This window comes from Bacillus sp. FSL K6-0972 (assembly GCF_037976035.1).
Taxonomy (GTDB): Bacteria; Bacillota; Bacilli; order Bacillales; family Bacillaceae; genus Bacillus; species Bacillus haynesii.
The window spans coordinates 1,738,418-1,795,895 of the sequence record NZ_CP150260.1; the positions used below are offsets into that span (position 1 = coordinate 1,738,418).

At 47.4% G+C, this 57,478-nt stretch carries 61 protein-coding genes (1 of these 61 only partly in view); all 61 read left to right on the plus strand.

Annotated elements, in window-relative coordinates; all coding sequences use genetic code 11:
• The first annotated feature begins 198 nt into the window (after window positions 1-198).
• The gene (locus MKX80_RS08850; RefSeq protein WP_154997715.1) at window positions 199-561 is read left to right on the plus strand and encodes an Asp23/Gls24 family envelope stress response protein; all 363 of its coding nucleotides are present in this window, start codon (window positions 199-201) and stop codon (window positions 559-561) included.
• Between the two features lie 17 nt (window positions 562-578).
• Window positions 579-2,252, plus strand: a complete 1,674-nt coding sequence (locus tag MKX80_RS08855) for a DAK2 domain-containing protein (RefSeq protein WP_268332838.1) — start codon at window positions 579-581, stop codon at window positions 2,250-2,252.
• A 182-nt stretch (window positions 2,253-2,434) separates the two neighbouring features.
• Window positions 2,435-3,097: an L-serine ammonia-lyase, iron-sulfur-dependent subunit beta gene (sdaAB, locus tag MKX80_RS08860; protein WP_154997711.1), complete on the plus strand. Its 663-nt coding sequence runs from the start codon at window positions 2,435-2,437 to the stop codon at window positions 3,095-3,097.
• A 17-nt stretch (window positions 3,098-3,114) separates the two neighbouring features.
• Complete coding sequence (gene sdaAA, locus MKX80_RS08865; protein ID WP_154997709.1) at window positions 3,115-4,017, plus strand: L-serine ammonia-lyase, iron-sulfur-dependent, subunit alpha; 903 nt, start codon at window positions 3,115-3,117, stop codon at window positions 4,015-4,017.
• A complete protein-coding gene (recG, locus tag MKX80_RS08870) occupies window positions 3,995-6,043 on the plus strand; it encodes an ATP-dependent DNA helicase RecG (protein WP_268343120.1) in 2,049 nt (682 codons plus the stop codon). Before sdaAA ends, recG begins: the two co-directional genes overlap by 23 nt.
• Before the next feature lie 116 nt (window positions 6,044-6,159).
• Entirely contained in the window at window positions 6,160-6,726 is a 567-nt protein-coding gene (fapR, locus tag MKX80_RS08875) for a transcription factor FapR (RefSeq protein ID WP_003181698.1), read from the plus strand.
• Window positions 6,727-6,743: 17 nt separating this feature from the next.
• Window positions 6,744-7,736 carry a phosphate acyltransferase PlsX gene (gene plsX / locus MKX80_RS08880; protein WP_003181700.1) on the plus strand — a complete coding sequence of 331 codons (993 nt, stop codon included), beginning with the start codon at window positions 6,744-6,746 and terminating at the stop codon, window positions 7,734-7,736.
• A 17-nt stretch (window positions 7,737-7,753) separates the two neighbouring features.
• A complete protein-coding gene (fabD, locus tag MKX80_RS08885) occupies window positions 7,754-8,713 on the plus strand; it encodes an ACP S-malonyltransferase (protein WP_176275650.1) in 960 nt (319 codons plus the stop codon).
• A complete protein-coding gene (gene fabG / locus MKX80_RS08890; protein ID WP_023857217.1) occupies window positions 8,700-9,443 on the plus strand; it encodes a 3-oxoacyl-[acyl-carrier-protein] reductase in 744 nt (247 codons plus the stop codon). Before fabD ends, fabG begins: the two co-directional genes overlap by 14 nt.
• A gap of 76 nt (window positions 9,444-9,519) precedes the next feature.
• Window positions 9,520-9,753 carry an acyl carrier protein gene (acpP, locus tag MKX80_RS08895; protein WP_003181706.1) on the plus strand — a complete coding sequence of 78 codons (234 nt, stop codon included), beginning with the start codon at window positions 9,520-9,522 and terminating at the stop codon, window positions 9,751-9,753.
• 141 nt (window positions 9,754-9,894) lie between these two features.
• Entirely contained in the window at window positions 9,895-10,644 is a 750-nt protein-coding gene (gene rnc / locus MKX80_RS08900) for a ribonuclease III (RefSeq protein ID WP_075752863.1), read from the plus strand.
• A 99-nt stretch (window positions 10,645-10,743) separates the two neighbouring features.
• Window positions 10,744-14,304, plus strand: coding sequence for a chromosome segregation protein SMC (gene smc / locus MKX80_RS08905; protein ID WP_216928927.1), 3,561 nt, complete (start codon window positions 10,744-10,746; stop codon window positions 14,302-14,304).
• 16 nt (window positions 14,305-14,320) lie between these two features.
• Window positions 14,321-15,307, plus strand: coding sequence for a signal recognition particle-docking protein FtsY (ftsY, locus tag MKX80_RS08910; RefSeq protein ID WP_065644117.1), 987 nt, complete (start codon window positions 14,321-14,323; stop codon window positions 15,305-15,307).
• Between the two features lie 133 nt (window positions 15,308-15,440).
• Entirely contained in the window at window positions 15,441-15,764 is a 324-nt protein-coding gene (locus MKX80_RS08915; RefSeq protein WP_043925936.1) for a putative DNA-binding protein, read from the plus strand.
• Window positions 15,765-15,779: 15 nt separating this feature from the next.
• On the plus strand, window positions 15,780-17,120 hold the full coding sequence (ffh, locus tag MKX80_RS08920; protein WP_182070693.1) for a signal recognition particle protein: 1,341 nt from the start codon (window positions 15,780-15,782) through the stop codon (window positions 17,118-17,120).
• Between the two features lie 107 nt (window positions 17,121-17,227).
• Entirely contained in the window at window positions 17,228-17,500 is a 273-nt protein-coding gene (gene rpsP / locus MKX80_RS08925) for a 30S ribosomal protein S16 (protein WP_006638197.1), read from the plus strand.
• Window positions 17,500-17,745 (plus strand): KH domain-containing protein, encoded by a 246-nt coding sequence (locus MKX80_RS08930; protein WP_043925934.1) that lies wholly within the window; start codon window positions 17,500-17,502, stop codon window positions 17,743-17,745. Before rpsP ends, MKX80_RS08930 begins: the two co-directional genes overlap by 1 nt.
• A 137-nt stretch (window positions 17,746-17,882) precedes the next feature.
• The gene (locus MKX80_RS08935) at window positions 17,883-18,269 is read left to right on the plus strand and encodes a YlqD family protein (protein WP_003181722.1); all 387 of its coding nucleotides are present in this window, start codon (window positions 17,883-17,885) and stop codon (window positions 18,267-18,269) included.
• Window positions 18,270-18,273: 4 nt separating this feature from the next.
• Window positions 18,274-18,798, plus strand: coding sequence for a ribosome maturation factor RimM (rimM, locus tag MKX80_RS08940; protein WP_154999507.1), 525 nt, complete (start codon window positions 18,274-18,276; stop codon window positions 18,796-18,798).
• Window positions 18,795-19,526 carry a tRNA (guanosine(37)-N1)-methyltransferase TrmD gene (gene trmD, locus MKX80_RS08945; RefSeq protein ID WP_154999506.1) on the plus strand — a complete coding sequence of 244 codons (732 nt, stop codon included), beginning with the start codon at window positions 18,795-18,797 and terminating at the stop codon, window positions 19,524-19,526. The genes rimM and trmD overlap by 4 nt, the downstream gene beginning before the upstream one ends.
• A 138-nt stretch (window positions 19,527-19,664) precedes the next feature.
• A complete protein-coding gene (gene rplS / locus MKX80_RS08950; protein ID WP_003181728.1) occupies window positions 19,665-20,012 on the plus strand; it encodes a 50S ribosomal protein L19 in 348 nt (115 codons plus the stop codon).
• Window positions 20,013-20,126: 114 nt separating this feature from the next.
• Window positions 20,127-20,978 (plus strand): ribosome biogenesis GTPase YlqF, encoded by an 852-nt coding sequence (gene ylqF / locus MKX80_RS08955; protein ID WP_154999505.1) that lies wholly within the window; start codon window positions 20,127-20,129, stop codon window positions 20,976-20,978.
• Window positions 20,979-21,055: 77 nt separating this feature from the next.
• Window positions 21,056-21,823, plus strand: a complete 768-nt coding sequence (locus tag MKX80_RS08960; protein ID WP_268332839.1) for a ribonuclease HII — start codon at window positions 21,056-21,058, stop codon at window positions 21,821-21,823.
• Window positions 21,824-21,847: 24 nt separating this feature from the next.
• Window positions 21,848-23,542: a hypothetical protein gene (locus tag MKX80_RS08965; RefSeq protein ID WP_268336392.1), complete on the plus strand. Its 1,695-nt coding sequence runs from the start codon at window positions 21,848-21,850 to the stop codon at window positions 23,540-23,542.
• Entirely contained in the window at window positions 23,539-23,823 is a 285-nt protein-coding gene (locus MKX80_RS08970; protein WP_025811381.1) for a FlhB-like flagellar biosynthesis protein, read from the plus strand. Before MKX80_RS08965 ends, MKX80_RS08970 begins: the two co-directional genes overlap by 4 nt.
• 175 nt (window positions 23,824-23,998) lie before the next feature.
• Complete coding sequence (sucC, locus tag MKX80_RS08975) at window positions 23,999-25,159, plus strand: ADP-forming succinate--CoA ligase subunit beta (RefSeq protein ID WP_154999504.1); 1,161 nt, start codon at window positions 23,999-24,001, stop codon at window positions 25,157-25,159.
• 18 nt (window positions 25,160-25,177) lie between these two features.
• On the plus strand, window positions 25,178-26,080 hold the full coding sequence (sucD, locus tag MKX80_RS08980) for a succinate--CoA ligase subunit alpha (RefSeq protein WP_009328521.1): 903 nt from the start codon (window positions 25,178-25,180) through the stop codon (window positions 26,078-26,080).
• Between the two features lie 112 nt (window positions 26,081-26,192).
• Window positions 26,193-27,095, plus strand: a complete 903-nt coding sequence (gene dprA / locus MKX80_RS08985; RefSeq protein ID WP_154999503.1) for a DNA-processing protein DprA — start codon at window positions 26,193-26,195, stop codon at window positions 27,093-27,095.
• 204 nt (window positions 27,096-27,299) lie between these two features.
• Window positions 27,300-29,375 (plus strand): type I DNA topoisomerase, encoded by a 2,076-nt coding sequence (gene topA, locus MKX80_RS08990; RefSeq protein ID WP_154999502.1) that lies wholly within the window; start codon window positions 27,300-27,302, stop codon window positions 29,373-29,375.
• A gap of 75 nt (window positions 29,376-29,450) precedes the next feature.
• A complete protein-coding gene (gene trmFO, locus MKX80_RS08995) occupies window positions 29,451-30,755 on the plus strand; it encodes an FADH(2)-oxidizing methylenetetrahydrofolate--tRNA-(uracil(54)-C(5))-methyltransferase TrmFO (protein WP_154999501.1) in 1,305 nt (434 codons plus the stop codon).
• A 66-nt stretch (window positions 30,756-30,821) separates the two neighbouring features.
• A complete protein-coding gene (xerC, locus tag MKX80_RS09000; protein ID WP_154999500.1) occupies window positions 30,822-31,736 on the plus strand; it encodes a tyrosine recombinase XerC in 915 nt (304 codons plus the stop codon).
• Between the two features lie 13 nt (window positions 31,737-31,749).
• The gene (gene hslV, locus MKX80_RS09005; RefSeq protein WP_043928298.1) at window positions 31,750-32,295 is read left to right on the plus strand and encodes an ATP-dependent protease subunit HslV; all 546 of its coding nucleotides are present in this window, start codon (window positions 31,750-31,752) and stop codon (window positions 32,293-32,295) included.
• A gap of 7 nt (window positions 32,296-32,302) precedes the next feature.
• The gene (gene hslU / locus MKX80_RS09010) at window positions 32,303-33,715 is read left to right on the plus strand and encodes an HslU--HslV peptidase ATPase subunit (RefSeq protein ID WP_261763666.1); all 1,413 of its coding nucleotides are present in this window, start codon (window positions 32,303-32,305) and stop codon (window positions 33,713-33,715) included.
• A 38-nt stretch (window positions 33,716-33,753) separates the two neighbouring features.
• Window positions 33,754-34,533 (plus strand): GTP-sensing pleiotropic transcriptional regulator CodY, encoded by a 780-nt coding sequence (gene codY, locus MKX80_RS09015; RefSeq protein WP_003181756.1) that lies wholly within the window; start codon window positions 33,754-33,756, stop codon window positions 34,531-34,533.
• Window positions 34,534-34,884: 351 nt separating this feature from the next.
• Window positions 34,885-35,274 carry a flagellar basal body rod protein FlgB gene (gene flgB / locus MKX80_RS09020; protein WP_025804533.1) on the plus strand — a complete coding sequence of 130 codons (390 nt, stop codon included), beginning with the start codon at window positions 34,885-34,887 and terminating at the stop codon, window positions 35,272-35,274.
• A complete protein-coding gene (gene flgC, locus MKX80_RS09025; RefSeq protein ID WP_009328519.1) occupies window positions 35,274-35,726 on the plus strand; it encodes a flagellar basal body rod protein FlgC in 453 nt (150 codons plus the stop codon). Before flgB ends, flgC begins: the two co-directional genes overlap by 1 nt.
• Before the next feature lie 13 nt (window positions 35,727-35,739).
• Window positions 35,740-36,057, plus strand: a complete 318-nt coding sequence (fliE, locus tag MKX80_RS09030; RefSeq protein ID WP_043926371.1) for a flagellar hook-basal body complex protein FliE — start codon at window positions 35,740-35,742, stop codon at window positions 36,055-36,057.
• A gap of 50 nt (window positions 36,058-36,107) precedes the next feature.
• A complete protein-coding gene (gene fliF, locus MKX80_RS09035; RefSeq protein WP_154999498.1) occupies window positions 36,108-37,709 on the plus strand; it encodes a flagellar basal-body MS-ring/collar protein FliF in 1,602 nt (533 codons plus the stop codon).
• Window positions 37,710-37,722: 13 nt separating this feature from the next.
• Complete coding sequence (gene fliG / locus MKX80_RS09040; RefSeq protein ID WP_182070689.1) at window positions 37,723-38,739, plus strand: flagellar motor switch protein FliG; 1,017 nt, start codon at window positions 37,723-37,725, stop codon at window positions 38,737-38,739.
• Complete coding sequence (gene fliH / locus MKX80_RS09045) at window positions 38,723-39,490, plus strand: flagellar assembly protein FliH (protein WP_268293258.1); 768 nt, start codon at window positions 38,723-38,725, stop codon at window positions 39,488-39,490. Before fliG ends, fliH begins: the two co-directional genes overlap by 17 nt.
• Window positions 39,487-40,803 (plus strand): flagellar protein export ATPase FliI, encoded by a 1,317-nt coding sequence (gene fliI / locus MKX80_RS09050; protein WP_154999826.1) that lies wholly within the window; start codon window positions 39,487-39,489, stop codon window positions 40,801-40,803. Before fliH ends, fliI begins: the two co-directional genes overlap by 4 nt.
• A gap of 2 nt (window positions 40,804-40,805) precedes the next feature.
• The gene (gene fliJ, locus MKX80_RS09055) at window positions 40,806-41,249 is read left to right on the plus strand and encodes a flagellar export protein FliJ (RefSeq protein WP_003181776.1); all 444 of its coding nucleotides are present in this window, start codon (window positions 40,806-40,808) and stop codon (window positions 41,247-41,249) included.
• A gap of 13 nt (window positions 41,250-41,262) precedes the next feature.
• Window positions 41,263-41,874, plus strand: a complete 612-nt coding sequence (locus MKX80_RS09060; protein WP_154999827.1) for a MotE family protein — start codon at window positions 41,263-41,265, stop codon at window positions 41,872-41,874.
• 1 nt (window position 41,875) lies between these two features.
• Window positions 41,876-43,255: a flagellar hook-length control protein FliK gene (locus MKX80_RS09065; protein ID WP_154999828.1), complete on the plus strand. Its 1,380-nt coding sequence runs from the start codon at window positions 41,876-41,878 to the stop codon at window positions 43,253-43,255.
• A complete protein-coding gene (gene flgD / locus MKX80_RS09070; protein ID WP_154999829.1) occupies window positions 43,255-43,722 on the plus strand; it encodes a flagellar hook assembly protein FlgD in 468 nt (155 codons plus the stop codon). Before MKX80_RS09065 ends, flgD begins: the two co-directional genes overlap by 1 nt.
• Window positions 43,723-43,749: 27 nt before the next feature.
• Window positions 43,750-44,541, plus strand: coding sequence for a flagellar basal body rod protein FlgG (flgG, locus tag MKX80_RS09075; protein WP_154999830.1), 792 nt, complete (start codon window positions 43,750-43,752; stop codon window positions 44,539-44,541).
• 42 nt (window positions 44,542-44,583) lie between these two features.
• Window positions 44,584-44,799 carry a flagellar FlbD family protein gene (locus MKX80_RS09080; protein ID WP_003181786.1) on the plus strand — a complete coding sequence of 72 codons (216 nt, stop codon included), beginning with the start codon at window positions 44,584-44,586 and terminating at the stop codon, window positions 44,797-44,799.
• Window positions 44,796-45,227 carry a flagellar basal body-associated protein FliL gene (fliL, locus tag MKX80_RS09085; RefSeq protein ID WP_144582884.1) on the plus strand — a complete coding sequence of 144 codons (432 nt, stop codon included), beginning with the start codon at window positions 44,796-44,798 and terminating at the stop codon, window positions 45,225-45,227. Before MKX80_RS09080 ends, fliL begins: the two co-directional genes overlap by 4 nt.
• 35 nt (window positions 45,228-45,262) lie before the next feature.
• Window positions 45,263-46,261, plus strand: a complete 999-nt coding sequence (gene fliM, locus MKX80_RS09090; RefSeq protein ID WP_154999831.1) for a flagellar motor switch protein FliM — start codon at window positions 45,263-45,265, stop codon at window positions 46,259-46,261.
• On the plus strand, window positions 46,251-47,384 hold the full coding sequence (gene fliY / locus MKX80_RS09095) for a flagellar motor switch phosphatase FliY (protein WP_234113018.1): 1,134 nt from the start codon (window positions 46,251-46,253) through the stop codon (window positions 47,382-47,384). Before fliM ends, fliY begins: the two co-directional genes overlap by 11 nt.
• A gap of 26 nt (window positions 47,385-47,410) precedes the next feature.
• Complete coding sequence (locus MKX80_RS09100) at window positions 47,411-47,773, plus strand: response regulator (protein ID WP_003181796.1); 363 nt, start codon at window positions 47,411-47,413, stop codon at window positions 47,771-47,773.
• A 12-nt stretch (window positions 47,774-47,785) separates the two neighbouring features.
• Complete coding sequence (gene fliZ / locus MKX80_RS09105) at window positions 47,786-48,466, plus strand: flagella biosynthesis regulatory protein FliZ (RefSeq protein WP_154999833.1); 681 nt, start codon at window positions 47,786-47,788, stop codon at window positions 48,464-48,466.
• Entirely contained in the window at window positions 48,459-49,124 is a 666-nt protein-coding gene (gene fliP, locus MKX80_RS09110) for a flagellar type III secretion system pore protein FliP (RefSeq protein WP_043926382.1), read from the plus strand. Before fliZ ends, fliP begins: the two co-directional genes overlap by 8 nt.
• Window positions 49,125-49,139: 15 nt before the next feature.
• Complete coding sequence (fliQ, locus tag MKX80_RS09115) at window positions 49,140-49,409, plus strand: flagellar biosynthesis protein FliQ (RefSeq protein WP_003181801.1); 270 nt, start codon at window positions 49,140-49,142, stop codon at window positions 49,407-49,409.
• A 7-nt stretch (window positions 49,410-49,416) separates the two neighbouring features.
• Window positions 49,417-50,193, plus strand: coding sequence for a flagellar biosynthetic protein FliR (gene fliR, locus MKX80_RS09120; protein WP_043926383.1), 777 nt, complete (start codon window positions 49,417-49,419; stop codon window positions 50,191-50,193).
• Window positions 50,193-51,272, plus strand: coding sequence for a flagellar biosynthesis protein FlhB (gene flhB, locus MKX80_RS09125; protein ID WP_154999850.1), 1,080 nt, complete (start codon window positions 50,193-50,195; stop codon window positions 51,270-51,272). The genes fliR and flhB overlap by 1 nt, the downstream gene beginning before the upstream one ends.
• A 33-nt stretch (window positions 51,273-51,305) precedes the next feature.
• The gene (flhA, locus tag MKX80_RS09130) at window positions 51,306-53,342 is read left to right on the plus strand and encodes a flagellar biosynthesis protein FlhA (RefSeq protein ID WP_154999834.1); all 2,037 of its coding nucleotides are present in this window, start codon (window positions 51,306-51,308) and stop codon (window positions 53,340-53,342) included.
• Complete coding sequence (flhF, locus tag MKX80_RS09135) at window positions 53,339-54,451, plus strand: flagellar biosynthesis protein FlhF (protein ID WP_154999835.1); 1,113 nt, start codon at window positions 53,339-53,341, stop codon at window positions 54,449-54,451. Before flhA ends, flhF begins: the two co-directional genes overlap by 4 nt.
• Before the next feature lie 2 nt (window positions 54,452-54,453).
• Window positions 54,454-55,341: a MinD/ParA family protein gene (locus tag MKX80_RS09140; protein ID WP_154999836.1), complete on the plus strand. Its 888-nt coding sequence runs from the start codon at window positions 54,454-54,456 to the stop codon at window positions 55,339-55,341.
• Window positions 55,338-56,411: a chemotaxis response regulator protein-glutamate methylesterase gene (locus tag MKX80_RS09145; protein WP_154999837.1), complete on the plus strand. Its 1,074-nt coding sequence runs from the start codon at window positions 55,338-55,340 to the stop codon at window positions 56,409-56,411. Before MKX80_RS09140 ends, MKX80_RS09145 begins: the two co-directional genes overlap by 4 nt.
• A 5-nt stretch (window positions 56,412-56,416) precedes the next feature.
• A protein-coding gene (locus MKX80_RS09150; RefSeq protein ID WP_154999838.1) for a chemotaxis protein CheA crosses the window boundary here: on the plus strand, window positions 56,417-57,478 show its 5' portion. It continues 960 nt past the right edge of the window; only the first 1,062 of its 2,022 coding nucleotides appear in the window; the start codon lies at window positions 56,417-56,419; its stop codon lies beyond the right edge, outside the window.

The following is a 57,478-nucleotide window of genomic DNA, read 5'->3' on the forward strand; positions in this document are numbered from 1 at the left end:
CAGCTAAAAACCGTTTGCAACTATTGATTACTCTGCTTTCAAGAAAAATCCCTTGACATCTTGAAAAAATGAACGCGCTGTAGTATAAGTAGGGTTAGGTTTGGAGAGAAGCCTGCCTGTTCTTTTAAAAAGAAGGTCCTTATAGTAGAATGATGATAACCAGAGGTCAAAAGCGAGACTCGAAAAGGAGGAACCAACGTGTCCATTGAATTCCGAACAAAATACGGACAGATTGATATATCAAACGAAGTGGTCGCCATGGTTGCAGGAGGCGCAGCGATCGACTGCTACGGGATCGTAGGTATGGCATCCAAGAACCAAATTAAAGACGGACTGACTGAAATCCTTAGAAAAGAAAACTTTGCAAGAGGCGTTCTCGTCCGCCAGGAAGAAGATCGTATTCATATTGACATGTACATCATTGTTAGCTACGGAACAAAAATTTCAGAAGTGGCACATAATGTTCAAACAAAAGTCAAATATACGCTCGACCATACAGTGGGTCTTGCAGTAGATTCCGTAAATATTTACGTTCAAGGAGTACGAGTGACGAACCCGTAGTTAGGAGGAAAACAAGAGTGTCTATACGAAATCTGGATGGAAAAGCTTTTGCAGAAATGGTTCTGTACGGCGCACACCATCTGTCTCAAAACGCAAATGTAGTTGATGCGTTAAACGTATTTCCGGTTCCGGACGGAGATACAGGAACGAACATGAATCTGTCGATGACATCCGGTGCAAAAGAAGTGGAGCAAATCGATACCGCCAATATCGGAAAAGTGGCACAAAGCCTGTCAAGGGGGCTTCTGATGGGAGCGCGGGGAAACTCGGGCGTCATTTTATCCCAGCTGTTCAGAGGCTTTGGCAAATCGATTGAACAGAAATCGGAAATTAACGCGAAAGAATTTGCCGCCGCGTTTCAGGCCGGAGTTGACACCGCCTACAAGGCCGTCATGAAACCGGTCGAAGGCACGATCTTGACGGTTGCCAAAGATGCGGCAAAAAAAGCTGTGCTCACCGCTCAAACTGAAACCGATATCATCAAGGTGATGGAAGCCGTCGTGAATGAAGCGGAGGCTTCATTGGAGCGGACGCCTGAGCTGCTTCCGGTTTTAAAGGAAGTCGGTGTCGTCGACAGCGGCGGAAAAGGGCTTCTTTACGTATATGAAGGGTTTCTCGCTTCTTTAAAGGGAGAAAAGCTTTCTGAAAAAGCGGCTGCACTTCCGTCATTGAATGATCTTGTCAGTGCGGAGCACCATAAAAACGCTCAAAGCCACATGAACACAGAAGACATCGAATTCGGCTATTGCACGGAGTTTATGGTGAAGCTCGACAGCGGCAAAAGAAACTTTAATGAAGATACGTTCCGCCAGGATTTAAGCGGCTTCGGTGATTCGCTGCTCGTCGTCTCAGACGAAAATATCGCCAAGGTGCACATCCATGCCGAATATCCAGGGGAAGTCATGACTTATGCGCAAAAATACGGCAGCCTCATCAACATGAAAATCGAAAATATGAGAGAACAGCACACCGCGATTCTCAGTCAGAACAAACAGGAGACAGCTACACCGGCTGAAAAAGCTCCGGCAGAAAAACAGCCGTACGGCATCGTCACAGTTGCTATGGGAGAAGGGATTGCCGAGCTTTTCGAAAGCATCGGCGCCACAAAGGTCATAGAAGGCGGCCAGACGATGAATCCGAGCACGGAAGACATCGTTCAGGCGATCAAAGACGCCAATGCGGACACGGTTGTGATCCTGCCGAATAATTCAAACATTGTGATGGCGGCGAACCAGGCTGCGGATGTTGCCGGACAACATGTGATTGTCATCCCGACGAAGACCGTTCCTCAAGGGATGGCCGCACTGCTCGCATTCAACCCGGCCCTTGGAGCGGACGAAAATGAAGCCGCTATGCTTGATGCAATCGGCGAGGTGAAAAGCGGACAAATCACCTATGCGGTAAGAGACACAAACATTGACGGCATCGATATTAAAAAAGGCGATTTTATGGGCATATTAAACGGAAAAATCGTTGAGACGGCGTCTGACCAGTTAACAGCAGCGAAAAAGCTGATCGCAGGCATGATCGCTGAAGACAGCGAAATCGTCACTGTGATCAAAGGAGAAGACGCGCCGGAAGAAGAGGCCGAAGAACTCGCAGCCTTCATCAGCGAGACGTACGAAGACGTTGAAGTAGAAGTGCACGACGGAAAACAGCCGCTGTATTCCTACATTTTGGCTGTTGAATAAAGGATCAAAGGCAGAAGGGCATGTTGATAAAAGCCCTTCTCTTCTTTTGGCTTTTTTTAAAGCATCAGCCCGCTCGGGCGATTGTCTGCTTGCCAATCGGGGAATGATCGATTAGTCTAAAAAAAACGGCTTTTTTTCCTCCGTATACAGCGGGGGAATCTGTGTGTAAAAGGGGGATAAGGATGAAGTACAGAAGTGTGTTTGATATTATCGGGCCCGTCATGATCGGACCGTCAAGTTCTCATACGGCCGGCGCGGCCAGAATCGGCAGAGTCGCCAGAAGCGTGTTTGGGAGGGAGCCGAAACAAATCATCGTGTCATTGTACGGTTCTTTTGCCGAAACATATAAAGGACATGGAACAGATGTTGCGATCATCGGCGGCCTTTTGGATTTTGATACATTTGATGAAAGAATCAAAGATTCCATCCGCCTAGCCGAAGAAAAGGGAATCGCCATCGAGTTTCGGGAAGAAGAAGCGGTTCCGAAGCATCCCAATACAGCCCGCATCCTCATCTCTGATGATGAAGGCTCCCTTGAACTCGCAGGCATCTCAATCGGCGGGGGGAAAATCGAAATCATTGAGCTGAACGGCTTTGAACTCAGATTATCGGGAAATCACCCCGCTATTTTAGTCGTCCATAACGACCGCTACGGAACGATTGCAGGCGTAGCCAATGTGCTTGCAAAGTTCGCAATCAACATCGGCCATATGGAAGTGGCCCGCAAAGACGTCGGCCAGGAAGCGCTCATGACGATTGAGGTCGATCAAACGATTGATCCGGCTGTTTTTGAAGAATTGAGAGCGCTGCCGAACATCATTGAGGTGACCCAGATCGCTGACTAAAAGGAGGGTGAGACGATATGTTTCGAAATGTGAAAGAATTAATTCAGCTGACAAAAGAAAAGAACGTGCCCATCTCTGAAATCATGATCACGCAAGAGATCGAGGTGTCAGGCCGGACACGGGAAGAAATATTCAAGCAGATGGAAGCCAACTTGGCCGTGATGGAAGATGCTGTTCAAAAAGGTATTGAAGGCGTCGTGTCGCACTCAGGATTGACGGGGGGAGACGCCGTTAAGCTTCAGGCCTACCTCAAATCGGGCAAAGGGCTGTCAGGGGATGTCGTCCTTGACGCTGTCAGCAAAGCGGTTGCGACAAATGAAGTCAACGCTGCGATGGGAACGATTTGCGCAACGCCGACGGCCGGATCGGCCGGCGTTGTCCCGGGGACGCTCTTTGCGGTAAAAGAGAAACTTCAGCCGACGAAAGAGCAGATGGTCCGCTTTTTATTTACATCGGGAGCGTTCGGATTCGTCGTTGCCAACAATGCGAGCATTTCGGGAGCCGCCGGAGGCTGTCAGGCTGAAGTCGGATCAGCCTCGGGCATGGCGGCTGCCGCCATCGTCGAAATGGCGGGCGGAACCCCTGAACAGTGCGCCGAAGCGATGGCGATCGCTTTAAAAAACGTACTCGGTCTAGTCTGCGATCCTGTCGCAGGGCTCGTTGAGGTCCCGTGTGTGAAGCGGAACGCGATGGGCGCAGCCAACGCAATGGTCGCGGCTGATATGGCGCTTGCCGGCATTACAAGCCGCATTCCATGCGATGAAGTGATCGATGCGATGTACAAAATCGGCCAGACGATGCCGACGGCACTGAGGGAAACAGGCCGGGGCGGTCTTGCCGCAACACCGACGGGCAAAGAATTGGAGAAAAAAATATTCGGAGGAGCGTCAGCTGCACGTGGAACACAATCTGCAACTTAGTATATCTGTTATAAAAGGCGTCGGGACGGAAACGGAAAAAACGTTAAACGAGCTTGGAATCTATACGGTTCTCGATCTTTTAAACTACTTCCCGTACCGATATGACGATTATGAATTGCGCGATTTGGAAGAAGTGGCACACGACGAACGAGTGACGGTGGAAGGGAAGGTTCACAGCGAGCCTTCTCTTGCCTATTACGGGAAAAAGCGGAGCCGCCTCACATTCCGGCTATTGGTCGGAAACTATTTGATCACAGCGGTTTGCTTTAACAGGCCTTATTTGAAAAAAAAGCTTGCGATCGGCTCGATTGTTACCGTAACCGGAAAATGGGACAAGCACAGACAATCCGTGATGGTGCAGGAGCTGAAAAACGGGCCGCACCAAGGTGACCAATCAATTGAACCCGTCTACTCTGTCAAAGAAAACATCACCGTAAAGACGATGAGGAAATTGATTCAAGAAGCCGTCCGCAGCCATTTGCCGTTCGCCGAAGATCCCCTTCCGGAAAAGCTTCGGACCGCCTATAAACTTCTGTCTTACCAGGAGGCGGTAAAGGCGATGCACAAGCCCGAGTCGAGGGAAGCTTTAAAACATGCCCGGCGCCGTTTTGTGTATGAGGAATTTTTATTGTTTCAGCTGAAAATGCAGGCTTTGCGGAAGTTCGAGCGGGAAGCGTCCGACGGAATCAGCCACACCTTTCAGCTGGAAGACGTCAATTCGTTTGTCAAAAGCCTTCCGTTTCCTTTGACAAACGCGCAGGCGAAAGCGCTCGACGACATATTAAGGGATATGGCTTCAGGGTATAAAATGAATCGGCTTTTGCAAGGAGACGTCGGTTCAGGCAAAACAGCCGTCGCCGCGATTGCGTTATACGCCTCGCTGCTTTCGGGATTCCAGGGGGCGATGATGGTGCCGACCGAAATACTGGCGGAACAGCACGCCGATTCGCTTGTATCTCTCTTTGAGCAACACGATGTCAATGTGGCGCTTTTAACAAGCTCTGTGAAAGGGAAAAGGAGAAGAGAGCTTTTAGAAAGATTAAAAGAAGGAGAAATAGATATTTTAGTGGGGACGCACGCCCTTATTCAAGACGATGTCCACTTTAAACAGCTCGGACTCGTGATCACCGATGAACAGCACCGCTTCGGCGTCGAGCAAAGAAAAAAACTGAGAAGCAAGGGGAAAGATCCCGATGTCTTGTTTATGACGGCGACGCCGATTCCGAGAACACTGGCGATCACGGTTTTCGGGGAAATGGATGTGTCCGTCATCGATGAAATGCCGGCTGGGCGAAAGCGGATTGAGACTTATTGGGTGAAGCACGACATGCTCGAACGGATTCTCGCGTTTATCGAAAAAGAACTTAAAAAAGGCAGACAGGCGTATGTGATTTGTCCCTTGATTGAAGAATCGGACAAGCTCGACGTTCAAAACGCGATCGATGTGCACAGCATGCTGACCCATGCCTTCAGAGGAAGATGGCAGATCGGTCTCATGCACGGAAAGCTGTCAAATGACGAAAAAGAACAGGTGATGAGGCAGTTCAGCAAAAACGAATGCCAGATTCTCGTTTCCACAACCGTCGTTGAAGTCGGGGTAAACGTTCCGAATGCGACGGTCATGCTGATCTATGATGCCGACCGGTTCGGTCTTTCCCAGCTGCACCAGCTTCGCGGCCGGGTCGGGCGGGGCGACCACCAGTCGTATTGCATCTTAATGGCAGACCCGAAATCAGAAACGGGCAAAGAGCGCATGAGCATCATGTCTGAGACGACGGACGGCTTTGAGCTTTCTGAAAAGGATCTTGAACTTAGAGGGCCCGGGGACTTCTTCGGCAAAAAACAGAGCGGGATGCCGGAGTTTAAAGTCGCCGACATGGTTCACGACTACCGCGCGCTGGAAACGGCAAGAAGAGACGCTTCAGAACTTGTCTCTTCAAAAGCGTTCTGGACGGATGCCGAATATGAAAACCTGCGGGAACACTTGAAAAACAGCGGGGTTATGGACGGAGAAAAGCTGAGCTGACCTGAAGTCCCGTGAAAATTTATCGTCGGCGGGTAAAGAAAGATTGCATTCCAATCTATGAAATTATATACTACTATTAGTACCTAGTCATAATTGCGCGGATGGTGTTTAAAAACATGAGAAAAAGTAAGAGGGAACGCCAAGAATTGCTGCAGCAGACGATTCGTACGACCCCGTTTATTACGGACGAGGAGTTAGCGGAGAAATTTAACGTCAGCATTCAGACGATTCGCTTGGACCGTTTGGAACTTTCCATACCTGAACTGAGAGAAAGAATCAAAAGTGTTGCCGAGAAATCTCTTGAAGATGAAGTCAAGTCTCTCCCGCTCGACGAGGTCATTGGCGAGATCATTGACTTGGAGCTGGATGAGCACGCGATTTCCATTCTTGAGATCAGAAGGGAGCATGTTTTCAGCCGAAATCAAATCGCCAGGGGGCACCATTTGTTTGCCCAGGCCAACTCGCTCGCCGTCGCCCTCATCGATGATGAGCTCGCATTGACAGCCAAAGCGGACATCCGCTTTACCAGGCAGGTCAAGCAAGGCGAACGGGTCGTTGCAAAAGCAAAAGTCGTGAAACTTGATAAAGATAAAGGCAGAACAGTTGTTGAAGTGAACAGCTATGTTGCCGAAGAGCCTGTGTTTTCAGGCGAATTTGTCATGTATCGTTCAAAACAATCATAGAAGGTGGCGCGTAAGTCATGAAAATTGCTGTAGATGCCATGGGAGGAGACAATGCTCCCAAAGCGGTTATTGAAGGCGTGATGAAAGCGGTCGAAGATTTTGAAGACCTCGAGATCACGCTGATCGGCGACCGGGAAAAAATAGCCGCCCATTTAACAGAACACGGGCGGATCACTGTTAAACATGCGGAAGAAGTCATCGAAGCGACAGACGAGCCTGTCAGAGCCGTCAGAAGAAAGAAGAATTCATCGATGGTTCTGATGGCTGGGGAAGTCGCTGAAGGCAGGGCGGATGCCTGCATTTCCGCAGGAAACACCGGAGCGCTTATGACGGCCGGGCTCTTTATTGTCGGCCGGATTGAAGGGATTGAAAGGCCTGCGTTGGCACCGACATTGCCGACCGTCTCCGGTGACGGCTTTCTCCTTCTTGATGTCGGAGCGAATGTGGACGCCAAGCCCGAACATCTCGTTCAATACGCCATTATGGGATCTGTTTACGGAGAACAGGTGCTGGGCGTTAAAAATCCGCGCATCGGACTTTTAAACGTCGGAACCGAAGACAAAAAAGGAAATGAGCTTGCCAAGCAGACCTTTCAAAAATTAAAGGAAACCGATCTGAACTTCATCGGCAATGTGGAAGCACGCGACATGCTGGACGGAGTCGCTGATGTCATCGTGACAGACGGCTTTACCGGTAACGTTGCCTTGAAAACAGTCGAGGGCGCGGCGCTGTCCATTTTTAAAATGCTGAGAACGACGCTGACTTCGAGCTTCACGGCGAAGCTCGCCGCTTCTGCGCTGAAGCCGAAGCTGAAAGAAATGAAAACAAAAATGGATTACTCTGAATACGGCGGAGCCGGATTGTTCGGCTTAAAGGCGCCCGTCATTAAAGCGCACGGATCATCTGACGGACGTGCTGTTTATCACGCGATCCGCCAGGCAAGAGAGATGGTCAGTCAAAATGTCGCGGCATTTATCGAAGAAAAAATTCAACAAAAAGCAGATGAATAGTCTGGAGGTTTTAACACATGGGCAAGATTGCTTTTCTATTCCCGGGCCAAGGTTCGCAGCATATCGGCATGGGACACGAATTGTATGAAAAAGAACCGAATGCGAAGAAGATTTTTGAAGAAGCGGATCAAACGCTTGAAACAAAACTGAGCACCCTCATGTTTGAAGGGGATGCAAAGGAACTGACGCTTACATACAACGCGCAGCCAAGCCTTTTAACGGCGAGCATCGCAGCGCTTGAAAAACTGAAGGAATACGGCATTAAAGCCGATTATGCGGCAGGGCACAGCCTCGGCGAATACAGTGCATTGGTAGCTGCCGGCGCCTTGTCGTTTAAAGATGCGGTTTATGCCGTCAGAAAGCGCGGCGAATTCATGAATGAAGCCGTGCCGGCAGGAGAAGGCGCGATGGCGGCAATTCTCGGCATGGACAGCGAGGCGCTGAAAGAAGTGACGGACAAAATTTCTGAAGAAGGAAATCTTGTTCAGCTTGCCAATTTGAACTGCCCCGGGCAAATCGTCATCTCGGGAACAGCTAAAGGCGTGGAGCTCGCTTCAGAGCTTGCCAAAGAAAAGGGCGCAAAACGCGCGATTCCTCTCGAAGTCAGCGGGCCGTTCCATTCTGAACTGATGAAGCCGGCAGCTGATAAGCTTCGTGAAGTTCTTGATGCGTGCACGATCAACGATGCAGCGATTCCGGTCGTCTCCAACGTAACGGCCGACTTTGTAACGGATAAAGACGACATTAAGAATAAACTGATTGAACAGCTGTATTCCCCTGTACGCTTTGAAGAAACAATCAGCCGCTTGATTGACGAAGGCGTCACAACGTTCATCGAAATCGGTCCCGGAAAGGTTTTGTCAGGGCTTGTGAAGAAAGTGAACCGCAGAGTCAAAACGATTGCTGTATCAGACCCGAACACAATTGAACTTGCCGTTCAAACGTTGAAGGAGGAAAACGAAAATGCTGGAGAATAAAACAGCCGTTGTTACAGGAGCCTCAAGAGGGATCGGCCGCGCGATCGCCCTGGACCTGGCGAAAAACGGAGCAAATGTCGTCGTTAACTACGCGGGAAATGAAGCGAAAGCGAACGAAGTTGTAGACGAAATCAAAGCGCTCGGCCGCGATGCGTTTGCTTTTAAAGCAGACGTTTCCAATGCGGATGAAGTTCAGGCGATGATGAAAGAAGCGGTCGGACGCTTCGGCACGCTTGACATCCTTGTCAACAATGCGGGAATTACAAAAGATAATCTGTTCATGAGAATGAAAGAAGATGAATGGGACGACGTCATTAACATAAACTTAAAAGGTGTGTTCAATTGTTCTAAAGCTGTGACAAGACAGATGATGAAACAAAGAAGCGGCCGAATCATCAATATCACCTCGGTTGTAGGCGTCGTCGGTAACGCCGGGCAGGCCAACTATGTCGCGGCTAAATCAGGCGTGATCGGCTTGACGAAAACGCTGGCGAAAGAGCTGGCGTCAAGAAACATCACCGTTAATGCGATCGCTCCGGGATTTATTTCAACGGAAATGACGGACAAGCTGACAAAAGACATTCAAGATGAAATGCTGAAGCAGATTCCGCTTGCACGGTTCGGCGATCCGTCTGACATCAGCAGCGCCGTTGTTTTCCTCGCATCTGACCATGCGAGCTACATGACCGGCCAGACGCTGAACATCAACGGCGGAATGGCTATGGTTTAAACGAAATCAAAAATTGAATTATCTCTGGTTTTTTAAAAACGAATCAACTATAATACTTGAGGGGAGGTGAATAGCTATGGCAGACGCATTAGAGCGTGTAACAAAAATCATCGTAGACCGCCTCGGCGTGGATGAAGCTGACGTCACTCTTGAAGCTTCTTTTAAAGAGGATTTAGGCGCTGATTCCCTGGATGTAGTTGAGCTTGTCATGGAACTTGAAGACGAGTTTGATATGGAGATTTCTGACGAAGATGCTGAAAAGATTGCAACAGTCGGTGACGCTGTGAACTACATAAATAGTAAGCAGTAAGCTCATTTAAAGTCCCGTTTAAAGACGGGGCTTTATCCCTTTATAAATGCGGCTTTAATTTTAATGTTTTGCCCAATGATACACGAACCTGCCTTTTCATAGGAGGTGAGGTGAACTCGATGTGCCCATATGGAGGTTGCTATGTCAAAACATTCACATTTCAGAGACAAAAAAATGTTTCAAAAGAAAGCGGAGCAGTTTAAAAAGTTTCAAGAACGGATTTCGGTTCAATTTCAAAACGAGAAGCTTTTATATCAAGCGTTTACACATTCATCTTATGTGAATGAGCATCGAAAGAAGCCATATGAAGATAATGAGAGGCTTGAATTTTTAGGAGACGCCGTTTTGGAACTGACGATTTCTCAATTTTTATACGCCAAATACCCGGCGATGAGCGAGGGTGATTTGACGAAATTGAGAGCGGCGATCGTATGCGAGCCTTCTTTGGTTTCCCTGGCCCACGAGCTTTCTTTCGGAGAGCTTGTTCTATTGGGAAAAGGAGAGGAAATGACTGGAGGAAGAAAGCGTCCGGCGCTTTTAGCCGATGTGTTTGAAGCTTTTATCGGTGCGCTCTATCTGGATCAGGGGCTCGAAGCTGTCGTGGCCTTTCTGAAAGCGTACGTTTTCCCTAAAATCGACGATGGTGCTTTTTCTCATGTGATGGATTTTAAAAGCCAGCTGCAGGAATTTGTACAGCGCGACGGACGAGGCATTCTGGAGTATAAAATCCTTCAGGAAAAAGGACCGGCGCACAACCGCGAATTTGAAGCAAACGTATCGCTAAAAGGAGAAGTACTTGGGGTGGGAAGCGGCCGTTCCAAAAAAGAAGCAGAACAGCATGCCGCTCAAGAAGCGCTTGCGAAGCTGCAAAAACACCATATGAAACAATAAATCCCCCTTGCAAAACTCAGGGGGATTTCAATGTATTTTGAGCCTTTTCCATAGGGTTATGATAGAATTGTAATACTTTAATACATAAGGAGGATCACCATGTTCCTCAAACGTTTAGACGTGATAGGATTTAAATCGTTTGCAGAACGAATTTCTGTAGATTTTGTAAAAGGCGTGACAGCCGTCGTCGGCCCGAACGGCAGCGGAAAAAGCAACATCACTGACGCGATCCGCTGGGTGCTCGGTGAACAGTCCGCCAAATCGCTCAGGGGCGGCAAAATGGAAGATATCATTTTTGCCGGCAGCGACTCGCGGAAAAAGCTGAATCTTGCCGAAGTGACGCTGACGCTTGACAATGACGACCGCTTTTTGCCGATCGATTTTCACGAAGTCAGTGTGACGAGAAGGGTCTACAGATCGGGAGAAAGCGAATTTCTCATCAACAACCAGCCGTGCCGCCTGAAAGACATCATCGATCTTTTTATGGATTCAGGGCTTGGAAAAGAAGCATTTTCCATCATCAGCCAAGGCAAAGTCGAAGAGATTTTAAGCAGCAAGGCTGAAGAGCGAAGAAGCATCTTTGAAGAAGCGGCCGGCGTATTAAAATACAAAACAAGAAAGAAAAAAGCCGAAAACAAGCTGTTTGAGACACAGGACAATTTGAACCGGGTCGAAGACATTCTCCACGAACTCGAGGGACAGGTGGAGCCGCTGAAAGTGCAGGCATCGATCGCCAAAGACTACCTTGAAAAAAAGGCTGAGCTTGAAAAAATCGAAATCGCGTTAACGGCGCATGATATCGAAGAGCTTCACGGAAAATGGGAATCCCTTCAGCAAAAAGTCGAAAAGGCGAAAGATGAAGAAATGTCATCTTCTGCGGCCATCCAGGCAAAAGAAGCCAAAATCGAAGAGGCAAGAGATAAAATTCAAGCGCTCGACGAATCGGTCGATGAGCTTCAGCAAGTGCTGCTTTTGACAAGCGAGGAACTGGAGAAGCTTGAAGGCCGGAAAGAAGTGCTGAAGGAACGCAAAAAAAACGCGACGCAAAACAGAGCCCAGCTTGAAGAAGCGATCGTCCACCGCAGTGAAAAAGAGCGCAGCCTGAAAGAGAAAATCGCCGCGCAGAAGCTTGTGTTTGAAAAGCTCGAGACCGAAACAAAAGAGCTTGCCCGCCAGGTGAAAGAAAAGAATCAGGCTCTCTCCGGATACAGCGAAAATGTAGAAGAAGAAATCGAACAGTTGAAAAGCGATTACTTCGAGCTGTTGAACGAACAGGCTTCCGTCCGAAACGAGCTTCAATTTCTTGAAGACCAAATGTCCCAATCTGCGGCACAGCAAAAACGGCTCGCCCAAAACAATGAAAAATATTTAAGCGAGCGGAAGGAAATCGCCGACCGAAAGATGAAAACCGAACAAGAATTCAGCCTCGTGGACGAGCGCCTTCACAGCCAGATTCAAGCATTCAGGGACGCGCAAAAAAGCTACGAACAGAAAAAAAGCCAGTACGAAAAAAAGGAATCCGCCCTTTACCAGGCTTATCAATACGTTCAGCAGGCGCGCTCTAAAAAGGAAATGCTTGAAGCGATGCAGGAGGACTTCTCAGGGTTTTATCAAGGCGTCAAAGAAGTATTAAAGGCCAAGAGCGAGCTTCCGGGAATTCGCGGCGCGATTGCGGAGCTGTTAAAGACGGACGAGCGGTATGAAACAGCGATCGAAATTGCGCTCGGTGCAACAGCCCAGCATGTTGTCACAGAAGATGAAGATGCCGCAAGACGGGCGATTCAATATTTGAAAAAGCATTCGTTCGGAAGGGCGACCTTTCTCCCGCTTTCCGTCATCAAAGAGCGCCGCATCCAGTCGAGAGACATCGAGGCGGCGAAAGAAAACCCGTCGTTCATCGGCATCGCCAGCGAGCTTGTTTCGTTTGATCCGGCCTACCGGACCGTCGTGCAAAACCTGCTCGGCACCGTACTGATCACCGAGCATTTAAAAGGCGCCAACGACCTTGCTAAGCGGCTCGGCCACAGGTACCGGATCGTCACCCTTGAAGGGGATGTCGTCAATCCGGGCGGTTCAATGACGGGAGGAGCTGTTAAGAAAAAAAGCAGCTCGCTTCTGGGACGCAACAGGGAACTGGAAGCCCAGACAAAACGCCTCGCAGAAATGGAAGAGAAAACCGAATTGCTCGAAAAAGAAGTGAAAACCCTGAAGCTGACGATTCAGGAGCTTGATGCCAAACTTCAGTCACTCCGCGAGGACGGAGAACGCATAAGAACCGAGCAGCAGGAAATCAAAGGTCGTCTGTACGAACTCGAAATCGCCGAGAAAAACGTCAACAGCCATTTGGAACTCTACGACCAGGAAAAATCGGCTCTGCTCGAAGGAGACGAAGACAAGAAGAGGCGTAAAAAAGAGCTTGAAGAAAAGCTCACATCGATCGCCGGCGAGCTGAAGCGCCTCGATTCCGAAATCGAAGCCATGACGGAGCGGAAACAGACGCAGACCTCGACGAAAGAAGCGCTGCAAAGCGAGCTGACCGATTTGAAAGTCGTGCTGGCGAAAACCGAACAGTCGTGTGCAAATGAACGGGAAAAGCTAGCAAGGCTTGAAGAAGAGTATGCCGAGAATGCGGAAGCGCTCAAGGTGGCCGAAGAGGATCTTTCTTTCTTGACGACAGAGATGACCTCCAATACTTCCGGTGAGGAAAAACTTGAAGAAGCTGCGAAAAAGAAGCTGAACGACAAAAATAAAACCGCAGAGCTTATCGCTTCAAGAAGAGAGCAGCGGATGAAACTGCAAAAAGGCCTTGAAACCGAAGAGCTGGAACTGAAAGAAATGAAGCGTCAGTATAAGCAGATGGCCGGTCTCTTAAAAGACGAAGAAGTCAAGCTCGGCCGCATGGAAGTCGAACTCGACAACCTGCTCTCTTTCCTGCGAGAAGAGTACGGTCTTTCATTTGAAGGGGCAAGGGAAAAATATCCGTTGGAGCTTTCCCCTGAAGAAGCGAGGAAGCGCGTCAAGCTGATCAAGCTTGCGATCGAAGAGCTGGGAACGGTGAACCTCGGCAGCATTGAGGAATTCGAAAGGGTCAATGAACGCTACCTCTTCCTCTCGGAGCAGAAAGACGACCTGCTCGAAGCGAAAAATACGCTCTTTAAGGTTATCGAGGAAATGGATGAGGAAATGACGAAGCGTTTTGCGGAAACATTTGCGCAGATCAGTTCCCATTTCGAAGACGTCTTCCGGGCGCTGTTCGGCGGCGGAAGAGCCGAGCTCAAGCTGACAGATCCGAATGACCTGCTCCAATCGGGCGTCGATATTATCGCTCAGCCTCCGGGCAAAAAACTGCAGAACCTGAGCCTGCTTTCCGGCGGGGAACGGGCCTTGACGGCTATCGCGCTCCTGTTTTCGATCCTCAAAGTCAGACCGGTTCCGTTCTGCGTGCTGGATGAAGTCGAGGCGGCGCTTGACGAAGCGAACGTGTTCCGCTTTGCCCAATACTTGAAAAAATACAGCCATGAAACCCAGTTTATCGTCATCACCCACCGGAAAGGAACCATGGAAGAAGCCGATGTTCTTTACGGCGTGACGATGCAGGAATCAGGCGTTTCCAAGCTGGTCTCAGTCAAGCTTGAAGAAACAAAAGAATTAGTTCAATAAAGCGAGGTTACAGGACATGAGCTTTTTTAAAAAACTGAAAGAAAAAATCACACAGCAGACCGATTCGGTCTCAGGCAAATTTAAAGAAGGCCTGGCGAAAACGAGAAATACGTTTCAGGAGCGGGTCAATGAGCTTGTCTCCCGCTACCGGAAAGTGGACGAGGATTTTTTTGAAGAGCTTGAAGAGGTTCTGATCAGCGCTGATGTCGGCGTTGCAACGGTGATGGAGCTGATTGACGAACTGAAGAGCGAGGTCAAACGAAGAAATATTCAGGACCCGAAAGAGGTTCAGTCCGTCATTTCTGAAAAGCTCGTCGAAATCTATGAAGGCGGGGAGCAGGAAGCAGCAGAGCTCCGCGTCGAAGACGGCCGCTTAAACATCATTTTATTCGTCGGCGTCAACGGCGTCGGCAAAACGACGACGATCGGCAAGCTCGCCCATCAATTCATCAAAGAAGGCAAAAATGTTGTCCTTGCTGCCGGAGATACATTCAGGGCCGGCGCGATCGACCAGCTTGAAGTGTGGGGAGAGCGCGTCGGCGCGCATGTCGTCAAACAGGCGGAAGGTTCGGATCCTGCGGCCGTTATCTATGACGCTGTTCAAGCCGCGAAAGCCCGCGGCGCCGATGTTCTGCTTTGCGACACGGCAGGCCGCCTGCAAAATAAAGTGAACTTAATGAAAGAACTCGAAAAGGTAAAGCGCGTGATTCAGCGCGAAGTGCCTGATGCGCCTCATGAAGTGCTGCTCGTACTGGATGCGACGACAGGGCAGAACGCGATGACACAGGCGCGCGAATTTTCCAAAGCGACTGATGTCTCTGGCATCGTGCTGACGAAGCTCGACGGAACGGCAAAAGGCGGCATCGTCCTCGCCATCCGCCACGAGCTGCAGATTCCGGTCAAGTTTGTCGGACTGGGAGAAAAAATGGATGACCTGCAGCCGTTTGAAGCAGAGTCATATGTATACGGCCTGTTTTCCGATCTGATCGAGAAAGAAGAATAGGCGCGGAAAACCCCTTCGCCGGGGTTTTCTTTTTCGCCGTCATGTATGACAAGATAAAAACTTGACAGATCAAATATTTCAGCGTAAACTAGTGTATCGTAAAGGGATTTGACTTAACAAAGGGGAGAGTCTCATGACGCTTGAAAAAACAACGAGAATGAATTACTTATTCGATTTCTATCAGTCGTTGTTGACATCAAAACAAAAAAGCTACATGTCGCTTTACTACTTAGACGATTTCTCCCTTGGCGAAATAGCTGAAGAATATCATGTCTCAAGGCAGGCGGTCTATGACAATATCAAACGGACGGAAGCCATGCTTGAGCAATATGAAGAAAAACTACTTTTGTTTAAAAAATTTCAAGAGCGCAAAAAGATTTTTGAAGAGCTGAGAAAGCTGACTGACGGTCAGCCCGAGGCGGAATCCCTGATCGATGCGCTTGAGAAATTAGATTAGGAGGCGGCACTTAATATGGCATTCGAAGGATTAGCCGACCGACTGCAACAAACGATCTCAAAAATCCGCGGAAAAGGAAAAGTAACGGAGCAAGACGTCAAAGACATGATGCGCGAAGTCCGTTTAGCGCTCCTTGAAGCGGACGTCAATTTTAAAGTCGTGAAAGATTTTGTGAAAAAGGTAAGCGAACGAGCTGTCGGACAAGACGTTATGAAAAGCCTGACGCCCGGACAGCAGGTCATTAAAGTGGTAAAAGAAGAGCTGACGGAGCTGATGGGCGGCGAGGAAAGCAAGATTGCCGCTGCAAAGCGTCCGCCGACCGTCATCATGATGGTCGGTCTGCAAGGGGCCGGTAAAACGACGTCGACCGGAAAGCTTGCCAACCTGCTTCGCAAAAAACATAACCGCAATCCGCTGCTCGTGGCAGCAGACATCTACCGCCCGGCGGCGATCAAACAGCTGGAAACGCTCGGCAAGCAGCTCGATATGCCGGTATTTTCACTTGGTGACAAGGTCAGTCCGGTGGAGATTACCAAGCAGGCCATCGAAAAGGCGAAAGAAGATCATCACGACTACGTTCTCATCGATACGGCGGGACGCCTTCACATTGATGAAGAACTGATGGATGAGCTTGAGCAGGTAAAAGAAACAGCTCAGCCGGAAGAGATTTTCCTTGTCGTTGACTCCATGACGGGTCAAGACGCGGTCAATGTTGCCAAAAGCTTCAACGAACAGCTCGGTGTGACGGGTGTCATCTTGACGAAGCTTGACGGTGATACAAGAGGCGGGGCGGCCTTGTCAATCCGCGCCGTGACAAACACGCCGATCAAATTCGCCGGAATGGGCGAAAAGCTTGATGCGCTGGAGCCGTTTCATCCCGAACGGATGGCTTCGCGGATTCTCGGAATGGGCGATGTGCTCACCCTTATCGAGAAAGCCCAAGCCAACGTAGACGAAGAAAAGGCGAAAGAACTCGAGCAAAAAATGAAAAATATGAGCTTTACGCTCGACGACTTTTTGGAACAGCTCGGACAGGTCCGCAATATGGGACCGCTTGAAGACCTGATTCAAATGATGCCCGGCGCAGGCAAAATGAAAGGCTTAAAAAACGTTAAGGTTGATGAAAAACAGCTCAGCCATATCGAAGCCATCATCAAGTCGATGACCGGGAAGGAAAAAGAGCAGCCTGAGATCATCAATGCAAGCAGGCGCAAACGGATTGCAAAAGGAAGCGGGACATCCGTTCAGGAAGTTAACCGTCTTTTAAAGCAATTTGAAGAAATGAAAAAAATGATGAAACAGATGACAAACATGACAAAAGGCAAGAAAAAAGGGTTTAAACTGCCCTTCATGTAAACCTGTTTTCAGATGATAAAAACGTTGTTAAGAAAAAACACTTTACAAACACTTTTATCATTGTTAATATACTATCTTGTTGAAATATTTTCGGAGGTGCTAGTAAAATGGCAGTAAAAATTCGTTTAAAACGTATGGGAGCTAAAAAATCTCCTTTCTATCGTATTGTTGTAGCAGATTCTCGTTCACCGCGTGACGGCCGTTTCATCGAAACAGTCGGAACTTACAACCCGGTTGCAAAACCAGCGGAAGTCAAAATCGACGAAGAGCTTGCGCTTAAATGGCTTCAAACAGGAGCTAAACCGTCTGACACGGTTCGCAACCTGTTCTCTAAAGAAGGCATTATGGAAAAATTCCACAACGCTAAACAAAGCAAATAATGAGTGATCTGCACTTGGAAGAGCTGATTGTATCACTGGTCAAACCGCTTGTGGATCACCCGGATGATGTTCAGGTTTTCAAAGAGGAAAATCCAGAGCGGACGATGTTCCGCCTGTCTGTCAACAGAGAGGATACCGGCAAGATCATCGGCAAAAAAGGGCGCACTGCAAGAGCGATACGCTCTGTCGTATTTGCGGCAGGCGCACAGTCTTCTAAGAAAGTTCAACTTGAGATCGCAGACTAAGGGGAGAGGGTGAAAACCTCCCCCTTTTTTAACATGAAAGAAAAATAGAAACAGATGAACGATTCCGATTGTCAGCTTATGCCAGGCTGCCGGATTTCAGGGAAAGGAAAAATCACGGGACAGTAGGTGATGATGCCATGCAAATTATCCAACGTGTTACCGTCATGCAGGTTTTGACTGAAAACAGCAAAAAAAAGCTGCTGGCTTCTTTTGAAGAAAGAAAGGAAATTCTTGAGCGCGAATGCAACCAGCTCTATTTCCAGCTCAGGAAACACGAAAAGGAACACCACAATCCGGCAGCGACTGAGTCATTTAAAAAAGAAATTGAAAAACGCCAGGACAAGATTAAAATGATCGTTTTTCAAATCAATCAAATCCACACACTGCCGCTTGGCAGCGAAGTAAAGGAAAAAGAAATTGACGCTTTAATGGACATTGAAGTCGGGGATAATTGGCATGATATGACGGCGGGAAAAACAATCGTGATTAAAGACGGGATCGTCATTGAAATTCGTCCGAGGTGAAGAAATGCTGAAACAATGGTTTAATGTAGGGAAAATTGTTAATACTCATGGGGTAAAAGGCGAAGTCCGCGTCATTTCAAGAACCGACTTTCCTGAGGAACGGTACAAGCCCGGAAACACGCTCTACTTGTTCCTGGAAGGAAAAGACGAGCCTGTCCAGGTGACCGTCAGCGCCCACAGGCTTCACAAACAGTTCCACCTTTTGCAGTTTAAAGAGGTTGAAACGCTTACCGAAGCCGAAAAATTAAAAAATGCCTTGATTAAAGTTCCCGAAGACCAATTAAGCCAGTTGGCGGAAGACGAATACTACTTTCATGAAATCATCGGCAGCGATGTTTTCTCGGAAGACGGGGATTTAATCGGCAAGGTCAAAGAGATTTTAACGCCGGGCGCCAACGATGTCTGGGTCGTGGCAAGACCGGGAATGAAAGACGCGCTCATCCCTTATATTGACGCCGTTGTCAAAGAGATTAACGTGGCGGATAAAACGATCAAGATTCATATCATGGAAGGGTTACTTGACGAATGAAAATCGATTTTTTAACGCTTTTTCCGGAAATGTTTGAAGGCGTGCTCGGCTCGTCGATCCTGCAAAAAGCCCAGGACAAGGACGCTGTCCGTTTTCGCGTGGTGAACTTTCGGGCCTTTTCCGACAACAAACATCAAACTGTTGACGATTATCCATACGGCGGCGGAGCTGGAATGGTGCTGAAACCGCAGCCCGTCTTTGACGCGGTCGAAAAGCTGACGGCTGAAGCCGAAGGGTCTCCGAGAATCATCCTCGTCTGCCCCCAGGGGGAACGCTATACCCAACACAAGGCGGAAGAACTGGCGCAGGAAGAACATTTAATGTTCATTTGCGGGCATTATGAAGGGTATGATGAACGGATCAGGGAGCACCTGTCTACAGACGAGATTTCGATCGGAGATTTCGTTTTGACAGGGGGAGAGCTTCCGGCGATGATGATCGCAGACAGCGTTGTGCGGCTTTTGCCGGGCGTGCTCGGCAAAGAAGAATCGCACCTTGAAGATTCTTTCAGCACGGGGCTTCTTGAACATCCCCATTACACGCGGCCGGCAGATTATAAAGGCCTGAAGGTGCCGGACGTTCTGACATCCGGGAACCATGCGAAAATCAAAGAATGGCGGCGGAAGGAGTCTCTCAGGCGCACTTTTTTAAGGCGTCCCGACCTTCTGGAAAACTATCCTTTATCTGAAGAAGAGCGAAAATGGATTTCTGAATGGAAAAACCGGTAGATTCTATTGCACCCGGGAAAAAGGTGTGGTATGATACTACTTGTGACTTGAACGGGAACGCTCGTTTAAGTTTGAAAACGATGTTCCGCTGTGCCGGTTAACTCGCGCAAGAGCATCTGTTGGAAGGAGTTGAAGACGATGCAAAAATTGATTGAAGAAATCACAAAAGAACAATTGCGCACTGATTTGCCTGCGTTCCGTCCTGGTGATACTTTACGTGTACACGTTAAAGTTGTCGAGGGTAACCGTGAGCGTATCCAGGTTTTTGAAGGTGTCGTGATTAAGCGTCGTGGTGGCGGGATCAGCGAAACTTTCACAGTTCGTAAGATTTCTTACGGTGTCGGAGTTGAGCGTACATTCCCATTGCACACACCGAAAATCGCGAAAATCGAAGTTGTCCGTCATGGTAAAGTACGCCGTGCGAAACTTTATTACCTGCGCGAACTTCGTGGAAAAGCGGCTCGTATTAAAGAAATCAGACGATAATGATAACGAACGAAAAGAGCTTGTTAACCATAACAAGCTCTTTTTTTGTCAAACAAGTATAAATGCACCGCACCATTAAAAGAATAGCAATAACAGAAAGTAGGTGTCAGACAAATGGTGATCCAATGGTTCCCCGGGCATATGGCCAAAGCGAGGCGGGAAGTAACGGAGAAACTCAAGCTGATCGACATTGTATACGAACTGGTCGACGCCAGAATTCCGATGTCTTCAAGAAACCCGATGATCGAAGAGATTTTAAAGAACAAGCCGAGAATCATGCTGCTCAACAAGGCGGATAAAGCGGACTCCTCCGTGACAAAGGCTTGGAAGCAGCACTTTGAAAAAGACGGAATTCCTTCCCTCGCCATCAACTCGGTCAACGGACAGGGGCTCAATCAAATTCTTCCTGCATCAAAAGAGCTGCTGAAAGAAAAGTTTGATAAAATGAAAGCAAAAGGTGTAAAGCCGCGCGCGATCAGAGCATTGATCGTCGGCATTCCAAACGTCGGCAAATCGACTTTAATCAACCGGCTTGCGAAAAAAAACATCGCCAAAACGGGCGACAGACCCGGGATAACGACTGCGCAGCAGTGGGTGAAGGTCGGAAAAGAGCTCGAGCTTCTCGATACACCGGGGATTTTATGGCCGAAGTTTGAGGACGAGCTTGTCGGGCTGAGGCTTGCGGCAACAGGCGCAATTAAAGATTCGATTATCAACTTGCAGGATGTCGCCGTCTACGGCTTGCGCTTTTTGGAAGAGAATTACCCTGAGCGCTTAAAAAAGCGCTATGATCTGGAGGAGATTCCTGAAGAGATTGCAACGCTTTTTGATGAGATCGGAAAAAAACGCGGCTGTCTCATGGCCGGAGGCGAGATCAATTACGACAAGACGACAGAAGTCATCATCCGCGATATCCGCACCGAAAAGTTCGGTCCGCTTTCTTTTGAAAAGCCGGAGGATATGTAAAAAGGCGCGCTTTTAAAAGAGCGGGCCTTTATTTTTGCAGGAGATGCGCCGATAAGAACATTAGGGGAGAAGAGAAAGTGAAAACATTAACCGTCAAAGAAATTAAAGAACATCTTCAATCGGTGAGTGATGAAAAGGACCCTTTTATAGAGCAGTGCAAAAACGATGAGCGGAAAAGCGTCCAAGCGCTCGTTGACGCCTGGCTGAAGAAGAATGAAAGGCTTTCGGCCATGCGGGAAGAGTGGCAGGTGATGACGTCTTTTGAACGGTCGCTGAGAGCGCGGGGCTATCAATATATCGCCGGAATCGACGAGGCGGGCAGAGGGCCTCTCGCAGGGCCGGTTGTTGCCGCCGCTGTCATCCTCAAAGAAGACTGTGAAATATTAGGGCTGACAGATTCGAAAAAACTGTCAAAGCAAAAAAGAGAAGACTATTATTCATACATAATGGAAGAAGCCGCAGCAGTCGGCGTCGGGATCGCGGACGCCCATGAGATCGATGAGCTGAATATTTATGAAGCCTCGAAAGCGGCGATGCTGAAAGCGATCCAAGCGCTGGACGTCGCACCGGATTATCTTCTTATCGACGCCATGTCGCTTGCAGTCGATACAGAGCAGTCATCGATCATTAAAGGGGATGCCAAAAGCGCCTCGATAGCAGCAGGCGCATGCATCGCAAAAGTGACGAGGGACAGGCTGATGGATGAATACGCTGAAAAGTATCCTCTCTACGGGTTTGAAAAGCATAAAGGCTACGGAACAAAGGAGCATCTGAATGCCCTTGCCAAATACGGCCCGTCGCCGATACACCGAAGATCGTTCGCCCCTGTTAAAGCACATGAATAACGTTCCGGAGGAAGAATGACTTTGATGATGCTGAACGATGTACATAACAGCTTAAGAAAACAATTTGAACAAGCGGATTCTCTCCAGCGGATCAGCGGAACGGAGACGGATCAGAAAAGGCTGATGCTCGGCAAGGTGCTCCGCTTTATCAGCGAGCAGTTTGCCGAAATACAAATCGGCAATACGAAATGGCAGGGGAAGCTAGAGGCACCCCTGAAAGCGGGCGCTCACTACTGGTTTTCGTATGAAAAGAAGCCGGATGAAGCGACAGGTCGCCTTCAGGTCGTTGAAGCGTTTGATAAAAACCCGAAGACAGTGCAGGATGCCGCCTTTAAGCTGTTGAACGGGCTTTCTCTGAAGCGGACGAAGGAAGCTGTCTTTCTGGTCGGTGCGTTGCTGAAGGAGCAGCAGCCGATCAGGGAGAACGATTTAAGAGCCGCCATCAAGTGGCTTGAAAATCTGCCGAAGTCTGATGCCCAGAAAGGCGCCGATGCGGTCATGTTCGCTCTTAAACGCGAACTTCCAGTCCATCCCGGCGTGCTCGATTCGATTTTGGCCGTCAAAAACCCCGTTCCGCTCAACGAGCAGATTGCCAAAACGTTTGAGATGATCACGAACGCCGCTCAGCCATCCGCAGGCATGGAAAAGCTGAAACAGGCGCTTTTGCCTGTTTTACAAGCGGAGACCGAGGTGCATGCCGAAAGGTTGATTCAAAAGCTTGCGGAACACGTCAGATCGCTGGAAAAAGGAGAACTGCAGGCTGTTCAGCCATTAAAGCCGCAGGTTCAGTCAGAAGGCGGAAAACCTCTGCAAAAAGCAGACGCTGACGCCCAAGGACAAGAAGCAAAAGCCGTTCAGCAGAAACCGCAAATCGCAGAAATCGCGGCAGCTAAAGACCTGTTCGCTAAATTGGCAGCACAAGCCGAAACGAACGGGACGCAGATTGCAAGAGAAGCGGCGGGCGTCATCAGAGCGCTTGATTCGCAGGGATCTTTCGGACAAGCTCCGGCCATTCTGGAAGGATTCACGCCAAAAGAGACGGAACTATTGCAGCATATCATGAAAGAAACAGCGCCTGCATTGACGAATAAAGCCGATGTATTATCCGTCCTCCTCAAGATCAAAGACGTTTTAGGCGTCAGAGATGAACTCTCATTGTTGAGAGCGATGGAAAACGGCGCCGTTCTCAAAGAGCAGGGCCTTCAATCTTTAAAGCTCGTGCTGAATGAAATGAGGCATGCTTCAGATCTTCCGGCTCCTGTAAAACAGGAAGCGGACCAGATCTTTCACCGTTTAAACGGACAGCTGTTTTTGCAGAATGACCAGCCTGCCCAAAGCCAGCTTTTTCTGTCGTACCCTCTGTTTTCAAAGAACGGCGTCCAGGATTTGACCGTTTTCTTAAAAGGGCAGAAAAAAGACGACGGAAAAATCGACCCTTCCCAGTGCCGTCTCATGTTTTATCTTCAATTGGAGGCCTTGGAAGAGACGGTGATCGATTGTTTGATCCAGCAAAACGTCATGACGGTTACGATTGAAACTGGGTTCGATTTGGAGCCTTTGATTGAACCGTTGGTCCCGGCTTTAAAGGAAAACCTGAAAGAACTGGGCTACAGCTTGTCAGGTGTCACAGCAAAAAAACGGGAAAACATGAAGCTTGCTCCTTTTTTGGACGCCCGTTTTGAACAAATTACAGAGAGCGCAGTGGATGTGAAAATATGAAGGAAGAATCTGTTCCATTAAGAAGAGCTGTTGCGCTTCACTACGATGAAATGAAAGATAAGGCGCCGAAGGTAGTTGCCAAAGGATCGGGATACACGGCGGAGAAGATCATTGAAGAGGCGCAAAAAGCCGGTGTACCGATTCAGGAAGATGCGACGCTTGTCGAATTAATGCGCCACTTGGAGCTTGACGATCACATTCCTGAAGCGCTCTACGAAATCGTCGCCGAAATCTTTTCATTCGTCTATACGCTTGATGAAAAAATGAAAAAGAGGGAATGACTTTTGAAAAAAAGCCGTTTCCTCTATTAATTTTATATTTTTAATAAAATAAAAGTGTGAATGTTTAGAAGGATTTTACGATTTCTCATCGAAACCTAGACAATCGATCTATGATTATATAAAATGAAAGCGCAGTCTATTTTTATTTTTGCTACATAAGTTAGGAGGATGGGAAATGAATATCCATGAGTACCAAGGGAAAGAAGTACTCAGAAAATACGGAGTGGCTGTTCCGGAAGGTAAAGTGGCATTTACAGCAGATGAAGCGGTCAAAGCAGCGGAAGCGCTGTCCAGCTCGGTTTATGTCGTGAAAGCTCAAATTCACGCCGGCGGACGCGGTAAAGCTGGCGGGGTTAAAATTGCAAAATCAAAAGAAGAAGTCAAAGCCTATGCGGAAGAATTGTTAGGGAAGACGCTTGTCACTCACCAGACAGGTCCCGACGGCCAACAAATAAAACGCTTACTTATTGAAGAAGGCTGCGATATCAAAAAAGAATACTATGTCGGTCTAGTTCTCGACAGGGCGACTTCACGCATCGTGCTGATGGCTTCTGAAGAAGGCGGCACGGAAATTGAAGAAGTCGCTGAAAAAACACCGGAAAAAATCGTCAAAGAAGTGATCGATCCGGCTGTCGGACTGCAGAGTTACCAGGCGAGAAAAATCGCCTTCGCTATCAATATCCCGAAAGAGCTTGTCGGCCAAGCCGTTAAGTTTATGATGGGACTGTACAAGGCGTTTACTGAAAAAGACTGTTCCATTGCTGAAATCAATCCGCTCGTCGTCACAGGGGACGGAAAAGTCATGGCCCTTGACGCCAAGCTGAACTTTGACAGCAATGCGCTATACAGACAAAAAGACATCTTGGAGTACAGAGATCTCGATGAAGAAGATCCGAAGGAAATCGAAGCCTCCAAGTATGATTTAAGCTATATTTCGCTCGATGGAAACATCGGCTGCATGGTCAACGGAGCGGGGCTTGCGATGTCGACCATGGACATTATCAAGCACTACGGAGGGGAACCGGCCAACTTCCTTGACGTTGGAGGCGGCGCGACAGCTGAGAAGGTAACGGAAGCGTTCAAGATCATTTTGTCTGATCAAAATGTCAAAGGGATCTTTGTCAATATTTTCGGCGGCATCATGAAATGCGACATCATTGCAGAAGGCGTTGTTGAAGCGACGAAACAGGTCGGTCTGACATTGCCGCTTGTCGTTCGCCTTGAAGGCACCAATGTCGATCTCGGCAAGAAGATCCTCGATGATTCAGGACTCAATATTACGTCTGCGGAATCAATGGCTGACGGCGCGCAGAAAATCGTATCCTTAGTGAAGTAAGAAAGGCAGGGGACCAAAATGAGTGTATTTATTAATAAAGACACAAAAGTCATTGTTCAGGGGATAACGGGTTCAACCGCTTTGTTTCACACAAAGCAGATGCTTGAATACGGAACGAAAATTGTCGGCGGAGTCACACCGGGCAAAGGCGGAACAGAGGTCGAAGGGGTGCCTGTGTTCAACACGGTCGAAGAGGCTGTAAAGCAGACCGGGGCAAATGCGTCTGTCATTTACGTTCCTGCGGCTTTTGCGGCCGATGCGATTATGGAAGCGACAGATGCTGAGCTTGATCTTGTCATCTGTATCACTGAGCACATTCCGGTGCTGGATATGGTAAAAGTGAAAAGGTATATGGAAGGCAAGAAAACAAGGCTCATCGGTCCGAACTGTCCGGGAGTCATTACGCCTGAGGAATGCAAAATCGGGATCATGCCCGGATATATCCATAAAAAAGGCCATGTCGGCGTTGTGTCACGTTCAGGAACCCTTACATATGAAGCGGTTCATCAGCTTTCCGAAGCAGGAGTCGGCCAGTCGACTGCAGTGGGCATCGGCGGAGACCCTGTCAACGGCACAAACTTCATCGATGTGCTGAAGGCTTTTAATGAAGATCCTGATACACATGCGGTGATCATGATCGGCGAAATCGGCGGAACAGCTGAAGAGGAAGCGGCTGAATGGGTGAAAGCCAACATGACCAAACCTGTCGTCGGTTTCATCGGAGGAAAAACAGCGCCTCCAGGCAAGCGCATGGGGCATGCCGGCGCCATCATTTCCGGAGGAAAAGGCACGGCGGACGAAAAGATCAAAACGATGAATGCCTGCGGAATCGAAGTGGCTGAAACGCCTTCTGTCATGGGAGAAACATTGATTAAAGTGCTGAAGGAAAAAGGCCTTTACGAAACGTGTAAAACACACTGATGTTAACATGAGCGGGAATAGTCCGATTGGTCTATTCCTGCTTTTTCATAACTGATTATATCGTTTAGTAATTTCAGATTGTCTTGTTTTAAAAATTTTTGGAGGTTTTTGAATGAACGACAGCAGCGAGCTTTTGATATTGCTCCGCCTTCGCGGCACACTCTCCCCTTCTCTGCTGACCAAGTGGTGGAAGCAGGACCCTTCCTTGTCTCTTACGGGCGAAAAAAACCATCTTTTAACGAAACTTTCATTAAAAAGATCAGACTTGTGCTCCATACGAAAACTGGCGGAACAAGAACTGTCTAACGTTAAACGGCTTATCCGTTCTTACGAGGCGGACGGTGTCCGCATGACCGCCATATCTTCCCCCGACTATCCAGCCAGCCTGAAAACCATTCATGACCCGCCTCCCGTCCTTTTTTTAAAAGGAAACGAAAAACTTCTCCATGAACAAAGACTGATCGGAATCGTCGGAACCCGCAGCCCGTCATTATACGGAAAAAGAGCAGCGGTCCATCTTGTCAGGGAGCTTTGCAAAAAAAGCTGGACGGTCGTCAGCGGCCTTGCAAAAGGAATTGACGGTCTCGCCCATCAGGAGAGCATCCGCTCAAAGGGAAGGACAATCGGCGTCATCGCGGGCGGATTCAACAGCATATATCCCCGTGAACACCGCCAGCTCGCCGGTCAAATGGCCGAAAGCCACCTGCTGGTATCAGAGCATCCTCCTGACATTAAACCTCAAAAATGGCACTTTCCGATGCGAAATCGGCTGATCAGCGGATTAACGGAAGGAATCGTTGTCGTCCAGGGAAAGGAAAAAAGCGGATCGCTCATCACCGCATACCAAGCCCTTGAGCAGGGGCGGGAGGTGTTCGCCGTGCCGGGTCCGATCTTTGACGCCAACTCTTTCGGTCCTTCGAGGCTGATTCAGGAAGGGGCGAAACTCGTATTGAATATTGAAGATATTTTGAGCGAACTTCCGCCTTCACACGCTCAATATACGGAGCCCGTTTAGAATTATCGTTTGACAAACCGTATTGTAATATTTAATAATAGTGAGGATTTCAAGTTTAAACGCTTTAATCGGCGTTCAACATATAGAAGGATTAAATCAAACACTTTTCGTAAAAATAATAACTATATAAACGACGATTATGCTGAATACAATAAAAAGGCTAAATTGAAAAGAGAGAGAACACCTCTTGAGGGGGATAATGTTATGTCCGAATACTTAGTCATCGTGGAATCGCCTGCAAAGGCAAAAACGATTGAGCGATACTTAGGAAAAAAATATAAAGTGAAAGCTTCGATGGGGCATGTCAGAGACTTGCCGAAAAGCCAGATGGGCGTTGACATCGAGCAGAACTTTGAACCAAAATACATTACGATCCGCGGGAAAGGCCCCGTGTTGAAAGAATTAAAAACGGCCGCCAAAAAGGCAAAAAAAGTCTATCTCGCAGCCGACCCCGACAGGGAAGGGGAAGCGATTGCGTGGCACTTGGCACACAGCCTTGATTTGGATCTGAATTCCGACTGCCGCGTCGTATTTAATGAAATTACAAAAGATGCGATTAAAGATTCATTTAAGCATCCGCGCATGATCAATATGGATCTTGTCGACGCCCAGCAGGCGAGAAGAATTCTGGACCGCCTAGTAGGGTACAAAATCAGTCCGATTTTATGGAAAAAAGTAAAAAAAGGCTTGAGTGCTGGACGTGTCCAATCTGTTGCCCTCCGTCTTATCATTGACCGGGAAAAAGAAATCAACGATTTTAAACCGGAAGAATATTGGACCATTGAAGGGTCTTTTCTCAAAGGTAAAGAAACGTTTGAAGCGAGCTTCTTCGGAATCAACGGCGAAAAGCACCAGCTGAAAAGCGAAGATGATGTGAAGCAAATCCTCTCCCAGATTAAAGGGAACAAATTTGAGGTCAAAAAGGTAACGAAAAAAGAACGGAAGCGGAACCCTGCGCTCCCGTTTACGACGTCGACGCTTCAGCAGGAAGCGGCGCGTAAATTAAATTTCCGGGCAAAGAAAACGATGATGATCGCCCAGCAGCTTTATGAAGGAATCGATCTCGGCAAAGAAGGAACGGTCGGGTTAATCACTTATATGAGAACGGATTCAACCCGTATCTCGAATACAGCTCAAGAAGAAGCGGCATCATTCATCGGCGAACAGTACGGAAAAGAATTTTTGGGGAGCAAACGAAAGCCTGCCAAAAAGAATGAAAACGCCCAGGATGCCCACGAAGCGATCAGGCCGACCTCGGTGCTCAGAAAACCTTCCGATCTTAAGGCCGTATTGGGAAGAGACCAGCTTCGGCTATACAAGCTGATCTGGGAGCGCTTTGTCGCAAGCCAAATGGCACCGGCGACACTGGATACGATGAGCGTCGATCTTGAAAACAACGGGTTGACATTTCGTGCAAACGGCAGTAAAGTCAAGTTTTCAGGCTTCATGAAAGTGTACGTTGAAGGCAAAGACGATCAGATGGAAGAGAAGAATAAGATGCTGCCAGCTCTTGCTGAAGGCGATACCGTTCTTTCAAAAGATATCGAGCCCGAACAGCACTTCACACAGCCGCCTCCGCGCTATACGGAAGCAAGGCTGGTCAAAACGCTTGAAGAGCTCGGAATCGGCCGTCCGTCCACATACGCACCGACGCTTGACACAATTCAAAAGCGCGGGTATGTTGCCCTTGATAACAAACGCTTTACCCCGACTGAGCTCGGTGAAATCGTGCTTGAATTGATCATGGAGTTCTTCCCTGAGATCATTAACGTTGAGTTCACCGCCAAAATGGAGAAAGAGCTTGATGATGTTGAAGACGGGAACATTCAATGGGTGCAGATCATCGATTCCTTTTACAAGGACTTTGAAAAACGCGTTGAAAAGGCGGAAGCCGAGATGCAGGAAGTGGAAATCGAACCGGAGTATGCGGGTGTTGACTGCGAATTGTGCAGCCATCCGATGGTCTATAAAATGGGCCGCTACGGCAAGTTTATGGCCTGCTCCAATTTTCCGGACTGCCGCAACACCAAGCCGATTGTAAAAGAGATCGGCGTCAAATGCCCTTCATGCAAAACCGGCAACATCGTCGAGCGCAAATCAAAAAAACGCCGCATTTTTTACGGCTGTGACCGCTATCCTGAATGCGAATTCGTATCATGGGATAAACCGCTTGAACGGAAATGTCCGAAATGTGAGGACATGCTTGTGGAGAAAAAGCTCAAAAAAGGCGTTCAAGTGCAGTGCGTTAATTGCGATTATAAGGAAGAACAACAAAAGTAGCGGTGAGCAGGGCTTTGCTCACCTTCTTTGTTGTGTTAAAAGAATAAGTCAACTCATAAATTAGGAGATGTGAATATGAATCAAACAGTAAATGTCATCGGTGCAGGACTTGCCGGAAGTGAAGCGGCATGGCAGCTTGCTAAGCGCGGTATCAATGTCCGTTTATACGAAATGAGGCCTGTCAAGCAAACGCCGGCACACCATACAGATAAATTTGCAGAACTTGTTTGCAGCAACTCGCTTCGGGCGAATTCATTAACGAATGCTGTCGGTGTATTAAAGGAAGAAATGCGGGTTCTTGACTCGGCCATCATCGCTGCTGCTGACGAATGTTCTGTTCCTGCCGGCGGTGCGCTTGCCGTAGACAGGCATGAATTTGCCGCAAACGTTACCGAAAAAGTAAAGAATCATCCGAATGTGACTGTGCTCAATGAAGAAGTCACGGAAATACCGGAAGGGCCGACAATCATTGCGACAGGACCGCTGACATCAGAAGCGCTTTCCGCAAAGCTCCGGGAGCTGACAGGCGAAGACTATCTGTACTTTTATGACGCCGCTGCGCCGATTGTTGAGAAAGACAGCCTTGACATGGATAAAGTCTATTTGAAATCCCGCTATGACAAAGGGGAGGCAGCGTATTTGAACTGTCCGATGACAGAAGAAGAGTTTGACAGGTTTTATGACGCCCTCGTGTCTGCGGAAACCGTTCCATTGAAAGAATTTGAAAAGGAAATCTTCTTTGAAGGCTGTATGCCGATTGAAGTTATGGCGAAGCGCGGAAAAAAAACAATGCTGTTTGGCCCGATGAAGCCAGTCGGACTTGAAGATCCCAAAACAGGGAAGCGCCCATACGCTGTTGTACAGCTGCGCCAAGATGATGCAGCCGGCACGCTTTATAATATCGTCGGTTTTCAGACCCACCTCAAATGGGGTGATCAAAAGGAAGTGCTCCGCCTCATTCCGGGACTGGAACAAGCTGAAATCGTCCGCTACGGCGTGATGCACAGAAATACGTTCATCAACTCGCCTAGTCTTTTAAAAGCGACCTACCAGTTTAAAAAACGGGACGATCTGTTTTTCGCCGGTCAAATGACAGGTGTTGAAGGGTATGTTGAATCAGCGGCTTCAGGTCTTGTGGCCGGTATAAATGCGGCTCGGCTCATCCAGGGAAAAGAACCGGTCACTTTTTCAAATGAAACAGCGATCGGCAGCATGGCCCATTACATCACGGAAACAAACAAGAAAAACTTCCAGCCGATGAATGCAAACTTCGGCCTGTTCAAGGAATTGGGTGTTAAAATTAAAAACAAGCAGGAACGAAATGAACAGTATGCTTCGCGCGCATTGGAGACAATTCGAAATATTTCGAAAACGCTATAGTTATTCATTGCCAGATGAACTTGTTATGTGATAACATTTAAAAGCCCTTTTCGAAGAGGTGTAATGATGGCAAATGTTAAGAATTTTTTAACTTTATTCATTGAATATTTACAAATAGAAAAGAATTATTCACAATATACAATTGTGGGTTACATTTCTTCCATTGAAGACTTTGAACGCTTTTTACAAGTTCAGGGCATAAAGGGTTTTGAAGACGTGACTTATCCGGATGTGAGGATTTTCTTGACGGAAGCGCATGAAAAAGGGCTCACTCGCAGGACGATCAGCAAGAAAATTTCGGCTCTGCGAAGCTTCTATAAATTTTTATTAAGGGAAAAGATGGTAAAAGAAAACCCGTTTCTGCTTGTCAGTCTTCCGAAACAGGATAAGCGAATTCCGAAGTTTTTATATGAAAAGGAACTTGAAGAACTGTTTGAGGTTTCGGACTTGAGTACACCGCTCGGCCAAAGAAATCAGGCGCTCCTGGAACTTCTTTACGCGACAGGCATGCGGGTAAGCGAACTTTGCAGCCTGAAGGAATCTGATTTGGATCTGTTTTTAGATACGGTTTTGGTCTACGGGAAAGGCAGGAAGCAAAGGTATATTCCATTTGGTTCATTCGCCCGGGAGGCTTTGGATCTGTATTTGCAAAATGGAAGACGCATCCTTCTGTTAAAAGCGAAAGAGCCCTGCCCTTTTATTTTTTTGAATCAAAGGGGCGGGCCCTTAACCCCGAGGGGGGTTCGTTACATTTTGGGAGAACTGGTCAAGAAGACTTCGGGTACATTACATATACATCCGCATATGCTCCGCCATACTTTTGCCACCCATTTGTTAAATGAGGGTGCGGATCTCAGGAGCGTTCAGGAACTGCTTGGGCATTCAAATCTTTCTTCAACCCAGGTGTATACGCATGTATCTAAAGATATGCTCAGAAAGACATATATGTCTCATCACCCTCGGGCACATAAAGGGAAATAAAGGAGGTTCTTTTATGTCATCTTTTCACGCAACGACGATATTTGCCGTCCAGCACAACGGAAAAAGCGCGATGGCGGGAGACGGCCAGGTTACGTTCGGTCAGGCTGTCGTCATGAAGCATACCGCTAGAAAGGTAAGAAAGCTCTTTAACGGAAAAGTCATTGCCGGCTTTGCCGGTTCTGTTGCGGACGCTTTCACGCTCTTTGAAATGTTTGAAGCGAAGCTTGAAGAGTACAACGGCAATTTGCAGCGGGCGGCAGTCGAGCTTGCAAAAGAGTGGCGAAGCGATAAAGTCCTCAGAAAGCTTGAGGCGATGCTGATCGTCATGAATGCTGACAGCATGCTGCTCGTTTCCGGAACAGGCGAAGTGATAGAACCTGACGACGGCATTTTGGCGATCGGCTCAGGTGGAAACTACGCCCTGGCAGCCGGAAGGGCGCTGAAACGCCATGCAGGCGGCCAGCTCGACGCGAAAGCGATTGCGAGGGCCTCACTTGAAACCGCGGGCGAAATCTGTGTGTATACGAACGATCAGATCATTGTAGAAGAACTTGAATAGAAAGGATATGAGGCATATGGAAAAAAAGCCGCTGACTCCTAGGCAGATCGTCGAAAGACTTGATCAATACATCGTCGGCCAGCTCGATGCGAAAAAAGCGGTCGCCGTGGCATTGAGGAACCGCTACAGAAGAAGTCTTCTTGATGAAAAATTGCGCGAAGAAATCGTTCCGAAAAACATATTGATGATGGGCCCGACAGGTGTGGGAAAAACCGAGATTGCAAGACGAATCGCGAAGCTCGTCGGCGCTCCGTTCGTCAAAATCGAAGCGACGAAGTTCACAGAAGTCGGTTATGTGGGCAGAGATGTTGAATCGATGGTCAGAGATCTTGTGGAAACGTCAATCCGCCTGGTCAAAGAGGAAAAAATGAACGAAGTGAAAGGCATCGCCGAAGAAAACGCAAATAAACGCCTCGTCCGCCTGCTTGTACCGGGAAGAAAAAAACAGACGGGTGCGAAAAATCCTTTTGAAATGCTGTTTGGAGGAAATCAGGATCAAGAGACCAATGAAGCGGAAAAGCATGAAGACACGGATATCGAAAACAACCGGAAGCGGATTGCACATCAGCTTGCTCTCGGCGAACTTGAAGACCATTATGTCACCGTTGAGGTGGAGGAGCAGCAGCCGTCCATGTTTGATATGCTCCAAGGCTCGGGTATGGAACAGATGGGCATGAACATGCAGGATGCGCTCAGCAGCCTGATGCCGAAAAAGAAAAAGCGCCGCAAGCTTACCGTCAGGGAAGCGCGAAAAGTGCTGACAAATGAAGAAGCGGCAAAGCTCATCGATATGGATGAAGCTGCCCAGGAAGCTGTCCTGAGAGCCGAACAGTCGGGAATCATCTTTATCGATGAGATCGACAAAATCGCTAAAAAGAGCGGTGCTTCTTCATCGGCGGACGTCTCAAGAGAGGGCGTGCAGCGCGATATTCTTCCGATTGTAGAAGGCTCTACCGTCATGACGAAGTACGGTGCGGTCAAAACGGACCACGTGCTGTTCATTGCTGCAGGTGCATTCCACATGGCGAAGCCTTCAGATCTAATTCCGGAGCTGCAGGGACGCTTTCCGATCCGTGTTGAGCTTCAAAAGCTGAGCATCGATGACTTTGTGAAAATCTTAACTGAGCCTGACAACGCTCTTCTAAAGCAGTATAAAGCTTTATTGAAGACGGAAGGTATATCTCTTGAATTTTCTGACGATGCTATTCGTAAGATTGCAGAAGTGGCTTATCATGTGAACCAGGACACAGACAATATCGGGGCGAGAAGGCTTCACACCATTTTGGAACGTCTTTTGGAAGAACTGTCATTCGAGGCTCCGGATGTGATGATGGAGGAAGTTGTCATCACGCCTCAATATGTTGAAGAAAAGCTCGGTTCGATCGCTAAGAATAAGGATTTAAGCCAGTTTATTTTATAAACAATTAAATAAGAGTAATTTAGGAGGATCAATTTATTATGGCTTTATTACAAAAAACAAGAAAGATTAATGCAATGCTGCAAAATGCGGCAGGGAAGCCGGTTAATTTTAAAGAAATGGCCGAAACGCTTCGCGATGTGATTGATTCGAACATTTTCGTCGTCAGCCGCAGAGGAAAACTTCTCGGTTTCTCGATCAACCAGCAGATCGAAAATGACCGGATGAAAAAAATGCTTGAAGAGCGCCAGTTTCCTGAAGACTATACAAAAAGTCTTTTCAACATTCCGGAAACTTCATCTAACCTTGACATTAACAGCGAATACACGGCTTTCCCTGTGGAAAACCGCGATTTGTTCCAAGCGGGTCTGACCACAGTCGTTCCGATCATCGGAGGAGGCGAAAGACTCGGCACCTTGATTCTGTCCCGCCTTCAGGAGAAGTTCGAGGATGACGATCTGATCCTTGCTGAATATGGCGCCACGGTCGTAGGAATGGAAATTCTCAGAGAAAAAGCTGAAGAGATCGAAGAGGAAGCACGCAGCAAAGCGGTTGTCCAAATGGCGATCAGTTCATTATCTTACAGCGAGCTTGAAGCAATTGAACATATTTTTGAAGAGCTTGACGGAAATGAAGGCCTGCTTGTCGCAAGTAAAATTGCAGACCGCGTCGGCATCACCCGCTCGGTCATTGTCAATGCATTGCGTAAACTTGAAAGCGCCGGTGTCATTGAATCAAGGTCATTAGGGATGAAAGGCACATACATTAAAGTGCTGAACAACAAATTTTTAATGGAATTAGAAAAACTAAAGTCTCATTAAAAGGTGAAAGCCGCAGAACATGCCGTTCTGCGGCTTTTTTTATTTCATGTTTTAAACTATATTATCGTAATTTTTTTATAGTGAAAACAAATAGAATGCGGTGCTAAATCAATGCGTTACTTGAATAAAAGATATACTAACATAATGTTCTGAAACTTTAACACACGTAACATTACATAGTTCTTATAATCTAGGTAAAAAGACCTATTTGCAAAATAGATATTTCTTACGAGTTTTTTTTGCTTCCAGATCATAGACTTTAAGCCTATTATTCCTTACAATAGGCTTATGGTTTTTACAATTCTCGACAAGATTTTAAGACAGATGGAAAAAGATTGGAGGTATTTGGCGATGGATATATTTTCAGGAACAATACATAGACTAGAGGGAGCCTTGAATCAAGCAAACATTAAGCAAAAAGTCATAACGAATAATCTGGCCAATGTAGATACACCGAACTACAAGGCGAAAAAAGTATCCTTTAAAAATGTGCTGAATGAGGAGTCCTCCCGGATTAATGCCATAAAAACAGACTATAGACACATTGACTTCAAAGGGAATGAGTCAAATTATTCAGTTGTGTCGAGAAAGAATACAACTTATCAAGAAAACGGGAACAACGTGGACGTTGATCAGGAAATGAGTGAAATGGCGAAAAATCAAATCCAGTATCAAGCGCTGGTTGAAAGAATAAGCGGCAAATTCAACTCACTTAGGACCGCGATTACAGGAGGTAAATAATGGGGGTATTCAACAGCATCAACATTTCAGCTTCAGCGTTGACTGCACAGAGAGTCAGAATGGATACCGTTTCTTCCAACTTGGCAAACATGGATACGACGAGAGCGAAGCTGGTCGACGGTCAGTGGCAGCCGTATAGAAGAAAGCTTGTATCGACGGCTCCGAAAGGCGAATCCTTTTCATCCGTTCTCCAATCATCGATGAATGCATCGGCAAGAGTCGGCGAAGGGGTGAAGGTGACCAAGATCAGCGAAGACAAAACACCGTTTAAACTCGTTTATGATCCGACGCATCCCGACGCAAACGAAGACGGATATGTGCAGATGCCGAATGTCGATCCGCTAAAAGAGATGGTCGATTTAATGAGCAGCACAAGGTCATATGAAGCGAATGTCACAGCAATGAACGCGACAAAAGGAATGCTGATGAAAGCATTAGAAATCGGAAAGTAGGGTGATGACACGAATGGTTAATGGAATCTCTCCGTTTGGAGTTCAATCCGTGCAGGCGGGAACGAATGCAACAAATCAGATCGCGAACAAGCAGGACGGTTCAGAGAACCAAGTCAGCTTTTCCAACGTGCTGAAGGATTCTATCAATGCTTTGAATCAATCTCAAAATGAATCTGATAAACTGACAAACGCGCTTGCTCTCGGTCAGGATGTCAACCTTGATGAAGTGATGGTTGCAGCCCAAAAGGCAAACATTACATTGACGGCTGCGACGGAATTCCGCAACAAAGCGGTTGAAGCTTATCAGGAAATCATGAGAATGCAAATGTAAGAAAGGAGTCTGAAAGCGAAGAGAATTAGTGTAACTACCGGGGGAGTAAGATGAATCGTACTTTATTGCAAATTAAAACGAAAATAACTGATTTTTGGAAAAACAGATCAAAGCTGCAGAAGATTTTGCTGATCGGCATTGTCGCTCTGGCAGTGATCATGTCAATCATCATTGGAATTGTTGCTTCGTCAAATAAAATGGTGCCGCTCTATAAAGATTTGTCAGCTGAAGAAACCGGCCAAATCAAACAGGTGCTCGATGAAAAAGGTATTCCATCTGAAGTTGCAGCTGACGGTTCAGTCATCAAAGTTCCGGAAGAAACAGTCGACGGACTGAAAGTCGATCTTGCGGCAGAGGGTCTTCCGAAAAGCGGAAGCATCGATTATTCGTTCTTTGGCGAAAATGCCGGTTTCGGTATGACGGACAACGAATTTGACGTTTTGAAAGTGAAAGCAACGCAAACCGAGCTTTCCAACCTCATCAAAGGAATAGACGGGATTAAAGATTCGAAGGTTATGATTAACCTGCCGAAGGAATCCGTCTTTGTCGGAGAGGAAAAGCCGGAAGCATCCGCTTCAATTGTTCTCCAGGTGAAGCCCGGCCACACGCTTGATCAAAATGAAATCAACGGCCTTTATCATCTCGTATCGAAAAGCGTGCCAAACCTTGACCCGAAAAACATCGTGATCATGGATCAAAACTCCACATATTACGATCAAACAGGCAAAGAGTCCGGTTCTTACGCTGACAGCTATTCTTCCCAAAGGGAAGTCAAAGCCCAGATCGAAAAGGACCTGCAAAGACAAATTCAAACCATGCTCGGCACGATGATGGGACAGGATAAAGTGGTTGTATCCGTCACATCTGACATCGATTTCACAAAAGAAAACAGGACGGAAGACCTGGTTGAACCTGTCGACAAAGAAAATATGGAAGGGATCACGGTCAGCGCAGAGCGCGTCAGTGAAACGTATTCCGGACAGGGAGCACAAGCGGGAGGCGTCAACGGAACAGGTGAAAACGATGTAACGAACTATGCGGAAACAGAAGGCGGAACAGGCAACGGAGACTATGAGAAAAGCGAAGAACGGATCAACAATGAAGTCAACAGAATCCATAAAGAAATCGCTGAGAGCCCGTACAAAATCAGAGATCTGGGCGTCCAGGTCATGGTTGAACCGCCTGATGCAAACAACCCGCAGTCACTGCCTGCTGAAAGGGAAGACGATATTAAAAAAATCCTCTCAACCATTGTGAAAACATCGATTGACAAGAACTATGAAGAAGAGCCTCTAACAGATGAGGATGTTGAAAATAAAATCGTTGTTTCTGTCCAATCGTTCGACGGCAAGCAGACAATCGATGAAGGAACGGAAACAGGCGGCATACCGATGTGGGTTTACATCGCAGGCGGAGCAGCGCTTGTTGCTATAATCGGCCTCATCATCTGGCTTGTCAGAAGACGTAAAAATAGAGATGACGAATATGAGGAAGAATGGTATGAGACGCCTCAGGAACCGATTCGGGTTGCTGATGTGAACAATGAAAAAGAGACGGAAGAAACTGTCAGACGAAAACAGCTTGAAAAAATGGCGAAAGATAAGCCTGAAGAATTCGCCAAATTGCTGCGCAGCTGGCTGACCGAGGATTAGGAGGAGTATTGAAATGGCAAAAATGAAACAAGACAGGCTTACAGGCAAACAAAAAGCGGCCATTCTCATGATATCCTTAGGGCTTGATGTGTCAGCTTCCGTTTATAAGCATTTAACAGACGAAGAAATCGAAAGGCTGACGCTTGAAATATCAAATGTCAGAGCTGTATCACCAGAGAAAAAAGATGAAATTATTCAGGAATTTCATGAAACGGCTGTTGCTCAAGAATATATATCACAAGGCGGCATCCAATACGCCAAGCAGGTGCTTGACAAAGCGCTTGGCGAAGACAAAGCCGCCAGCATTATCAACAGGCTGACATCGTCTCTTCAAGTCAGACCGTTCGATTTTGCCAGAAAAGCGGACCCCGAGCAGATTCTGAACTTTATCCAGCATGAGCATCCGCAGACGATCGCATTAATTCTGTCTTATCTCGATCCCGTGCAATCCGGTCAGATATTGTCAGAACTGAATCAGGATGTGCAGGCAGAGGTTGCAAGACGGATCGCTGTCATGGACAGGACGTCACCGGAAATCATTAATGAAGTCGAACAGATTCTGGAGCAAAAGCTATCCTCCACATTCACTCAGGACTATACGCAGACAGGCGGCATCGAAGCCGTTGTCGAAGTGTTGAACGGAGTTGACAGAGGTACGGAGAAAACGATCCTTGACGCCCTTGAAATTCAGGATCCTGATCTTGCCGACGAGATTAAAAAGCGGATGTTTGTCTTTGAAGATATCGTTACGCTTGATAACCGCGCCATTCAGAGGGTTATCCGCGATGTGGAAAACGACGATCTGCTTCTCTCTCTCAAAGTGGCCAGCGAAGAGGTCAAAGACATCGTCTTCAGCAATATGTCGCAGCGTATGGCCGAAACATTTAAAGAAGAAATGGAATTCATGGGCCCTGTGCGTCTGCGTGATGTAGAAGAAGCGCAATCCAGAATCGTAAGCGTCATCCGAAGACTTGAAGAAGCAGGTGAGATCGTGATCGCCAGAGGCGGAGGAGATGATATCATTGTCTAACATTATTAAACAGCGATTATCATCAATACCGCCAAAAGAAAGGCGGACGATTTCATTAAAGGAAGTCAAACTTCCTGAAACAGAAACCGAACTTGATACCGGACAGGATCCGGAATTCCTCCTCGATCATGCCAGACAAGAAGCCGGGAAAATATACGAAAAAGCCAGCGCTGAACTCGAACAGGTCAGACGGCAAATCGAAGAGGAAAGGTTAAGCTGGGAAAAAGAACGCGAAGCGCTGATAGACCAGGCGAAACAAGAAGGCTTTCAAGCGGGGTTTGAACAGGGAAAGACTGAGGCCCAAAGCGCTTATCAATCCTATTTGGATGAAGCCAATGCCATCGTCAGAACGGCGAGGCATGACTATGAAGAAAAGATCGAACAATCTTCCGAAGTAATTGTCGAACTTGCCGTGTCACTGGCTAAAAAAGTTTGGAATCAAAAGGCTGACGACAAAGAAGCTTTTACAGCCCTTGTCAAACAGGTGCTGTCCGAAATGAAGGAGTTCGATGACATTGCCGTCTATGTGGATCCGGAGTATTACACGGAGGTTCAAAGCCACAAAAACGAACTTGAGCAGCTTCTCCAATACGGCGCCCATCTCGCGATATACGCCGATGAAAAAGCGCCGAAAGGAACGTGCTATGTTGAAACGGCTTTCGGAAGAATCGATGCAGGCATCGACACTCAATTACAGCAGCTGAAACAAAAACTGCTCAGCCTGCTTGAAACGGCGGGTGAAGTCCGTTGATGCTCAAGCAGCTCCTTGAATGTATAGAAACGGCAGACTCCTTCAAACGATACGGAAAAGTCAAACAGGCGGTCGGCCTGATGATTGAATCGAAAGGACCTGAATGCTCAATCGGCGATGTCTGCAAAATCTATACAAAAGGTGACGGGCCAAATGCCATCAAAGCTGAAGTTGTCGGTTTTAAAGACCAAAATATTCTTCTGATGCCATATTTAGAAGCGGCCAATATTGCACCCGGCAGCATTGTCGAAGCGACGGGCGAATCGCTCAGAGTCAAAGTCGGCTCCGGCTTGATCGGGCAAGTTGTCGATGCTTTCGGCAATCCGCTCGACGGCAGCGCGCTTCCGAAAGGTCTGGCTCAAGTTTCGACAGACCAGGCGCCGCCTAATCCGATGAAAAGACCGCCGATCAGAGAAAAAATGGCGGTCGGGGTCAGATCGATCGACAGTCTGCTGACCGTCGGAAAAGGACAACGTGTCGGGATATTCGCCGGAAGCGGCGTCGGAAAAAGCACGCTTATGGGAATGATTGCGAGAGAGACGGCCGCAGACTTGAATGTTATCGCTCTTGTCGGAGAGCGGGGCCGGGAAGTCAGGGAGTTCATAGAGAAAGATCTTGGCGAAGAAGGGCTGAAGCGCACGATTGTTGTAGTGGCTACATCTGACCAGCCGGCATTAATGCGGCTGAAAGCAGCCTATACAGCAACTGCGATTGCCGAGTACTTCCGCGACAAAGGACAAAACGTCATGTTCATGATGGACTCGGTGACAAGGGTCGCCATGGCTCAGAGGGAAATCGGCCTGGCGACCGGCGAACCGCCGACGACGAAAGGTTATACACCCTCAGTGTTCGCTATTTTACCTAAGCTCTTAGAACGAACAGGAACGACGGAAAACGGGTCAATCACTGCTTTCTATACGGTTCTTGTCGACGGCGATGATATGAATGAACCGATTGCCGATACTGTCAGGGGAATCTTGGACGGTCATATCGTTCTTGACCGGAGCCTTGCGAATAAAGGCCAGTTTCCGGCAGTCAACATTTTAAAAAGCATCAGCAGGGTGATGTCGAACATCGCCGAGAAAGACCATATAAGAGCGGCGAACCGGTTCAGGGAAATGCTGTCAACCTATCAAAACTCTGAGGACCTGATCAACATAGGAGCCTATAAAAAAGGGTCTTCCCGAGAAATTGACGAGGCCATCCAATTCCACCCTAAGCTGATCAGCTTTCTCAAGCAGGAAGTGGATGAAGCGGCATCGCTGGAAGAGAGCATTTCCTTATTAAAGAGTCTTACAGGAAGAGAGGATTAAGAATGGCTTATTCATTTAAATTTCAAAAGCTCCTCGAGCTTAAAGAAAATGAAAAAGACCAATCATTCGCTGAATATCAGCACTCAGTTTCCGAATTCGAAAAAGTCGCGGAAAAGCTGTATGAAAGCATGAGCCAAAAAGAAACGCTGGAAAAAAACAAGGAAATCAAGATGCAGACGGGGATGAGCGTTCAGGAAATGCGGCATTATCAGCAATTTGTCACAAATCTTGAAACGACAATCTACCATTATCAAAAGCTCGTCATGATGAAGAGAAATGAAATGAACGAAAAACAGCACGATTTGACGGAAAAAAATATCGAGCTGAAAAAATTTGAAAAAATGAAAGAAAAGCAGTTTGAAATGTATTCGCTGCAAAACAAAGCAAATGAGTTAAAGGAAATGGATGATATCTCCATTGCTCAGTACATAACTCAAGGAAGCTAGGGGTAGAAAAACGATGACCGAAGAAAAAAAAGCCGGTAAATTTCAGACATTTTTGTTTGTCATCGTCATTCCGCTGATCTTTTTAATCGTTGTAGCGTTCGTCGGCATGTGGCTTTTGGGCGTCAATTTCCAGGATGCAGCCTCCAAAATCCCCGTCGTAAAAGAGCTTGTGAAAAGCGGCGAGGATCAGGAAATCGATCACGCAGCAAAACAACAGGAGAACAAAGCAGAAAAGCTCCAAAAGACGATCGATGAACAAAAAAGCGAAATCGAAACGCTGACGAGTGACTTAAAAACGAGTGATCAAGAGATTAAAAGGCTGAAACAAAAAATCAGCTCACTCGAAAAAACGGCAAAAGATGAAAAAGAGCAGGATGAAAAGAACGCTGAAGGTCAAGGAGACGGAAAAGTCGTCAAAATTTATGAAAGCATGCAAAGCAATAAAGCTGCAAAAATTTTAAGCGAATTAAAAGAGGAAGAGGCAATCAACATTTTAGATTCTTTAAGCAAAAAGAAAGTGACTGAGATCCTCTCAAAAATGTCTCCTGATAAAGCGGCTGTATTCACAGAAAAGCTTGTGAAAAACGAGGCGAAAAACGAAAAGAAAAAAGAAGGGGGGGAATAGCTTGAGGCTTTTTGACGCAATCTCCTTTGATGCCAAGCCTGCGGTGGAAACCGCACCTGCAAAAACGAGCAGGACACCGATAGGAGCACTCTTTCAGAATGTGCTCCAGAAGGAAAACAGCTCACTTTCCCCTTTTCAAAAGGGAGAAGAGCCTTCTCAGGATACGCCGTTAGAAGGGCTTTTGCATGAACTGAAGCAATGGCTTTCAAATAAGGAAGACGGCTCCTTCAATGAAGACTGGCTGAATTCCCTCAAGCAGCTTGAAGAGCTGAGTGCATCTCCGGATGAACTGGCATTGGCAGAGCAGCTGCTACAGCAAATAAAAGAGCTGCTTGAAAATGCCGCCCTGCCTGGACAATCAGGCAAAACGGCTGATGCTCAGGCTTTGCCTGCCGACGAAAGCGGGACAGAAGAGCCGAAACTGCCTGACTTGCAAATTCTCGGTCAGATTCAGCAGCTGCTCGCTGCAATAATAAATGAAAATCAACCGTCACTCAAAACTTCGCAAATTGCAGAATTACTGAAACAGGTGCCGGAATTTCTCGCCGCTCTTCAGACAAAGGCGGGAACAGAAGGGCTGATTGATGAACTTAAACGTCAATTTTTCACGAAAGATCCGAGCCAATCGCAGCTTTTGTCCATGTCAAACGCCGAGCTGAAAAGCTTGAAAAGTTTAATGGAGCAGATGATGAACGCAAACACTGAACCGGATCAAAAAGAGTGGAAAATGGCCGAAAGCGAACTGAAAGCAATGCTCATGAGCAAAAAGACTGATGTCTCTCTTTCTGAGAAGCCGTTGTCCTTTGTTTTGAACGGAAGGGAAATTCAAACTGAAGGAAAGCAAGGCCAAAAGGAACAGCCGATTCAATCCTCTGTACCGGCCAATCAGCGGACAGGCACAGCGCTGATCCAGGGTCTCCAGACTTCGGCGGCAGAGGAATCTTCCGCTCAGCCGAAAAGCTTTTCAGAACAAATTCTCAGCTCATGGAAACAGATGAAGTATACACCGTTCGGCAGGTCGACAGGCAGTTTCACGATCCGCCTGAATCCTGAAAATCTTGGCTTTATCACGATCAAGCTCGTCAAACAGCACGGGATGTTTTCGAGCAAAATCATCGCATCGACCCAGTCGGCTAAAGAGCTGCTCGAACACAATCTCGCGCATCTTAAACAGGCGCTGCCCAACATGTCTGTACAAATTGACCGCTTCGGTGTTCCGCTTCAAAACAGCGATCAGACTTTCGGACAGCTGGCGGACGAACAGAAAAACCAGCATCAGCCGAAGCAAGATCAGCAAAAAGAGCAGGAAAATGAGGATTTTCAGGAGTTTCTGGATGAGCTTATCGAGACTCGATCACAGGACAGCGAGGAGGAGATCTAATGCCTGACACTTCAATTGATACAAGAACCGCCGTAGGAACAACAAACACGAAATCGACGACATCCAATTATTTGTCCGAGGCAAAAAAAGCCGAGAAAGCAGGGAGCGGATCCAATCTTGGCAAGGATGAATTTTTGAAACTGCTCATGAAACAACTGCAGTACCAAGATCCTTTAAATCCGATGGAAGACCGTGAATTCATTGCGCAAATGGCGACCTTTTCAAGCCTTGAGCAACTAACGAATCTGAACACAACGATGTCGACGTTCGTCGGACTTCAAGACCCGATGACGATGTATGTCAGCTGGATCGGAAAAGAAGTCACCTATGAAGGCGAAGACAGCGAAGAAAAAACGGCGCTTGTCAAATCAGTTAAAAGCTCAGACGGACAGTATCTGCTTGTCCTTGACGATGGAACCGAAGTCAATCCGTGGAATGTGACGGCGGTAAGCCATTCTGACAAATAAAAACAGACAATTCAGGGAGGAATAATTATGTTACGTTCACTATACTCAGGAATCAGCGGTATGAAAAACTTTCAGACAAAGCTTGATGTCGTCGCAAACAACATTTCGAATGTCAATACGGCAGGCTATAAGAAAAGCAGGGTTACGTTTAAAGATATTGTCAGTCAGCAGCTTTCCGGTGCAACGGCGTCTACTGCAAACCGCGGCTCTGTCAACGGCCAGCAGGTCGGGCTCGGTGCAACGATCGGATCGATCGATATCATTCACACAAACGCTGCGCCTTCGACAACAGGCCGCCAGCTTGACATGACCATTACAGGAGACGGCTACTTCCGCGTTGGAACAGGAGAAGAACAATACTACACAAGATCCGGAAACTTCTACCTTTCTGATGAAGGTGACCTCGTCACTGTTGACGGACTGTTCGTCTTAACGGCCAATAACGGAAAAATTAATATTCCGCAAGACGCGCAAAGCTTCAGCATCGCACCTGACGGAACCGTGTCTTATGTCGATCAAAACAACGAGAACCAGGTCGCCGGCCAGATCTCGCTTGCGACATTCAGCAACACATCCGGCTTGTCAAAAGCGGGGGACAACCTTTACCGCGAAACATTGAGTTCGGGAGATCCGCAAGTCGTTGTACCTGGGGAAGGCGGCTCAGGAAAAATTCAAACGAGTGCGCTTGAAATGTCGAACGTCGACCTTTCAGAAGAATTTTCCGAAATGATTATTGCGCAGCGCGGCTTCCAGTCCAATGCGAAAATCATTACAACCTCTGATGAAATTCTTCAGGAACTCGTCAATCTGAAGCGATAGGAGGGAAGGAGGCACCCTCGTGAAGGCGCCTCTTGATAACACATGATCAAAGTTACGCGATTAAACGGACAGCCCTTTATTCTGAATGCACTATTCATTGAGCAAATTGAATGTTTTCCGGATACGACCATTACGCTGTCCAACGGAAAAAAGTTTGTTGTCAAAGAAGATGAAGATACAGTTGTGGATACAATCGTGTCATTCTATCAAAAAATCCAAATACTTTCTTGTGACCAAAGAATTGAGGAATCTGAATGAATAAAAAACTTCTAGGAATTATGCTGACGATTATTCTGGCAATTGCTGTGTTAGGAACCGCTGCGTTCTTTGTCATCAAGGGAAGCGCAAGTGAAAAAGATCAAAATGCCGAACCTTCGATTGATGAAGTGGTCGAATCTTCAGTTGAAGTCGCCGAAATCACGACAAACTTGAAATCAGACAATGTGGTCCGTTTGTCAATCAAGCTTGAAACCGATTCGAAAGAGGCGAAAGAAGAGCTTGAAAAGCGGGATTTCCAAATTAAAGATTCAGTCATTTCCCTTTTGGCGAACACGAACGCAGATGAGCTTGAAGGACAAAAAGGAAAAGAAAAATTTAAAGAACAGCTGAAAGAAAAGCTGAACACGAACTACATGAAAGAGGGAAAAGTGAAAACTGTATACATTACCTCCTTTAATCTGCAGTAGGAACATAGATGACAGAACCATGGAGGTGAAAACAGATGGCAGGAGAAGTGCTCTCCCAAAATGAAATCGATGCACTGCTTTCAGCAATATCGACCGGTGAAATGGACGCCGACGAGCTGAAAAAAGAAGAGTCCGTTAAAAAGGTAAAAGTCTATGACTTTAAACGGGCGCTCCGCTTTTCAAAGGATCAAATCCGCAGCTTGACAAGGATTCATGATAACTTTGCTAGGCTGCTAACGACTTATTTCTCGGCTCAGCTGAGAACCTATATCCAGATCTCGGTCAGCTCGGTTGATCAGGTTCCGTATGAGGAATTCATCAGATCCATTCCGAATATGACGATCCTCAATCTGTTTGAGGTTCGCCCTCTTGAAGGAAGAATCATGATGGAGATCAACCCGACCATCGCCTATACGATGATGGACCGGGTGATGGGCGGGATCGGCTCGAGCCACAACAAAATTGACAGCATGACGGAAATTGAGACGAAAATCATGACCAATTTATTCGAAAACTGCCTCACGAATTACAAAGATGCGTGGGAATCTATCACGGAAATCGAGCCGGAAATGTCCGATTTTGAAGTGAATCCGCAGTTTGTGCAAATGGTATCGCCGAATGAGACGGTCGTTGTCATTTCGCTGAACACGCAAATAGGAGACATCAGCGGGGTTATCAACCTGTGTATCCCGCATGTCGTCCTGGAACCGATCATTCCTAAGCTTTCCGTTCACTACTGGATGCAATCAGACAGAATTGAACCAAAACCGGAGGAAACAAAGTCGATAGAAAAGCGGATAATGACGGCGCAAATTCCAATTGTCGCAGAACTCGGATCATCGGAATTAACCATTGAAGAGTTTTTAAATTTAGAAATTGGAGATTGTATCACTTTGGACAAATCAGTAGCAGAACCTCTTACTGTTTTGGTCGGAGATAAACCGAAATTTCTAGCACAAGCCGGCCGAATGAATCGAAAGACTGCGATTCAAATTCTAGATCACGACATAAGAGGTGAAGAATATGGAGAATAACAATAGGTTATCACAGGATGAAATTGATGCGCTGCTTAAAGGCGGCGATGATACGGCTCAAGAGCAGCCGGAATCAGGGTTGTCCCTGATGGAACAGGATACGATCGGGGAAATCGGAAACATTTCCTTTGGGAGCTCTGCAACAGCTTTGTCCACTTTATTGAATCAAAAAGTCGAAATTACAACGCCGACTGTTTCGGTGATTGAAAAAAGCCATTTAAATGATGAGTTCCCGCACCCGTATGTTTCAATCGGTGTGAGCTATACGGAAGGTTTTTCAGGAAACAATCTTCTCGTCATCAAGCAGGAAGATGCCGCGATCATCGCTGATTTGATGATGGGTGGAGACGGGACGAACGCAGATCCGTCGCTTGGCGAAATTCATTTAAGCGCCGTTCAGGAAGCGATGAACCAAATGATGGGTTCCGCAGCGACGTCGATGTCCACCGTCTTCAGCAAGAAGATTGATATTTCTCCGCCGGAAGTTGACCTCCTTGATGTAAATGAAGGGGAAGGGACTGAGCAAATTCCGAAAGAGGACCCGCTCGTCAAAGTATCTTTCAGACTAAAAGTCGGAGATCTGATCGATTCGCATATAATGCAGCTTTATCCGCTGACCTTTGCAAAAGACCTTATTGATGAATTAACGAATCAGGACGGCGGAGAAGAGTCTGTGCAGACTGAAGAGGTACAGCCGCCCGTACAGGAAAAACCGGCGCCTAGTCCGAGTCCGGCACCTGCTCAGACACAGAGACAGGAGCCTGCGCCTAAACGGCAAGGGACGGCAAAAGTTTCAGAGCCTGTGCAAGTGGCACCGGCAGAGTTTCAATCCTTTGCCCCTCAGACTGAAGCGCAGCCGCACCTTCATAACCTTGACATGCTCATGGATATTCCTTTGTCCGTCACAGTCGAACTGGGGAGGACAAACCGCAGCGTCAAAGAGGTGCTTGAACTGTCAACCGGCAGTATCATTGAGCTTGACAAACTCGCCGGTGAGCCTGTCGACATCCTGGTCAACCAGCGCGTCGTTGCCAAAGGCGAAGTCGTCGTCATAGACGAAAACTTCGGCGTCAGGGTGACAGACATTTTAAGTCAGGCGGAACGAATCAGCAAATTACGATAATAACAGATTGATTGGAGAGATTAATAATGGCTTACAAGATTTTAGTAGTTGATGATGCAGCATTTATGAGAATGATGATTAAAGACATTTTGGTGAAAAACGGCTTTGAAGTCGTCGCAGAAGCGCAAGACGGAGCACAGGCTGTTGAAAAATATAAAGAGCATTCACCTGATCTTGTCACAATGGATATCACAATGCCGGAAAAAGACGGAATTACGGCTCTTAAAGAAATCAAAGAAATCGATCCGCAGGCAAAAATCATCATGTGTTCGGCAATGGGCCAGCAATCGATGGTTATCGACGCCATCCAGGCGGGAGCGAAAGACTTTATCGTCAAACCGTTCCAGGCTGACCGCGTCATGGAAGCGATCAATAAAACGCTAAGCTAAAGGGTGTACAACTTGTTTAAGAAACCTCTTATTTTCATAGCCGGCCTTTGTCTGTTTGCCTTTTTCGTTTTGCCGTACGCTCCGGCTCTCGCAGAGGAATCGGGGGACCAGACCGTTGATCATCTGTTTGAGCAAAAAGGTGCGGGCAAAGAGAAAGAAAAAGAAAAAGCAAAAGACAAAGACAAAACCGAGGAAAAAAGTTCTCTTAAGGAAGAGGCGGAGACCGAACCCCCGTCTCCTTCCGTTTCCATATTTGATTTTGTGAAAATGATCGGCGCGTTACTGTTCGTCATTTTTCTGATCTATGCACTGGTCAAGTTCATGAATAAACGCAACCGCCTGCTAAAACCCTTCCAGTATGTCGAAAACATCGGCGGGACTTCGCTCGGACAAAACAAGTCCGTACAGCTGATTAAAGTAGGAAACAGGGTGCTGGTCGTCGGTGTCGGCGAAAATATCCAGCTGCTGAAAGAGATCGATGATGAAAAGGAATATAAAGAAATTCTCACGCAGCATGAAGCTGCGATGAACAGCAAGATTGAATGGCAGAAATGGATGGATCAAGTCAAAGTTCCAGGTGTGCAAAAACAAAGCGGCACGGCATCTTTTTCCGAGTCGTTAAAAGCACAGCTCGCGGAACTGAAACAAAATCGCGCAGAAGGCAGAAAGAAAGGCCAAAATCAACATGAATGAGTTTATGGATTTATTTAATTCAAGCGATGCGGCAAATGTCAGCGCCAGCGTCCGGCTCTTGCTGCTTTTGACAGTATTTTCGATCGCTCCGGGGATCTTGATCCTGATGACATGTTTCACAAGGGTTGTCATCGTCTTGTCCTTTGTCAGGACATCGCTGGCAACACAATCAATGCCCCCAAACCAGGTGCTGATCGGACTTGCACTGTTCCTGACATTTTTCATTATGGGGCCGACTTTTTCAGAGATTAATAAAGAAGCGCTGACGCCATTAATGAACAATAAAATCACCTTGGATGAAGCTTACACAAAAGCGGAAGCCCCGATCAAAACATTTATGAGCAAGCATACAAGACAGAAAGATCTGGCTTTATTTATGAATTACGCAAAGATGGAAACGCCTGAATCCATCGATGATATTCCGCTTTCAACAATGGTTCCCGCGTTTGTCATCTCAGAATTGAAAACCGCGTTTCAAATGGGATTTATGATATTTATACCGTTTCTAATTATCGATATGGTTGTGGCAAGTGTTTTGATGTCGATGGGGATGATGATGCTTCCTCCGGTCATGATTTCACTGCCGTTTAAGATTTTGTTGTTTGTTCTTGTAGATGGCTGGTATTTAATCGTTAAATCTTTGCTGCAAAGCTTTTAGAGTAGGTGCTAATACATGAATTCAGAATTTGTTATATCGATGGCTGAAAGGGCTGTATACGTAACATTGCTTATCAGCGGGCCGCTTTTGGCGCTCGCTCTTCTCGTCGGGCTGATCGTCAGCGTTTTTCAGGCAACCACCCAAATACAGGAACAGACTCTTGCATTCATTCCGAAAATCGTCGCCGTTTTGGTCGGACTCGTCGTTTTCGGCCCATGGATGCTGTCGACGATTTTATCATTCGCGACTGAGCTGTTCTCTAATTTAAACCGTTTTGCAGGGTAGTTTTAACATGTCAATAATCGAATCATTTCCAGCCTTTTTACTTGTGTTTGTCAGAATTACAGCATTCTATGTAACGGTGCCTCTATTTTCTTATCGGACAATTCCGGCCGTTCATAAAATAGGTTTTGCATTTTTTCTTGCGCTCGTCAGTTTTCAGGCGATTGAAAAGCCTCCTCAGCTTGATGTTGACGGAGTTTACATGATGTTAGCCATGAAGGAAGCGCTCATCGGGCTTCTGCTTGGGCTGATCGCCTACATGATGATCTCAGCCGTTCAAATCGCCGGATCATTCATTGATTTTCAAATGGGATTTGCGGTGGCGAATGTGATCGATCCCCAGACAGGGGCGCAAAGCCCGCTTGTCGGCCAGTTTTTATATACGATGGCGCTGCTTCTCATGCTGAGCCTGAATGCGCACCACCTCCTGCTTGACGGGATTTATTACAGCTATCAATACATTCCGGTCGACAAGATGGCGCTGTCGTTTGGAAGCGAAGGGTTTGCCGAGTTTATTGCAAAAAGCTTCAACACGATGTTTATTACAGCATTTCAATTGTCTGCGCCTGTTGTGGCTTGTTTGTTTTTAGTCGATCTGGCATTGGGGATTGTGGCGAGAACGGTGCCGCAGCTCAACGTGTTTGTCGTCGGGCTTCCTTTGAAAATTGCGATCACCTTTATCATGCTCATCATTTGCATGGCCGTTATGTTCAGCATGATGCAGCACGTCTTCGAATTTGCCATTCGGACAATGAGAGATCTATTAACTTTGCTTGGGGTGGCATGATGAAGCTGACGTTGGATTTGCAATTTTTCGCAGGTGAAAAAACGGAAAAAGCGACGCCGAAAAAACGGCGGGAAAGCAGAAAAAAAGGACAGGTTGCCAAAAGTGCAGATGTCAATACAGCGGTCACACTTCTCATCGTGTTTTTATCCTTTTTATTCATCGGACCTTTTATGAGAGACCGCCTGCTCGCCCTGATCGAAAAGTATTACAAAGAGTTGATCACGATGAAGGTGTCAGTCGCCAATATTCCCGGCCTGTTTCAAAGTCTTGTGCTTGAATCGGGTCTCATCATGGCACCGCTTTTGCTGACAGCTGTCGTCTCCGGGGTATTGAGCAACTATTTGCAAGTCGGGTTTTTATTTGCCCCTGAAGCGATCAAGCCTGATTTGAAAAAGCTTGACCCGCTTAAAGGATTCAAACGGATTTACAGCATCAGGGCGATCGTTGAACTGCTTAAATCGATTTTAAAAATCGTGATTGTCGGCGGCGTGACATTCGCCGTTCTCTGGCTGAACTTTGACAAAATCCTCAGAATCCCGGCGCTGTCCGCTGGCGAGGCTTTGTCATATGTCGGCTGGCTCACCTTTTTAATGGGGGTTTCCGCTGCAGTCGCATTGATTTTTCTCGCGGTGCTCGATTACCTCTATCAAAAATTCGATTATGAGAAAAATATTCGAATGTCAAAACAGGACATTAAAGACGAATACAAAAAAACCGAAGGCGATCCTCTGATCAAGTCGAAGATCAAGCAGAAGCAAAAGGAAATGGCGATGCGCCGCATGATGCAGGAAGTGCCAAAAGCGGATGTCATCATCACGAACCCGACCCATTACGCCGTCGCACTGAAATATGACGAAAACAAAATGGATGCGCCGTTTATCCTCGCAAAAGGGGTCGATCTGATGGCTCTGAAAATCAGGCAGATCGCCAAAGAACACGATGTCATGACGGTCGAGAACAGACCTTTGGCGAGGGCGCTCTATGACCAGGTTGAGATCGACCAGGCCGTTCCGGAAGAGTTCTTTAAGGCCGTTGCCGAAATCCTGGCCTATGTTTACAAAACAAAGCAAAAAATCTAGTGAATTTTTCAGTTTTAAAAGGAGAGAAACAGCATGTCTGCAAGAGATTTATCTATTTTATCCGGCGTTGTCCTCATTGTGGCAATGCTTATCATACCCTTTCCAACATGGATGTTGAGCATCTTAATTATCGTTAATATTTCTCTTGCGTTAATCGTGCTTCTCACCACAATGAACATGCAAGAACCGCTGCAATTTTCGATTTTTCCTTCTTTACTGCTCCTCTTGACGCTGTTCCGTCTCGGGCTGAATGTATCGACGACGCGTTCGATTCTGTCCAACGGAGATGCGGGAAAAGTAGTCGAGACGTTCGGGTCTTTCGTTGTCGGCGGGAACGTTTTGGTCGGTCTCGTTGTCTTTATCATTTTGATCATTATCCAATTTATCGTCATAACGAAAGGGGCGGAACGGGTATCTGAAGTTGCTGCCAGGTTCACCCTCGACGCCATGCCGGGGAAACAGATGAGCATTGATGCCGATTTGAATGCCGGAATGGTGACCGAGCAGGAAGCGAAAGTGCGCCGCGAGAAGGTGGCGCGTGAAGCTGATTTCTACGGCGCGATGGACGGAGCGAGCAAATTCGTGAAAGGGGATGCGATCGCAGGGATCATCATCGTCCTCATCAACGTCCTTTTCGGAATTGTCATCGGCATGCTGCAAAAACAGATGAGCATTCAGGAAGCCGCTTCACACTTTACGCTCTTGTCTGTAGGCGACGGAATCGTCTCTCAGCTGCCTGCGCTCTTGATATCAACGGCGACGGGTATCGTCGTGACAAGAGCAGCATCGGAAGGAAACCTCGGCCACGATATTACAGGCCAGCTGTTTGCCTATCCAAAGCTTTTGTATGTAACGGCGGGAACGATTTTCCTGCTCGGGATTTTCACGCCGATCGGCATTCTCCTGACAGGCCCTCTGGCTCTTCTTCTCGCCATCGGCGGCTATATGCTCTCCAAAGCCGGTGAAGAGAAGGAAAAAGTGGAGGATATCCTTGAGGAAGAAGCTGAAGTGGACGAATTAAAAAGCCCCGAAAGCGTCGTCCATTTGCTCGATATTGATCCGATCGAATTTGAATTCGGCTACGGATTGATTCCGCTTGCAGATGCAAATCAGGGCGGCGACCTATTAGACAGGATCGTCATGATCAGGCGCCAGCTCGCGCTTGAACTCGGGCTCGTCATTCCGGTCGTCAGAATCAGGGATAACATCGCTCTTCAGCCGAACGAGTACAGGCTCAAAATTAAAGGAAACGAAGTCGCGAAAGGCGAGCTTCTCCTCGATCACTTTTTGGCGATGTCTCCGACAGGCGAAGACGATCAGATCGAAGGGATTGACACGATCGAACCGTCCTTCGGCCTCCCGGCTAAATGGATACCGGAATCTCAGAAAGATCAGGCCGAAATGCTCGGCTATACGGTTGTCGATCCGGCTTCAGTCGTGTCGACCCATATTACAGAGCAGGTGAAAAAACACGCCCATGAACTGATCGGAAGACAGGAAACGAAACAGCTGATCGACCACTTGAAAGAATCTTATCCTGTACTGGTCGAAGAGGTCTCGCCGAATCCGCTGTCTGTCGGTGATATACAGAAAGTGCTGGCAAAACTTCTGAAAGAAAAAGTATCGATCAGGAACTTGGTGACAATCTTTGAAACGCTGGCCGACTACGGAAAACTGACGACGGATTCAGATATGCTGACCGAGTACGTGAGACAGGCTCTTGCCAAGCAGATCACCGCCCAATATGCGAAGGAAAATGAGACGCTGAAAGTGGTGACTTGTTCGGGCCGCGTCGAAAAGGCCGTGGCGGAAGGAATTCAGCAGACTGAACACGGCAACTTTTTATCTCTTGAACCTGCATTATCCGAAAATATCATTCAATCTGTAGCAAGAGAAATCGAACAGCTCTCATTAAGGCAGGAAGTGCCGATCCTTCTATGTTCGCCGCCTGTCAGAATGTATGTCAAACAGCTGCTTGAGCGCTATTTCCCTGATCTGCCGGTTCTTTCCTATAACGAATTGGAAGCCAATGTAGAAGTTCAAAGCATCGGAGTGGTGGATATTCAATGAAAATCAAAAAATTTGTAGCTGGTTCTATGCAGGAAGCCACAAAGCAAATTATACAGGAGCTCGGAAATGACGCCGTAATCTTGAATTCTAAAAAGATTCAAACGAGAAAATTTCTCGGCTTTGTGAAAAAAACCGGGGTTGAAGTGATCGCGGTTGTCGATCAGGACTTTTCCGACGCAAGGAAGCCAGACCGGCAAAAGCCCGTTTTCCGTGAACAAAGTCCTTCGCCTGTCCCGCAGCCGGACCACCTTGATTTGGCAAGCCAAGTGAAAGAGCTGAAAGAACTGCTGGAAATGCGGCAGCATGAGCAGCCTGTTGATGTGCTGCCTGAGCCGCTGAAAAAGGCGGACCAGCTTCTGGCAAAGCAAGGGGTATCGCCAGCCATCCGTACGAAAGCGCTCGGCCGGTTGGTCAGCACTTCTTTAAGAAACGGCGAAGAGTGGACGGATGATAAGGCACTGGCGCACTTAACAGATGCTTTGGCAGATCTTCTTCCCGTCAATCAGGAACAGGACGTGGCGATTCATTCGCAATATGTCGTGCTCTTCGGATCGACCGGAGTCGGTAAAACGACGACATTGGCAAAGCTCGCCGCTTCTTCTGTGCTGGAAAAGCAGAAAAAAATCGCTTTTATCACAACGGATACGTACCGGATTGCAGCGGTTGAACAGCTCAGGACATATGCCGAGCTTCTGAATGCGCCGCTCGAGGTGTGCTACACGAAAGAAGAATTTAAAGCGGCCCAGCAAAAGTTCACTGATTTTGACCACGTCTTCATCGATACGGCGGGCCGGAATTTCAAAGACGGGCAATATGTCAGGGAGCTGAAGGAAATCATTCCGTTTGAGCGTAAGATACAGGCGTTTCTCGTCATGTCCGCGACAAGCAAGTACGAGGATATGAAGGAGCTCATTAAGCAGTTCTCAAGCATTCCGATCGATCAGTTGATATTCACGAAAGTGGATGAAACCGATTCGTTGGGAAGCGTCATGAATCTGCTCGCCGAATCGAGAATCGGCCTCGGCTATATTACAAACGGACAAAATGTTCCGGAAGATATCCGCTACTTGTCAAATGCATCATTTGTCAGACTGCTTACGGGGTGTTGAACATGGATCAGGCAGAAAGCTTACGAAGGCGGATGGGGCAGCGCTTCGCCGAACCGCCCGCCGCTATCGCTCATCCAAAAGCGAAAACGCTCGCTGTCATGAGCGGAAAAGGAGGCGTCGGGAAGTCGAACGTATCGCTGAATACGGCTCTCGCCTTCTTGGAAAAAGGAAAGAGCGTGCTGTTGATCGATCTTGATGTCGGTATGGGAAACATCGATATTCTGATCGGCCGGCAATCGCTCTACACCGTGATGGATCTCCTTCAGCAAAAAATGCCGTTTGAGCGCGCCTTGTCAGCCGGCCCGCGAGGCCTTCAATACATTTCGGGCGGAACAGGGCTGGATGCGATGTTCGAATTGAACAGGGAAAACTGGACGTTTTTTCTGAAGGAATTGACGAGGGCTTTGACAAGCTTCGATTATGTCATCTTTGACATGGGAGCGGGGCTGTCAAAAGATCAGCTGCCATTCGTCCTGTCAGCGGATGAAATTCTGGTCGTCACCACGCCGGAGCCGACATCCATCATGGACGCTTACAGCGCGATCAAGCATTTGGCATTAACCGGACGCGATCTTCAGCTCAAAGTCGTTGTCAATCGCTGTACAACCCAAAAAGACGGAATTTCTGCCTTTCTCCGCCTTTCCCACACGGTAAACGCTTTTTTACAGCAAAAGCTTGCATATGCAGGGCCGATTCCTGAGGATCCCCTGGTATCGAGAGCCGTTGTGGAGCAGCAGCCGTTTCTGATGAAGAATCCGCGTTCAAAGCCGAGCAGGGCGGTTTATCTGCTGGCAGAATCGCTGCTTCATAACGGCAGAACGGAAATGGGCGAAAACCGGTCCTTTATCGATAAATTATCTTCATTCCTGAGGAGGGGCAATACATTATGATTCGTGTTCTTGTCGTTGACGACTCTGCTTTTATGAGAAACATGATCACCAAGTTTTTAACATCCAATCACGAGATTGCTGTAGCAGGAACGGCAAGAAACGGCGAGGAAGCGCTCCAAAAAATCAAGGAGCTCCGTCCGGACGTGATCACATTGGATATTGAAATGCCTGTGATGAACGGAAAAGAAACATTGAAAAGGATCATGGCAAGCGATCCGCTTCCGGTTATCATGGTATCGAGCCTGACGCAGCAGGGGGCGGATATCACGATCGAATGTCTTGAGCTCGGGGCGATCGATTTCGTCGCGAAGCCGTCGGGCTCGATTTCAATTGATTTATACAAAGTAAGAGACATGCTGACTGAGAAGGTTTTGACAGCAGGACGGGTGAAACTGAAAGGCCGGCCTGTTCCGATCTCAAAGCCCGCCATTGAGACAGCGAAGCAGCCTCTGGTAAGCGGCAGCGATTCAGTCCGCTTTCGGGCTGGAAAACAGCTCGTCTGCATCGGTACATCGACTGGGGGACCGAGGGCGCTGCAAAGAGTGCTTCCCAAGCTTCCTAAAACGTTGAAGGCGCCTGTTTTTGTCGTTCAGCACATGCCAAAGGGGTTTACGGCCTCATTAGCGAACAGGCTGAACCACCTCTCAGAAGTAACCGTGAAGGAGGCTGAAAACGGTGAGAGAGCGAAAGACGGCTGGGTTTACATTGCACCCGGAGGGAAAAACATGGCGGTCGGCCTTGAAAAGGGCGAATTGGTGATTACGCTCGATGACCGCGATACAGAAAGCCGCCACAAGCCTTCTGTTGACTACTTGTTCCAATCCCTGGCCTCACTTCGAGATTTTGAAAAAATCGCCGTTATTATGACGGGGATGGGAAGCGACGGAACAGAAGGCGTAAAAGGCCTTTTGAAACATGGAAGCGGAACGGTGATCGCCGAAGCAGCCGAGTCGTCCGTCGTTTTCGGAATGCCGAAATCGGTCATTAACAACGGGCTTGCAAACGACATCAAGCATGTTGATGAGATTGCCGCAGCCATTATGACGTATATGAAAAAAGAGAGGGCGTGACTCATATGGATATGAATCAATATTTAGACGTCTTTATTGAAGAAAGCAGAGAACATTTGCAAACCTGTAACGAAAAATTGCTCGAACTCGAAAAAAATCCTACAGACCTGCAGCTTGTCCATGATATTTTCAGAGCGGCTCATACCTTGAAAGGGATGAGCGCAACGATGGGCTATGAAGACATGGCTCATTTAACGCACAGTCTGGAAAACGTGCTGGACGCGATCCGGAATGAAGAAATGACCATCACATCAGAGTGGATGGACGTCATGTTTGAAGCGCTCGATGACCTTGAAGCGATTGTCCTTTCGATCATTGAAGGGGGCGATGGCAAAAGAGACGTTTCCGAAGTCTGCGCCAAGCTTGATGTGACAGGCGCAAACAAGGAGACAGCCGCATCGGCAGAAGCGCCTGAAGCGGCATCTCCCGAAACGAAATGGACCTATGACGAATTTCAGCGGACGGTCATCGCCGAAGCTGAGGAACAAGGCTTTAAATGTTACGAAATCAATGTTGCATTGAAAGAGGACTGTCTGTTGAAGGGCGTTCGGGTGTACATGGTATTTGAGCAGCTGAACGAAATCGGCGAAGTCGTTAAAACGATTCCGGAAACGGAAGTCCTTGAATCGGAAGATTTTGATTCCGAATTCGTCGTTTGCTTTTTAAGCAAGCACGGGGAAGAAGAGATTTTCAACAAAATCAACGGCGTATCTGAAATCGAAAAAATAGAAGTGACCGAGCTGAAAAACGATTTTTCGGCACAGGAAGAAGCGAAGCCTGCCGCACCTGAAAAGCAAACCGCACCGAAAGAGGCGGAGAAAAAAACGGCGAAGCAGCCGGACGGCAAAAAAGAAGCGGCGAAACCTGCAGCAGGCGGGGGAACGAAGACGATCCGCGTCAACATCGACCGCCTCGATTCATTAATGAACCTGTTTGAGGAGCTGGTCATTGACAGGGGGCGCTTAGAGCAGATCGCCAAAGAACTTGAACACGGCGAATTAACGGAAACCGTCGAACGGATGACAAGAATTTCAGGCGACCTGCAATCGATCATCCTCAATATGAGA

Bases quoted from the DNA above. Each gene is read 5' to 3' on its own strand.
- sdaAB (WP_154997711.1), top strand. From the start codon at position 2,435: ATGAAGTACAGAAGTGTGTTTGATATTATCGGGCCCGTCATGATCGGA.
- sdaAA (WP_154997709.1), top strand. From the start codon at position 3,115: ATGTTTCGAAATGTGAAAGAATTAATTCAGCTGACAAAAGAAAAGAAC.
- fapR (WP_003181698.1), top strand. From the start codon at position 6,160: ATGAGAAAAAGTAAGAGGGAACGCCAAGAATTGCTGCAGCAGACGATT.
- plsX (WP_003181700.1), top strand. From the start codon at position 6,744: ATGAAAATTGCTGTAGATGCCATGGGAGGAGACAATGCTCCCAAAGCG.
- fabD (WP_176275650.1), top strand. From the start codon at position 7,754: ATGGGCAAGATTGCTTTTCTATTCCCGGGCCAAGGTTCGCAGCATATC.
- fabG (WP_023857217.1), top strand. From the start codon at position 8,700: ATGCTGGAGAATAAAACAGCCGTTGTTACAGGAGCCTCAAGAGGGATC.
- acpP (WP_003181706.1), top strand. From the start codon at position 9,520: ATGGCAGACGCATTAGAGCGTGTAACAAAAATCATCGTAGACCGCCTC.
- rnc (WP_075752863.1), top strand. From the start codon at position 9,895: ATGTCAAAACATTCACATTTCAGAGACAAAAAAATGTTTCAAAAGAAA.
- smc (WP_216928927.1), top strand. From the start codon at position 10,744: ATGTTCCTCAAACGTTTAGACGTGATAGGATTTAAATCGTTTGCAGAA.
- ftsY (WP_065644117.1), top strand. From the start codon at position 14,321: ATGAGCTTTTTTAAAAAACTGAAAGAAAAAATCACACAGCAGACCGAT.
- MKX80_RS08915 (WP_043925936.1), top strand. From the start codon at position 15,441: ATGACGCTTGAAAAAACAACGAGAATGAATTACTTATTCGATTTCTAT.
- ffh (WP_182070693.1), top strand. From the start codon at position 15,780: ATGGCATTCGAAGGATTAGCCGACCGACTGCAACAAACGATCTCAAAA.
- rpsP (WP_006638197.1), top strand. From the start codon at position 17,228: ATGGCAGTAAAAATTCGTTTAAAACGTATGGGAGCTAAAAAATCTCCT.
- MKX80_RS08930 (WP_043925934.1), top strand. From the start codon at position 17,500: ATGAGTGATCTGCACTTGGAAGAGCTGATTGTATCACTGGTCAAACCG.
- MKX80_RS08935 (WP_003181722.1), top strand. From the start codon at position 17,883: ATGCAAATTATCCAACGTGTTACCGTCATGCAGGTTTTGACTGAAAAC.
- rimM (WP_154999507.1), top strand. From the start codon at position 18,274: ATGCTGAAACAATGGTTTAATGTAGGGAAAATTGTTAATACTCATGGG.
- trmD (WP_154999506.1), top strand. From the start codon at position 18,795: ATGAAAATCGATTTTTTAACGCTTTTTCCGGAAATGTTTGAAGGCGTG.
- rplS (WP_003181728.1), top strand. From the start codon at position 19,665: ATGCAAAAATTGATTGAAGAAATCACAAAAGAACAATTGCGCACTGAT.
- ylqF (WP_154999505.1), top strand. From the start codon at position 20,127: ATGGTGATCCAATGGTTCCCCGGGCATATGGCCAAAGCGAGGCGGGAA.
- MKX80_RS08965 (WP_268336392.1), top strand. From the start codon at position 21,848: ATGATGCTGAACGATGTACATAACAGCTTAAGAAAACAATTTGAACAA.
- MKX80_RS08970 (WP_025811381.1), top strand. From the start codon at position 23,539: ATGAAGGAAGAATCTGTTCCATTAAGAAGAGCTGTTGCGCTTCACTAC.
- sucC (WP_154999504.1), top strand. From the start codon at position 23,999: ATGAATATCCATGAGTACCAAGGGAAAGAAGTACTCAGAAAATACGGA.
- sucD (WP_009328521.1), top strand. From the start codon at position 25,178: ATGAGTGTATTTATTAATAAAGACACAAAAGTCATTGTTCAGGGGATA.
- dprA (WP_154999503.1), top strand. From the start codon at position 26,193: ATGAACGACAGCAGCGAGCTTTTGATATTGCTCCGCCTTCGCGGCACA.
- topA (WP_154999502.1), top strand. From the start codon at position 27,300: ATGTCCGAATACTTAGTCATCGTGGAATCGCCTGCAAAGGCAAAAACG.
- trmFO (WP_154999501.1), top strand. From the start codon at position 29,451: ATGAATCAAACAGTAAATGTCATCGGTGCAGGACTTGCCGGAAGTGAA.
- xerC (WP_154999500.1), top strand. From the start codon at position 30,822: ATGGCAAATGTTAAGAATTTTTTAACTTTATTCATTGAATATTTACAA.
- hslV (WP_043928298.1), top strand. From the start codon at position 31,750: ATGTCATCTTTTCACGCAACGACGATATTTGCCGTCCAGCACAACGGA.
- hslU (WP_261763666.1), top strand. From the start codon at position 32,303: ATGAGGCATATGGAAAAAAAGCCGCTGACTCCTAGGCAGATCGTCGAA.
- codY (WP_003181756.1), top strand. From the start codon at position 33,754: ATGGCTTTATTACAAAAAACAAGAAAGATTAATGCAATGCTGCAAAAT.
- flgB (WP_025804533.1), top strand. From the start codon at position 34,885: ATGGATATATTTTCAGGAACAATACATAGACTAGAGGGAGCCTTGAAT.
- flgC (WP_009328519.1), top strand. From the start codon at position 35,274: ATGGGGGTATTCAACAGCATCAACATTTCAGCTTCAGCGTTGACTGCA.
- fliE (WP_043926371.1), top strand. From the start codon at position 35,740: ATGGTTAATGGAATCTCTCCGTTTGGAGTTCAATCCGTGCAGGCGGGA.
- fliF (WP_154999498.1), top strand. From the start codon at position 36,108: ATGAATCGTACTTTATTGCAAATTAAAACGAAAATAACTGATTTTTGG.
- fliG (WP_182070689.1), top strand. From the start codon at position 37,723: ATGGCAAAAATGAAACAAGACAGGCTTACAGGCAAACAAAAAGCGGCC.
- fliH (WP_268293258.1), top strand. From the start codon at position 38,723: ATGATATCATTGTCTAACATTATTAAACAGCGATTATCATCAATACCG.
- fliJ (WP_003181776.1), top strand. From the start codon at position 40,806: ATGGCTTATTCATTTAAATTTCAAAAGCTCCTCGAGCTTAAAGAAAAT.
- MKX80_RS09060 (WP_154999827.1), top strand. From the start codon at position 41,263: ATGACCGAAGAAAAAAAAGCCGGTAAATTTCAGACATTTTTGTTTGTC.
- flgD (WP_154999829.1), top strand. From the start codon at position 43,255: ATGCCTGACACTTCAATTGATACAAGAACCGCCGTAGGAACAACAAAC.
- flgG (WP_154999830.1), top strand. From the start codon at position 43,750: ATGTTACGTTCACTATACTCAGGAATCAGCGGTATGAAAAACTTTCAG.
- MKX80_RS09080 (WP_003181786.1), top strand. From the start codon at position 44,584: ATGATCAAAGTTACGCGATTAAACGGACAGCCCTTTATTCTGAATGCA.
- fliL (WP_144582884.1), top strand. From the start codon at position 44,796: ATGAATAAAAAACTTCTAGGAATTATGCTGACGATTATTCTGGCAATT.
- fliM (WP_154999831.1), top strand. From the start codon at position 45,263: ATGGCAGGAGAAGTGCTCTCCCAAAATGAAATCGATGCACTGCTTTCA.
- fliY (WP_234113018.1), top strand. From the start codon at position 46,251: ATGGAGAATAACAATAGGTTATCACAGGATGAAATTGATGCGCTGCTT.
- MKX80_RS09100 (WP_003181796.1), top strand. From the start codon at position 47,411: ATGGCTTACAAGATTTTAGTAGTTGATGATGCAGCATTTATGAGAATG.
- fliP (WP_043926382.1), top strand. From the start codon at position 48,459: ATGAATGAGTTTATGGATTTATTTAATTCAAGCGATGCGGCAAATGTC.
- fliQ (WP_003181801.1), top strand. From the start codon at position 49,140: ATGAATTCAGAATTTGTTATATCGATGGCTGAAAGGGCTGTATACGTA.
- fliR (WP_043926383.1), top strand. From the start codon at position 49,417: ATGTCAATAATCGAATCATTTCCAGCCTTTTTACTTGTGTTTGTCAGA.
- flhB (WP_154999850.1), top strand. From the start codon at position 50,193: ATGAAGCTGACGTTGGATTTGCAATTTTTCGCAGGTGAAAAAACGGAA.
- flhA (WP_154999834.1), top strand. From the start codon at position 51,306: ATGTCTGCAAGAGATTTATCTATTTTATCCGGCGTTGTCCTCATTGTG.
- flhF (WP_154999835.1), top strand. From the start codon at position 53,339: ATGAAAATCAAAAAATTTGTAGCTGGTTCTATGCAGGAAGCCACAAAG.
- MKX80_RS09140 (WP_154999836.1), top strand. From the start codon at position 54,454: ATGGATCAGGCAGAAAGCTTACGAAGGCGGATGGGGCAGCGCTTCGCC.
- MKX80_RS09145 (WP_154999837.1), top strand. From the start codon at position 55,338: ATGATTCGTGTTCTTGTCGTTGACGACTCTGCTTTTATGAGAAACATG.